54 protein-coding genes and 1 pseudogene (1 of these 55 cut by a window edge) are annotated in these 56,918 nt (G+C 61.0%); 37 read left to right on the top strand and 18 right to left on the bottom strand.

Features of this window, described 5'->3' with window-relative positions; genetic code table 11:
- Positions 1-211 precede the first annotated feature (211 nt).
- Positions 212-535: a hypothetical protein gene (locus EAH78_RS21655; protein ID WP_140669363.1), complete on the top strand. Its 324-nt coding sequence runs from the start codon at positions 212-214 to the stop codon at positions 533-535.
- A gap of 247 nt (positions 536-782) precedes the next feature.
- Here the strand turns inward: EAH78_RS21655 and EAH78_RS21650 are convergent, their stop codons facing one another.
- The gene (locus EAH78_RS21650) at positions 783-992 is read right to left on the bottom strand and encodes a hypothetical protein (RefSeq protein WP_140669362.1); all 210 of its coding nucleotides are present in this window, start codon (positions 990-992) and stop codon (positions 783-785) included.
- A gap of 317 nt (positions 993-1,309) precedes the next feature.
- Here EAH78_RS21650 and EAH78_RS21645 point away from each other — a divergent pair, with 317 nt between their 5' ends.
- The gene (locus tag EAH78_RS21645) at positions 1,310-1,525 is read left to right on the top strand and encodes a TOBE domain-containing protein (protein ID WP_027921432.1); all 216 of its coding nucleotides are present in this window, start codon (positions 1,310-1,312) and stop codon (positions 1,523-1,525) included.
- Between the two features lie 126 nt (positions 1,526-1,651).
- On the opposite strand, the gene EAH78_RS21640 is transcribed toward EAH78_RS21645, so the two are convergent.
- The 4 genes from EAH78_RS21640 to EAH78_RS21625 form a co-directional block, all read right to left on the bottom strand.
- Positions 1,652-1,984 carry a hypothetical protein gene (locus EAH78_RS21640; protein WP_140669361.1) on the bottom strand — a complete coding sequence of 111 codons (333 nt, stop codon included), beginning with the start codon at positions 1,982-1,984 and terminating at the stop codon, positions 1,652-1,654.
- A 239-nt stretch (positions 1,985-2,223) separates the two neighbouring features.
- Positions 2,224-2,637, bottom strand: coding sequence for a VOC family protein (locus EAH78_RS21635; protein ID WP_140669360.1), 414 nt, complete (start codon positions 2,635-2,637; stop codon positions 2,224-2,226).
- 183 nt (positions 2,638-2,820) lie between these two features.
- The gene (locus EAH78_RS21630) at positions 2,821-3,423 is read right to left on the bottom strand and encodes a TetR/AcrR family transcriptional regulator (protein WP_140669359.1); all 603 of its coding nucleotides are present in this window, start codon (positions 3,421-3,423) and stop codon (positions 2,821-2,823) included.
- A complete protein-coding gene (locus EAH78_RS21625; protein ID WP_140669358.1) occupies positions 3,410-4,261 on the bottom strand; it encodes a 3-hydroxybutyryl-CoA dehydrogenase in 852 nt (283 codons plus the stop codon). The genes EAH78_RS21630 and EAH78_RS21625 overlap by 14 nt, the downstream gene beginning before the upstream one ends.
- A gap of 166 nt (positions 4,262-4,427) precedes the next feature.
- On the opposite strand from EAH78_RS21625, the gene EAH78_RS21620 reads away from it, so the two are divergent.
- The gene (locus EAH78_RS21620) at positions 4,428-5,444 is read left to right on the top strand and encodes an AraC family transcriptional regulator (protein ID WP_140669357.1); all 1,017 of its coding nucleotides are present in this window, start codon (positions 4,428-4,430) and stop codon (positions 5,442-5,444) included.
- Between the two features lie 19 nt (positions 5,445-5,463).
- Here the strand turns inward: EAH78_RS21620 and EAH78_RS21615 are convergent, their stop codons facing one another.
- Both EAH78_RS21615 and EAH78_RS21610 read right to left on the bottom strand, forming a co-directional pair.
- Complete coding sequence (locus tag EAH78_RS21615) at positions 5,464-6,369, bottom strand: hypothetical protein (RefSeq protein ID WP_140669356.1); 906 nt, start codon at positions 6,367-6,369, stop codon at positions 5,464-5,466.
- Positions 6,362-6,940 (bottom strand): DUF6932 family protein, encoded by a 579-nt coding sequence (locus EAH78_RS21610; protein ID WP_140669355.1) that lies wholly within the window; start codon positions 6,938-6,940, stop codon positions 6,362-6,364. Before EAH78_RS21610 ends, EAH78_RS21615 begins: the two co-directional genes overlap by 8 nt.
- A gap of 155 nt (positions 6,941-7,095) precedes the next feature.
- Here EAH78_RS21610 and EAH78_RS21605 point away from each other — a divergent pair, with 155 nt between their 5' ends.
- Entirely contained in the window at positions 7,096-8,910 is a 1,815-nt protein-coding gene (locus tag EAH78_RS21605) for an ABC transporter ATP-binding protein (RefSeq protein WP_140669354.1), read from the top strand.
- Here EAH78_RS21605 and EAH78_RS21600 read toward each other — a convergent pair.
- The 3 genes from EAH78_RS21600 to EAH78_RS21590 all read right to left on the bottom strand — a co-directional run bounded on the left by EAH78_RS21600 (position 8,882) and on the right by EAH78_RS21590 (position 12,282).
- Positions 8,882-9,817: an alpha/beta hydrolase gene (locus tag EAH78_RS21600; RefSeq protein ID WP_140669353.1), complete on the bottom strand. Its 936-nt coding sequence runs from the start codon at positions 9,815-9,817 to the stop codon at positions 8,882-8,884. The two genes, EAH78_RS21605 and EAH78_RS21600, sit on opposite strands and share 29 nt — an antisense overlap.
- A 196-nt stretch (positions 9,818-10,013) precedes the next feature.
- Positions 10,014-11,012, bottom strand: a complete 999-nt coding sequence (locus tag EAH78_RS21595; RefSeq protein ID WP_140669352.1) for an NAD(P)H-quinone oxidoreductase — start codon at positions 11,010-11,012, stop codon at positions 10,014-10,016.
- A gap of 58 nt (positions 11,013-11,070) precedes the next feature.
- Positions 11,071-12,282 (bottom strand): YbfB/YjiJ family MFS transporter, encoded by a 1,212-nt coding sequence (locus EAH78_RS21590; RefSeq protein WP_140669351.1) that lies wholly within the window; start codon positions 12,280-12,282, stop codon positions 11,071-11,073.
- Positions 12,283-12,395: 113 nt separating this feature from the next.
- On the opposite strand from EAH78_RS21590, the gene EAH78_RS21585 reads away from it, so the two are divergent.
- Complete coding sequence (locus EAH78_RS21585; protein WP_140669350.1) at positions 12,396-13,271, top strand: LysR family transcriptional regulator; 876 nt, start codon at positions 12,396-12,398, stop codon at positions 13,269-13,271.
- A gap of 184 nt (positions 13,272-13,455) precedes the next feature.
- On the opposite strand, the gene EAH78_RS21580 is transcribed toward EAH78_RS21585, so the two are convergent.
- Complete coding sequence (locus EAH78_RS21580; RefSeq protein WP_140669349.1) at positions 13,456-14,178, bottom strand: pirin family protein; 723 nt, start codon at positions 14,176-14,178, stop codon at positions 13,456-13,458.
- A 384-nt stretch (positions 14,179-14,562) separates the two neighbouring features.
- Here EAH78_RS21580 and EAH78_RS21570 point away from each other — a divergent pair, with 384 nt between their 5' ends.
- Both EAH78_RS21570 and EAH78_RS21565 read left to right on the top strand, forming a co-directional pair.
- Positions 14,563-15,513: a GlxA family transcriptional regulator gene (locus EAH78_RS21570; protein ID WP_140669347.1), complete on the top strand. Its 951-nt coding sequence runs from the start codon at positions 14,563-14,565 to the stop codon at positions 15,511-15,513.
- 185 nt (positions 15,514-15,698) lie between these two features.
- Positions 15,699-17,183, top strand: coding sequence for an ATP-binding protein (locus tag EAH78_RS21565; protein ID WP_140669346.1), 1,485 nt, complete (start codon positions 15,699-15,701; stop codon positions 17,181-17,183).
- On the opposite strand, the gene EAH78_RS21560 is transcribed toward EAH78_RS21565, so the two are convergent.
- The gene (locus tag EAH78_RS21560) at positions 17,148-19,952 is read right to left on the bottom strand and encodes an ATP-binding protein (RefSeq protein WP_140669345.1); all 2,805 of its coding nucleotides are present in this window, start codon (positions 19,950-19,952) and stop codon (positions 17,148-17,150) included. The two genes, EAH78_RS21565 and EAH78_RS21560, sit on opposite strands and share 36 nt — an antisense overlap.
- Positions 19,953-20,357: 405 nt before the next feature.
- Between EAH78_RS21560 and EAH78_RS21550 the strand changes: the two genes are divergently transcribed.
- Both EAH78_RS21550 and EAH78_RS21545 read left to right on the top strand, forming a co-directional pair.
- Positions 20,358-20,933 (top strand): flavodoxin family protein, encoded by a 576-nt coding sequence (locus EAH78_RS21550; protein ID WP_140669344.1) that lies wholly within the window; start codon positions 20,358-20,360, stop codon positions 20,931-20,933.
- Positions 20,934-20,965: 32 nt separating this feature from the next.
- The gene (locus EAH78_RS21545) at positions 20,966-21,790 is read left to right on the top strand and encodes an alpha/beta fold hydrolase (protein WP_140669343.1); all 825 of its coding nucleotides are present in this window, start codon (positions 20,966-20,968) and stop codon (positions 21,788-21,790) included.
- 126 nt (positions 21,791-21,916) lie between these two features.
- Here EAH78_RS21545 and EAH78_RS21540 read toward each other — a convergent pair whose 3' ends face one another.
- A complete protein-coding gene (locus tag EAH78_RS21540) occupies positions 21,917-22,351 on the bottom strand; it encodes a helix-turn-helix domain-containing protein (protein WP_140669342.1) in 435 nt (144 codons plus the stop codon).
- Positions 22,352-22,558: 207 nt separating this feature from the next.
- Here EAH78_RS21540 and EAH78_RS21535 point away from each other — a divergent pair, with 207 nt between their 5' ends.
- From EAH78_RS21535 to ycaC, 6 genes are all read left to right on the top strand, one after another.
- Positions 22,559-23,545, top strand: a complete 987-nt coding sequence (locus tag EAH78_RS21535; RefSeq protein WP_140669341.1) for an MBL fold metallo-hydrolase — start codon at positions 22,559-22,561, stop codon at positions 23,543-23,545.
- A 47-nt stretch (positions 23,546-23,592) separates the two neighbouring features.
- Entirely contained in the window at positions 23,593-24,513 is a 921-nt protein-coding gene (locus tag EAH78_RS21530) for a LysR family transcriptional regulator (protein ID WP_140669340.1), read from the top strand.
- A gap of 283 nt (positions 24,514-24,796) precedes the next feature.
- Complete coding sequence (locus EAH78_RS21525; RefSeq protein WP_140669339.1) at positions 24,797-25,213, top strand: DoxX family protein; 417 nt, start codon at positions 24,797-24,799, stop codon at positions 25,211-25,213.
- Positions 25,206-25,799 carry an antibiotic biosynthesis monooxygenase gene (locus EAH78_RS21520; RefSeq protein ID WP_140669338.1) on the top strand — a complete coding sequence of 198 codons (594 nt, stop codon included), beginning with the start codon at positions 25,206-25,208 and terminating at the stop codon, positions 25,797-25,799. Before EAH78_RS21525 ends, EAH78_RS21520 begins: the two co-directional genes overlap by 8 nt.
- On the top strand, positions 25,796-27,634 hold the full coding sequence (locus tag EAH78_RS21515) for an amidohydrolase (protein WP_140669337.1): 1,839 nt from the start codon (positions 25,796-25,798) through the stop codon (positions 27,632-27,634). The genes EAH78_RS21520 and EAH78_RS21515 overlap by 4 nt, the downstream gene beginning before the upstream one ends.
- Positions 27,635-27,702: 68 nt before the next feature.
- Entirely contained in the window at positions 27,703-28,329 is a 627-nt protein-coding gene (gene ycaC, locus EAH78_RS21510) for an isochorismate family cysteine hydrolase YcaC (RefSeq protein ID WP_090182654.1), read from the top strand.
- A 184-nt stretch (positions 28,330-28,513) separates the two neighbouring features.
- Here the strand turns inward: ycaC and EAH78_RS21505 are convergent, their stop codons facing one another.
- A complete protein-coding gene (locus EAH78_RS21505) occupies positions 28,514-29,941 on the bottom strand; it encodes a mechanosensitive ion channel family protein (protein ID WP_140669336.1) in 1,428 nt (475 codons plus the stop codon).
- A 69-nt stretch (positions 29,942-30,010) separates the two neighbouring features.
- Positions 30,011-31,030 carry an alpha/beta hydrolase gene (locus EAH78_RS21500; RefSeq protein ID WP_140669335.1) on the bottom strand — a complete coding sequence of 340 codons (1,020 nt, stop codon included), beginning with the start codon at positions 31,028-31,030 and terminating at the stop codon, positions 30,011-30,013.
- A 157-nt stretch (positions 31,031-31,187) separates the two neighbouring features.
- Here EAH78_RS21500 and EAH78_RS21495 point away from each other — a divergent pair, with 157 nt between their 5' ends.
- Positions 31,188-32,084, top strand: a complete 897-nt coding sequence (locus tag EAH78_RS21495) for a LysR family transcriptional regulator (protein WP_140669334.1) — start codon at positions 31,188-31,190, stop codon at positions 32,082-32,084.
- A gap of 170 nt (positions 32,085-32,254) precedes the next feature.
- Positions 32,255-32,386 carry a hypothetical protein gene (locus tag EAH78_RS33420; protein WP_430539945.1) on the top strand — a complete coding sequence of 44 codons (132 nt, stop codon included), beginning with the start codon at positions 32,255-32,257 and terminating at the stop codon, positions 32,384-32,386.
- 42 nt (positions 32,387-32,428) lie between these two features.
- Here the strand turns inward: EAH78_RS33420 and EAH78_RS33055 are convergent.
- From EAH78_RS33055 to gspG, 3 genes and pseudogenes are all read right to left on the bottom strand, one after another.
- A pseudogene (locus EAH78_RS33055) lies at positions 32,429-32,968 on the bottom strand (hypothetical protein); the annotation flags it as partial.
- Positions 32,969-33,203: 235 nt separating this feature from the next.
- Positions 33,204-34,391, bottom strand: coding sequence for a type II secretion system F family protein (locus EAH78_RS21485; RefSeq protein ID WP_140669333.1), 1,188 nt, complete (start codon positions 34,389-34,391; stop codon positions 33,204-33,206).
- 12 nt (positions 34,392-34,403) lie between these two features.
- Complete coding sequence (gspG, locus tag EAH78_RS21480) at positions 34,404-34,838, bottom strand: type II secretion system major pseudopilin GspG (protein ID WP_059181132.1); 435 nt, start codon at positions 34,836-34,838, stop codon at positions 34,404-34,406.
- 195 nt (positions 34,839-35,033) lie between these two features.
- On the opposite strand from gspG, the gene EAH78_RS21475 reads away from it, so the two are divergent.
- From EAH78_RS21475 to EAH78_RS21380, 20 genes are all read left to right on the top strand, one after another.
- Positions 35,034-35,642 (top strand): lytic transglycosylase domain-containing protein, encoded by a 609-nt coding sequence (locus EAH78_RS21475; RefSeq protein WP_140669332.1) that lies wholly within the window; start codon positions 35,034-35,036, stop codon positions 35,640-35,642.
- 204 nt (positions 35,643-35,846) lie between these two features.
- On the top strand, positions 35,847-41,657 hold the full coding sequence (gene mnxG / locus EAH78_RS21470; protein WP_140669331.1) for a manganese-oxidizing multicopper oxidase MnxG: 5,811 nt from the start codon (positions 35,847-35,849) through the stop codon (positions 41,655-41,657).
- 190 nt (positions 41,658-41,847) lie between these two features.
- The gene (locus EAH78_RS21465) at positions 41,848-43,800 is read left to right on the top strand and encodes a YncE family protein (RefSeq protein ID WP_140669330.1); all 1,953 of its coding nucleotides are present in this window, start codon (positions 41,848-41,850) and stop codon (positions 43,798-43,800) included.
- A 13-nt stretch (positions 43,801-43,813) separates the two neighbouring features.
- A complete protein-coding gene (locus EAH78_RS21460) occupies positions 43,814-44,470 on the top strand; it encodes an SCO family protein (RefSeq protein WP_140669329.1) in 657 nt (218 codons plus the stop codon).
- Positions 44,467-45,087 (top strand): SCO family protein, encoded by a 621-nt coding sequence (locus EAH78_RS21455; protein WP_140669328.1) that lies wholly within the window; start codon positions 44,467-44,469, stop codon positions 45,085-45,087. Before EAH78_RS21460 ends, EAH78_RS21455 begins: the two co-directional genes overlap by 4 nt.
- 7 nt (positions 45,088-45,094) lie before the next feature.
- Positions 45,095-46,645, top strand: a complete 1,551-nt coding sequence (locus tag EAH78_RS21450) for an ABC transporter substrate-binding protein (RefSeq protein ID WP_140669327.1) — start codon at positions 45,095-45,097, stop codon at positions 46,643-46,645.
- Between the two features lie 13 nt (positions 46,646-46,658).
- Positions 46,659-47,615: a peptidylprolyl isomerase gene (locus EAH78_RS21445; protein WP_140669326.1), complete on the top strand. Its 957-nt coding sequence runs from the start codon at positions 46,659-46,661 to the stop codon at positions 47,613-47,615.
- Positions 47,616-47,833: 218 nt separating this feature from the next.
- A complete protein-coding gene (locus EAH78_RS21440; protein ID WP_140669325.1) occupies positions 47,834-48,364 on the top strand; it encodes a response regulator in 531 nt (176 codons plus the stop codon).
- A gap of 85 nt (positions 48,365-48,449) precedes the next feature.
- Positions 48,450-50,156, top strand: coding sequence for a GspE/PulE family protein (locus EAH78_RS21435; protein ID WP_140669324.1), 1,707 nt, complete (start codon positions 48,450-48,452; stop codon positions 50,154-50,156).
- Positions 50,137-50,940 (top strand): hypothetical protein, encoded by an 804-nt coding sequence (locus EAH78_RS21430; protein ID WP_140669323.1) that lies wholly within the window; start codon positions 50,137-50,139, stop codon positions 50,938-50,940. The genes EAH78_RS21435 and EAH78_RS21430 overlap by 20 nt, the downstream gene beginning before the upstream one ends.
- A 1-nt stretch (position 50,941) precedes the next feature.
- On the top strand, positions 50,942-51,487 hold the full coding sequence (locus tag EAH78_RS21425; protein WP_140669322.1) for a PilN domain-containing protein: 546 nt from the start codon (positions 50,942-50,944) through the stop codon (positions 51,485-51,487).
- A complete protein-coding gene (locus EAH78_RS21420) occupies positions 51,474-52,022 on the top strand; it encodes a GspMb/PilO family protein (RefSeq protein ID WP_140669321.1) in 549 nt (182 codons plus the stop codon). The genes EAH78_RS21425 and EAH78_RS21420 overlap by 14 nt, the downstream gene beginning before the upstream one ends.
- On the top strand, positions 52,022-52,537 hold the full coding sequence (locus tag EAH78_RS21415; protein WP_140669320.1) for a hypothetical protein: 516 nt from the start codon (positions 52,022-52,024) through the stop codon (positions 52,535-52,537). The genes EAH78_RS21420 and EAH78_RS21415 overlap by 1 nt, the downstream gene beginning before the upstream one ends.
- Positions 52,534-54,408: a secretin N-terminal domain-containing protein gene (locus tag EAH78_RS21410; protein ID WP_140669319.1), complete on the top strand. Its 1,875-nt coding sequence runs from the start codon at positions 52,534-52,536 to the stop codon at positions 54,406-54,408. The genes EAH78_RS21415 and EAH78_RS21410 overlap by 4 nt, the downstream gene beginning before the upstream one ends.
- Before the next feature lie 2 nt (positions 54,409-54,410).
- Positions 54,411-54,884, top strand: coding sequence for a type II secretion system protein (locus EAH78_RS21405; protein ID WP_140669318.1), 474 nt, complete (start codon positions 54,411-54,413; stop codon positions 54,882-54,884).
- A 4-nt stretch (positions 54,885-54,888) separates the two neighbouring features.
- Complete coding sequence (locus tag EAH78_RS21400) at positions 54,889-55,263, top strand: type II secretion system protein (protein ID WP_140669317.1); 375 nt, start codon at positions 54,889-54,891, stop codon at positions 55,261-55,263.
- Positions 55,238-55,777 (top strand): type II secretion system protein, encoded by a 540-nt coding sequence (locus EAH78_RS21395; protein WP_140669316.1) that lies wholly within the window; start codon positions 55,238-55,240, stop codon positions 55,775-55,777. Before EAH78_RS21400 ends, EAH78_RS21395 begins: the two co-directional genes overlap by 26 nt.
- On the top strand, positions 55,774-56,166 hold the full coding sequence (gene csgE / locus EAH78_RS21390; protein ID WP_140669315.1) for a curli production assembly/transport protein CsgE: 393 nt from the start codon (positions 55,774-55,776) through the stop codon (positions 56,164-56,166). Before EAH78_RS21395 ends, csgE begins: the two co-directional genes overlap by 4 nt.
- Positions 56,163-56,582 carry a curli assembly protein CsgF gene (locus tag EAH78_RS21385; protein ID WP_140669314.1) on the top strand — a complete coding sequence of 140 codons (420 nt, stop codon included), beginning with the start codon at positions 56,163-56,165 and terminating at the stop codon, positions 56,580-56,582. The genes csgE and EAH78_RS21385 overlap by 4 nt, the downstream gene beginning before the upstream one ends.
- Before the next feature lie 30 nt (positions 56,583-56,612).
- Positions 56,613-56,918: the start of a CsgG/HfaB family protein gene (locus EAH78_RS21380; RefSeq protein ID WP_140669313.1), read on the top strand. 552 nt of this gene lie beyond the right edge of the window; only the first 306 of its 858 coding nucleotides appear in the window; it begins with the start codon at positions 56,613-56,615; the stop codon falls past the right edge of the window.

The raw sequence follows: 56,918 nt of genomic DNA, 5'->3' as shown, positions 1-56,918 counted from the left end.
CAGGGCGTGGAAGCCCTTCTATCGTTAGGCGCATCAAGCGCCACCAGTTCGGCGTTTTTTATCGTCTGTGTTTTTTGGTGGCTGTGCGCGGGGCGCTTTCGAGTGCGCCGGGTGCCTAACGTCCCGGTCTTCCACACCTGCGTACAGCCGCCACCTATTTGCGTGGAAGTGATATCTGGCGGCTTCAATCCCTACGTTAGGACTCAATTCGATGAAAACCCTTCACCCAGATCCACCCTACGAAAAACCAATCCCCCACCCCAAAAGCCGCTTCATGGCCCTCACCAGCAACTGCACCGACATGCCCACGCTGTTCGTCGATACCCACGCACCGCTCGATGTTTTATACGAAGCCGCCAACTACCGAATTCGTGCCGTCACTCAGGTACTGGAAAACATGTCGATGCGCGGTTCGCTTGAGTGCGAATCCTTCATCCTCAGCGACTTTGCGTTGCTGTGCGCCATCCCATTGCGCGATGGCTGCGATGTGCTGGATGTAGTGGGGCGGCGGTTGCGGGCGCAGGCTTCGGATTAGCGTCGCTGAATGATCGTTCCCACGCACTGCGTGGGAATGCAGCCCATGACGCTCTGCGTCAAACGGGTGCCCGGCTCGACACCGGCAGTGTGGCTGGAACGCGGAGCGTCCCTTGAGGCGTTCCCACGCGGAGCGTGGGAACGATCATCGCAACGATCGATGCCTTCGCAATAGCGACTCGCCACAAGTACGTGCGCGAGAAGTGGTCACCAACCGGTTGGTGCCACTCCTTCGTGCACACACTCACTCAGAGCAAATAACCCGCCGCCTGGGCAAGGTGGTTGTCCTGCGCCCCAGCGATCAAGTGCAATGGAATGTGCTGCTGTTGTTCTTCCATGACGGGCACTTCGAAGCACCCCACAATTTGAACGTGCCGTTCACTCAATCCGGTCGACTCTGGTGCCTGTAATTTAGCCATTCTCGCGTGGTTCGCTGCGATTTCACTGAGGGTTGACACGTTAAATCTCCGGTGACTCACCAAGCGTTTCGCTGGGGTCCTTAAGTGTTGAGTTGATTGTCGTCGCGTCAGAATTACGTCGTTTCCGGGCGGCTACGACCGGCCTTTGCAATCCCCAAGCCAGACGCTTCAAGCGCTGCGTCAAAGATTTGCCTATGCGACGAATGGTTGAAATCGCCCTCGCAGGCGAGTAACTAATATTCAAAAAAGGAATAAATAGATAATTATTTATTCCTTTTGTTGTTTGTGCGGGTGGTGCACTTTGAGGGCCTGCGCATCCGCACGGATGCGTCCGACACCAGACAGGAAGCCTCATCATGACCATCAAAGCGATCAACGTGCGGAACCAGTTCAAGGGCGTCATCAAGGAAATCGTCCAAGGCGAAGTGGTGTCCGAAATCGACGTGCAAACCGCCTCTGGAATCGTCACCTCCGTGATTACCACGCGGTCGGTGCGTGACCTTGAACTGAAAGTAGGCAGCGAAGTGATTGCCTTCGTCAAATCCACCGAGGTCTCGATCGCCAAGCTCTGAACCTGTCAGCCAGTTCAGCCAACACGCACTTTGTAACGGCAGCTGGCGTTGCGGTTTGTCCCCTTTTTACGAAGGATGTGGACGCTACTGAAAAGCCGCCGCAAGTGGGTTGCGGCGGCGGGTCAATCAGTACTGGCCGAGGCGGGCGGTATCGGTGTAGGCATTGCAGGTGCTGGTGTCCAGGCACAGTGCCATGTACACCGCTTGCTTGCCGCAACCACGAACACCCACGGTGTATTCGGTACGGGCATAGCCATATTGCATTTGGGCTACTTTGCTCGACAATACAGTCGGCGTTACAGCCTGGCAGTTCATTTCGAAGGCTGCGCGAGTGGTCACCACCTTCAACGCGGCATCTTGATTGGCAGCAATAAATTGCTGATTCGTCTGGCAACCGGCAAGGCCAGCAGCCAGCAGTGCCAAACCCAGCAGGGCACGGCTTTTGTTTTTGATATTCATCGGGACTGTGCTCCATTAATGTGATTTTGCCAATCAAGCGAAGGGTCAGTGTCCTGCCTGTGTCTCTGCTCAGCGAATGCTGGCACTACGTTCATGATCCGGACCACGTTAAAGCTAGTCGCTCAGGCCGCGACTAGCCAATGCTCTATTTAGCCTTTCGCCCTCTGATAGGTTGCCCGGCGACATTCCATGCCTAACTTTTTCAAGTTGGGCTTTTTCATGCCTGTCGCAAAAGCGTGTTACTGATCTTTCTCGCAATTGACCATCCACGACACGCCAAACCGATCCACCAGCATGCCGAAACGCGCCGCCCAGAACGTCTGTTCCAGCGGCATGTGCACGGTGCCGTCTTCCGACAAGGCATTAAAGACCCGTTCCGCTTCAGCGATGCTGTCGACATTCAGCGAAACCGAAAAACCGGCCATGTCATCGACGGGACGATCCGGTGTCGTGTCGGACCCCATGATGGCCTGATCGCCCACCACCAGGCGGGTGTGGATGATCAGGTTGTGAAGATCCGTCGGCACGTGCTCCCCGGCCGGGGTTTCACCGAAGGTCATCATGGCTTCGATCTTGCCGGGCAGGCTTTTCTCATAGAAGGTGAAGGCGGCTTTGCAGTCGCCGTTGAAGATCAGGTAAGGATTGATTTTCATGGTGTGCTCCCGGTAACGCAGGAGGCCGGGCGAGGTTGGGTTAACCGCCGGCTCCGCAGTAATTGGCCGCCATTAGCAAAGCGTTAGAGGGAGTGTTTGGCAAAATTTGTTTAGATGATTTTTCTATTGAAGTGCGTTGTTTTATCGCCTGTGCACGCGTGCACCTGACATTGCGTCAGGTGCTCACGCCACCGCGCGTGGCGCCGAAGGCCGCAGCAGACGCTCGATGGCCCCGCTGACCATATTTTCCAGCAGTTCATCGCGCTCATGGTCATTCAGCGGATGTTGCATCAACCAGCTGGGGGCGCTGTTGAGCAAATTGGCGATGGCGTGCGCTGTGGCCCGTTGCGCCTGTTCACCGATCCGCGGTTTGCAGCCGAGCATCAGCAGCAGGCGGTGTTCGTATTGCTCGCGCAATTGCCGGACGCGCGCTTGTTGGTCGTCATTGAGGCAACCGCTGTCGCGCTCCGCCAGACGAAAATGCCAGGGCATTTCCCGGTGCAGATTCAAATGCGCACGGATCAGGTTTTGCAGTTTGTCGCGTTTCGCCGGGCCCTTTTGATCGAGGCGGCCCAGAGTCGCCAGCAGCTCTTCGTAGAACTCCTCGATCAGGTCAAGCAGCAAGTGCTGCTTGCTCGGGTAATGGTGATACAACGAGCCCGAGGAAAGCCCCAGGCACGTCGCCAGCTCACGCATGCCGACCTGACCGAAACCCTTGCTGGCAAACAACTCCAGCACCTTGTCCCGGTACTCGTTAAAGCGCGAGCAACGCTCAGGCATAGGCATGGAAGCCACGTCCTGTTTTACGGCCCAGATAACCGGCGGCGACCATCTCCTTGAGCAGCGGAGCCGGGCGGTATTTGCTGTCGTTAAAGCCGTCGTAGAAGGCTTCCATGATAGCCAGCAAGGTATCCAGACCGATCAGGTCGGCCAGGGCGAGCGGGCCGATCGGCTGGTTGCAGCCCAGGCGCATGCCGGCGTCAATGTCTTCGGCACTGGCCAGGCCTTCCTGGAGCACCAGAATGGCTTCGTTGATCATCGGCACCAGAATCCGGTTGACCACGAAGCCTGGGCGGTTGCCGGCGGTGATCGCGGTTTTGCCCAGGGTGGCTGCCATGTCCAGGGCGATGGCGTGCGTGGCGTCGCTGGTTTGCAGGCCGCGAATCACCTCAATCAGACCCATCACCGGCACCGGGTTGAAGAAATGCAGGCCGATGAAACGCTCAGGCTGGCTGACGCTGGCGGCGAGTTGGGTAATCGACAGCGACGAGGTGTTGGAGGCAATCACGCACTCGGTGCTGACCTGCGCGGCAATCTGTTGCAGCACGCGCAGTTTCAGGTCGAGGTTTTCGGTGGCCGCTTCGATCACCAGTTGCGCGTTCTTCAGGCTGTCGTACTGGGTGCTGGTGCGAATCCTGTCGAGGGCGACGTGCTTCTGTTCCTCGGTCAGCGTTTCCTTGGCGACCTGGCGATCAAGGTTTTTGCTCACGGTGGCCAGAGCCTTTTGCAGGGCACTCTCGGAGATGTCGATCAGGGTCACGGTGAAGCCGGCCAGCGCACAGACCTGGGCAATCCCGTTGCCCATGGTGCCCGCGCCGATCACGCCGATGTTTTGCAGATTCATGTTGCCGTCCTTCCACTCATACCTTGCGATACCTTGGCCGTCGTAACGGTCGAAGGCGTACTATTGGCCGCGAGTCTAGAACCGGCCGGTCAGTTGTCCTATGCCGCAACTGTTCAACGGTGCTGGTGTTTTTTGCCATTCAAGTGTCAGGGAGCGAAACGTTCACATGCGGGAAAACGACTCGGTTGCCGTTTATTTCGTGCAAGCCATGATCCACGCCCTGGGAGGAGATTCGCAGCGCCTGACGGCTGTGCTGGAACAGGCCGGTATCGACCCGGCGTTGATGGCTGAGCCCACGGCGCGGGTGCCGGCCAGTGCATTTGCCGAACTGTGGCTGATTCAGATCCGCGAGTTGAACGACGAGTTTTTCCGGCTCGACTCCCACGGCATGCCGCCGGGCAGCTTCGCCCTGATCTGCCGAGCGTTGATTCAAGAGTCCGACCTGCACAAAGCCATGCGTCAGTGCCTGGCCAATTTCGGCCTGTTCCTGCGCGACTTTCGCGGCACCCTGACCGTGCGCGGCAAGCGCGCAATCATCAGCCTCGACACCCACGCGCAAAACGACGACGTCAGCCGTTTTGGCGAAGAGACGTTCCTGGTGCTGATGATCAGCCTGATGTGCTGGCTGGGCGGGCGTCGCATTCCCATCGACCGTGCAGACTTCCGTCATGAACGCGTGTCCCTCAGCGACGACCGCCTGCTGTGGGGCCCCAACCTGACCTTCGGCGCCGAACGCACCGAAATAGAATTTGCCAGCCACTACCTGCGCCTGCCGGTGGTGCAAGACCTGGCCTCACTCAAAGTATTCCTGCGCACGGCCCCGCAATGGCTGGTGATCCGCTTTCGCAACCAGCACGGCCTGGCCTCGCAAGTCCACCAGCGCCTGCGCAACAGCGACTACAGCGAATGGCCGACCTTGCAGGATTTCGCCCTGGAACAACACCTGAGCCCCAGCACCTTCCGCCGCAAACTCGAGCGTGAAGGCTGCTCGTATCAGGAGATCAAGGACGAAGTACGGCGCGGCGTGGCGTTTGAACAATTGCGCCAGAGCAAGGCGAGCATCAGCGACATCGCTGAACGGCTGGGCTTTCAGGAGCCGAGTGCGTTCCATCGGGCGTTCAAGAAATGGACAGGGGAGAGCCCGGGGCGGTATCGGGCGCGGTTTCAGGTGGGGGGGGAGTGAAGTCGACTGTACCGTCGTATCAGTTATTCCAAGGAAAGCGCTGAAGAATATAGCGAGGTTTGCTGGAGCCGATTCGCTTGGCGCTTAATGTTATGTCGAAGGTTTTATAGAGATTCGCGTTCACCTCATTCGGATTGGGGATCGCTCTCGGGATACCTCCGTAAATAACCAGACCGTCGATGGTCCGAAATTCGAATGCCCGCTTATCCGGGAGCGCTCCAATAAACTCACCTGTAAACGTCTCTGTCGTTTCCTGGATGTTATCCAGGCTTAGCCGAGCTTTGCTTCTGCGAACCTGTTCACTGTCTGCGAACTGAAATTGACCGTTGCGAGTGGTGAGTGAACAAGATGCGTCGTAGCTGGACAGCTTTCCCAGGAAGTCTGCGACGCTCGACAGGGCTCTATCGGCCAGTCTCGACACCGGTTCGGAGAGCTCTTCATCACTCTTCGTCGTTGCTTCGAGCAACTCGGTCATAAGGTCGATGGCTTGTGAAACCAAAGAGATCCCTTCCATTTCCGATTGCGCCGCAGAAGGGACTTCCTCCAGTTCGAAGCCAAAGGAGCCTAGGGCCGTTCCCGTTATGAGTAATTGATTGTTTGACCGATTTGGAATAGGGCCTTTATCGGCAAGAGTTCCCGAGATTGACGCAGCAATGGTGGCAATAGCTTCGCTGAACGCTTGCGTTGCTGCAATACCAAATTCGGCCAATATTCCCTGAGTCCCTAAAACGGGGGCACCACGATAGGTAATGACGACTTTCGCAGGTTGGTACATGTTCTGACTATTCGCTTCAAGCGCAGATTTTGCTTGCGCAATGCGGGAGCGAATGGACATTGCAGATAGCTTGCTGAGCCCAGGTTTGGCTAGCTGCTTCTCCAGAAAGAGGAGCTCTGCCGACGTGTGCAGGTATTCGTTTCTATTCATGCGCTAGCTCCAGTTTACGAGCTGTCAGCATGGCCAGTGCCGCTCGATCCTCGCGAGGATCAAGGTCAACCCGTAGAAATCCTTTCCATTGTTTTGATCTGCGATGGGCCCACATGCTGTACCAGTACGAGGTCATTTCTACCAAGCGTTCAGGGGCATCACGGAGTGACTGAATATAAAAATCAACTTTGTACTGATGTTTCAAGAAGGTCTGAGCCTCCCGTGTTGCGCCTAACAATTTTAGTTGCCCGGGTTGCAAAGCGTCATAGAACTCATCACCTGCAAAAGTGAAGGTAACGACATCGATATCTCCGGGAGCGCGCTGATCAATCAGCTCAATGTTCTCTGCAAAACTACCGTTCAGCCATTGGAATCCTTCAGCCATGCCCATCCTGTGTAACTCAGAGCGATGCGAGAGATAGCCATCCAGAATTTGACATCGATCCAGACTGATCGCGAAGCGTTCTATGAAGGCCAAGAGATCAACCTCATAGGGAGATCGGTCCATCCCGGCAGGGTTTTGTTCATTGATGGGAGGGAGAAGTCCCTCCGGGTTCCATTCAGGTATCAATCCCGGCTTCCTTGCTCAGTGATCTGAAAGTCGGTCGATCCTCATCCTGACGTCCTCTCGCGTCAAGCGAACAAACGTTACAGTTGATTCGCATCACGCCCATTGCCCGGCTGAAGTACCCTGTCACCTTGTTTGTCCTCTGCGAGCTTGCCCCCATGCCAGCGGCCCTTAACCGCCTCACTGCCTTGTTCGACCAGGCCCGACGCGCCTTGCTCCTGGTCTGGGGCACCTCCCGTGGATTGTTCCTCGGCCTGGTCCTGGCCACCTTGATCGCCGGTGTCCTCCCGGCGCTGGCGGCCTGGATAGGTCAACGCATCGTCGACGCGGTGGTCAGCGCCATGCAGTTGCATGCGCAGCAGGGCAGTGCGCCGTTGTGGCCGGTGGTGCGTTATGTGTTGATGGAGGCGGGGGTGCTGGCGTTGTTGTCCGCTACGCAACGGGCGTTGTCGGTTCAGCAGTCGCTGTTGCGCGTGCAGTTGGGGCAGAAGGTCAACACGATGATTCTGGAGAAGGCCCAGACGTTGTCGTTGGTGCAGTTCGAGAATTCCGAGTTCTACGACAAGCTGGTGCGGGTACGGCGCGAGGCGTCGACCCGGCCGCTGGCGCTGGTGATGAAGTCGTTGGGGCTGATCCAGAACCTGATTGTGTTGATCAGCTTCGGCGTATTGCTGGTGCACTTTTCGCCGTGGGCGCTGGTGCTGTTGGTGGTGGGGGCGTTGCCGGTGTTTTTCGCCGAGGCACATTTTTCCGGGGATGCGTTTCGGCTGTTCACCCGCCGGGCGCCGGAGAGCCGGCAGCAGACTTACATCGAGACGCTGCTGTCCCACGAGGGGTACATCAAAGAGGTCAAGCTGTTCGGTTTCGCGCCGCTGCTGTTGCAGCGTTATCGCGATACCTTCGCCCGTCTCTACGCCGAAGACCGTCGGTTGACGTTGCGTCGCGATGGCTGGGGATTTGTCCTCGGCCTGCTCGGCACGGCGGCGTTTTACCTGGCGTATGCGTGGGTGGTAGTCGATGCCGTTCACGGCAATATCACGCTTGGGCAAATGACCATGTACCTGGTGTTGTTCAAGCAGGGGCAAACCGCGGTCAGCAGCAGCTTGAGCGCCATCAGCGGGCTCTATGAAGATGGTCTTTATCTGTCGAACCTCTATGAGTACCTGGCCGAACCGGTGGTGGCCGATTCCGGGACGCTCACGGAGGGCGCGGTGCCCGGCGATGGTTTGCGTTTCGAAAACGTGGCTTTTCGTTATCCGGGCGCAAGTCGTGCAGCGCTGGAAGGCATCGACCTGCACCTGGTGCCGGGGCGCAGCCTGGCGCTGGTGGGCGAGAACGGCTCGGGCAAGACCACGCTGATCAAGTTGCTGACCCGTTTGTACCGCCCCGATCAAGGTCGCATTTTGCTCGACGGCAGCGATTTGCAGGCCTGGCAGGAGGACACACTGCGGCAGCGCATCGGCGTGATTTTTCAGGATTACATCCGCTACCAATTCTCGGTGGGCGAAAACATCGGCGTTGGCGACACCTTGGCGTTCAACGATGAACAACGCTGGCAGGACGCTGCGGCGCAGGGCATGGCCGCGCCGTTCATCGAGCGTCTGGATCGCGGATATGCCACACAACTGGGGCGATGGTTTGCCGGTGGGCAAGAGTTGTCCGGCGGGCAGTGGCAAAAGATTGCGTTATCGCGTGCCTACATGCGCCGCGACGCCGATATCCTGATTCTCGATGAGCCGACGTCAGCCCTCGATCCGGCAGCGGAAGCGGCGGTGTTCGAGCATTTCAGCCAGCACACCGAAGGCCGCATGACGTTGCTGATTTCCCACCGGTTTTCCAGCGTGCGCAACGCAGACCACATCATCGTGCTGGATCAGGGCACGATCCTTGAGCGCGGCGATCACGACAGCCTGGTAGCGACGGGCGGGCGTTACGCGCAGTTGTTCAACCTGCAAGCCCGGGGTTACCGCTAGGTTTGGCTTTCATCAAACCATCAATTGCCTGGCGATACTGACTGCCACCCAGACTCATGCTGTTGTTGTGCGTCCCACCGGGTACCAGCAGCAGGCGCTTGGGTTCATTGGCGGCATTGAACAATTGCTCGCTGAAGCGTGAAGGCATGAACGGGTCGGCCAGGCCGTGGACCACCAGCAGCGGCATGTCGATGTCGACGATCTTGTCGATGGAATCAAACTTCTGCGACAGCAGCCAACGCACCGGCAGCCAATTCACCGGCAGGTTGCTGTCGGCCACTTGCGCCACGGCATCGCCCAGCGAGGTGAACGTGGACTCGATCACCAGGCCGCGCACCGGCACGGGGTCATGGTGCTTTTTCGCCTGTGCGGCCAGGTCTGCCGCGAGGTCGATGGCCACTGCGCCGCCCAGGGAATGGCCGTAGATCAGACGCTTGTTGGCGTCCGGTTGTATCTGGGTGAAGCGCTCCCAGGCGGCCCGGGCGTCTTCGTAAACACTGGCTTCCGAAGGCAGATCCCCTTTGCTTTGGCCGAAGCCACGGTAGTCGATGGCCAGCACCGAGTAGCCCATCGCGCGCAATTGCTCGATGCGAAATGCCTGTCCCGTCAGATTCCAGCGCACGCCGTGGAGGTAGAGGATCGACGGCGCATCCCGACGCGCCGCCGGCCACCACCAGGCATGCAGATTTTGCCCGGCCTTGAAACTGGCGGGTTTGATGTCGAATTCCTGCACATCGCTCGGCAAGCCGCGATACCAGCCGGCCGTGCCCGGCTCGATGCGAAACAGCAGCTCGCGTTCTTTGTACTTGAGCACGCCACAACTGACCGGCAGGCCTACGATCAATGTGGCCATGCACAGCAGCGGTAGCCAGCGACGGCTCAAGCGGCTCAACAAATTCGACAACATGCGATGGTCCGGGAGATCAGCGGGAAAGGACGGTTTTTAGCAGATGCGTGGCTGGGGTGGGAACAATTTCGACAGCCGTATGAAATTTTGTGGTGAGTTTTCTGGCCCCATCGCGGGCAAGCCCGGCTCCCACAAGGGATCTGTAGGAGCCGGGCTTGCCCGCGATGGGGCCATTCCTGCCAACGCAAAATCCCGATCAATCCACCTTCAACACAATCTTCCCAACATGATCCCCAGCCTCCATCCGCGCATGGGCCTGTGACGCGTCGTTGAGCGCATACACCTTGTCAATCATCGGCAAACAGCGCCCGGCGGCGAGCACGGGCCAGACATATTCACGCAGTTGCTCGGCAATCGAGGCCTTTTCTTCGCGGGTGCGTGAGCGCAACAGGGAACCGGTGATGATTGCGCGCTTGGCCATGATCGCCAGCAGGTCGACATCCTTGGCGTGAGCACCGCCGAGAAAGCCCAGCATGACCAATCGGCCTTCCATGCCCAGTGCCGCGATGTTCGGATTCAGGTACGAACCGCCCATGATGTCGAGGATCACGTTCACGCCTTTGCCGCCGGTTTTTTGCGCGATGACCTCGGCGAAATCCTGGTCGCGGTAGTTAATCGGCTCGGCCCCCAACTGGCGGATCACCGCACACTTGTCCTCACTGCCCGCCGTGGCAAATGCCTTGACCCCGAATTCGCGGCACAACATCAGCGCGGTGGTGCCGATGCCACTGGTACCGCCGTGAATCAATGCGCGCTGTCCTTTGCTGGCGCCGCCCATCTCGAACAGGTTGGCCCACACCGTGAAGAAGGTTTCCGGGACTGCCGCTGCATGTACCCAATCCATCCCCTCAGGGATCGGCAGTGTCTGGCCGGCCGGTGCCACGCAATACTGCGCGTAGCCGCCGCCGTTGGTCAGCGCGCAGACCTTGTCGCCCACGATAAATTCGGTGACGCCGGTGCCGATGGCCACCACTTCCCCAGCCACTTCCAGCCCCGGAAACGGGCTCATGCCGGGTTTCAGCGGGTACTTGCCGGCCCGTTGAAGCGCATCGGGGCGGTTGATCCCGGCCGCGTGTACGCGAATCAGCACTTCACCCTCCGCCGGGGTGGGCACCGGCTCCTGGCGCGGTTTTAAAACCTCTGGGCCGCCGGGCTCGGTGATTTCAATCAGGGTCATGGTTTGAGGCAAGGTCATGTCGAAGTCCTGGGATAGAGAAGTCATAACAGTGGGACCGCATTAAGAGAGCGGTGATTCAGTCCAAGGCAGGCAATAAATCATCACGACGGTTGAGCAAACGCATGCCCTGTTCCAGCAGCAGTGCAACCACAATCGCACCGGCCGCGATGACAAACAACAGGGCGTGATGACCGCCGCTGGCATTGAACAGCGCCGAATAGGCAAACCCGGCGATGGCTTGAAACGTCGCGAACGAAACCGTCGCGCGGCTCCAGGCCACTTGCTGCTGGTGATGCTGCGGGATCAGTTCGTGAACCCGTGCCAGCGCCAACGGGACGATGCCCGGCGGGAACGAGCCGAGAATCACCGCCAGTAAGGCCAGCGCCGCAAAAGAACTCGATATCGCCAGCAGGCCAACGGCAATCGCCTGCACCACCAGCACCAGGCGAATACTGACTTTCGCGCCGAACTGATCCGCCAGAAAGCCGTAACTCACGGGCCCGATAATCGCGCCAAGGCCATACATCACCCAAATCAGCGCGCCGACATGCGGCCCTGCGCCGAGACCACGGGCGACGTAATCCACCAGGAACACCATCGCGGGCACCAGCCCGGCGGCCATGAACGCGTATTGAGCAAACAGCAGGTAAACCCGTGGATCAGTGGCAGTCTTGGGCTCGTCGATTGATGGTGTGACGCCTGTGTGATGTACCTCCGACGGCCAGCCGAACCAACTGGCAGCGGTGAGCACCAGGGACAACAGGCCAAGGCCGAACCAGGTCTGCTGCAAGCCAAGGCTCAGCAACGGCGGAACAATCGTCCCCGAACCGGCAATGCCCAGGCCAATGCCGAGAAAAATCGCACCGCTGGCCAACCCTCGGCGAGATGCCGGTACGTGTGGCAGCACGGTTGCGGCCACCAGCACCATGATCGCGCCCCCGGCAACACCCGACAGCAGGCGCCAACCGAAGAACCAACTCACCGACAAGGGAAAGCCACAGGCGAAGAACGACAACGTCACCGCAAACATCATCAGCCGCAGCGCGGTTTTGTTGGAGGTGCGTTGCGCGACGGGGCGGCCGATCAGGGCGCCAATCAAGTAACCGACGAGGTTGGCGGCACCGAGGTAAACCACGTCGCTGGCGGAAAACCAGTGCGCCTGGATCAACGAGGGAATCAACGGCGTGTACGCAAATCGCGCCAGGCCAATACTGACCAGGCTGGCGCTGAGGCCGGCGAAGATCGGCAGCCAGAGGGCGCTGCGCGAGGGGGGCGGTGAGCTGTGCATGAGCAGGATCCTGGGAGGTGTTTGCTGGCCTACAGGCTACCGCGATTATCTGATGCAATAACGCAGCTATTTTGCGCTAAGGTGATGCGTAACTGCATCAGTAGGAAAGCCGAATGAATTGGGATGACGCACGGGTATTCCTCGCGGTGTGCCGAGAGTCGACACTGCGCGGCGCCGCGAGGGTGCTGGGGGTCGATCAGGCCACGGTCGGCCGGCGGATAACGGCGCTGGAAAAGTCCTTGAGTGCCACGTTGTTCCTGCGCACCTCGGAAGGCTACGCACTGACCGCCGTCGGTGAGGCGGCACTGGCGGCGGTGGAAAAAATGGAGCGTTCGGCACTGGAGCTGGAGCGGCAGATCCAGGGGCTGGATGACCGATTGACCGGCCTCGTTCGGGTTAGCACCACGGATTCCATGGCCATCGATTTCCTGATCCCGGCCATTGCGCGCCTTCATCAGCAGCACCCCGACGTGCGCGTGCAACTGGACGCTTCGACACAGATTCTCAGTCTGGCCAAACGCGAAGCCGACATCGCCGTGCGCAATACCCGGCCGGATAATCCGGACCTGATCGCGCGCCGAATCGCTCGCTGGCCGGTGGGTCTTTTTGCGTCCCAGGCGTACGTAGACGCCAACGGGGTGCCGGCGCCGGGTTCGGCATTTGAAGGGCATGATCTGGTGGTGTATCAGCCGTATCTGCAAAGCCAGAAGGACATGACGCTGGTGTCGGAGCCGTTGAATCGCGGGCGGATCGTGTCGAGCCTGAGCTCCAGCCTGCTGGTGCGTCGATCCATTGCGGCGGGTATCGGGCTGGGGGAAATTCCGGTGTACATGGGGGAGAGGGACGGGCTGGTCAGACTGTGGCCGGAGCGCACACGACCGCTGCCGTATGACGTCTGGCTGGTGACCCACGCCGACTTGCGGCACACCGCGCGGGTGCGGGCGGTGATTGAAGAAATTGTCGCGGTGTTTTCAGGGACGGGCGAGTGAAGCTTAAAAAATCGCAGCCTCGCTTCACTCGTCAGCTCCCACAGGTATAAGCCAGACCTGTGGGCGCTGATGAGCAAATCAAGGCTGCGATATTTCGATCATGGGGCCTTTCAGGCAGGTCCCACAGGTATAAGCCTAATCCTGTGGGAGCTGACGAGTGAAACGAGGCTGCGATTTCTTGGCCTTACGGCATTTCAGGCAGCTCTTGCGGGCGCAGGTCGAACACCAGCACTTCGGCATCCACACCATTGCTCAACGTCAGCACCTGTTCATCACGAACCCGCACGCCATCACCTTCCTGCAACTGCACGCCGTTGAGTTCAACGCTGCCCCGGGCCACGTGCACGTAGGCATAACGATTCGCCGCCAGTTCCAGCGCAGCGCTTTCCTTGCCGTCGATCAGCGCGGCGTACACCCGTGCATCCTGACGCACCTTCAGCGAACCCTTGTCGCCGTCGGGGGAGATGATCAGTTGCAGACGCCCGCGTTTTTTCTGCGTGCTGAAGTGCTCTTGCTGATAACGCGGTTTGGCGCCGCTGACTTCCGGCACGATCCAGATTTGCAAGAAGTGCACGGGCCGTGTCGCCGAGTGGTTGTACTCGCTGTGGGCCACGCCACTGCCGGCGCTCATCAACTGCACGTCACCCGGCCGGATCACCGAACCGGTGCCCAGCGTGTCCTTGTGTTCCAGCGCGCCTTCGAGCACGTAGGAGAAAATCTCCATGTCGCGGTGAGGGTGTTGGCCAAAGCCTTTACCGGCCGCCACGCGGTCATCGTTGATCACCAACAGGTCGGAGAAACCCTGTTCTTTCGGGTTGCGATAGTTGGCGAAGGAAAAGGTATGGAACGACTTCAACCAACCGTGATTGGCCGCGCCGCGATCAGAAGCTTTGCGAAGGGTCAGCATGATGAAATCTCCTGGTGGGACGTTGATTCGTCCGAGTGAGGAGAAGGTTAATGGTTACTGACGGGTGCAATAAGTAGATAGAAATTGAAACACTGTCCTGACTGAGTTGACAGTAATGTGCGGGCGATCACGTATTCTTCTCCGACGCTGACGCCACGATTGGCCATAATGCACAGCATCCTTTTTTGCTTGGCGCATTCCTCCTTGTGGGAGCGAGTCCTGTGGTGAGGGGGCTTGCCCCCGTTGGGTCGCGCAGCGGCCCCAGAATCTCTACGACTGCTTCGCAGCCGAACGGGGGCAAGCCCCCTCGCCACAGGGTTCGTTCCCACAGGGGACTAGTGTTCAGCCGATGGATCTTCCTTTGACTTCAGTGATTCCTAACCCATGAAAACCGTAGCGATGGTGTTATTCCCGGGCTTCCTCCTGCTTGACATGGCCGGTCCCATGGAGGTGTTTTCCATCGCCAACCGTTACCTGGCCCCGGCTGACCATTACGAACTGACGACCATCGGCACCGAGCCTGGCGCGCTGCGTGCTTCCAATGGCGTCAACGTTCAGGCCGATCTGCACATTGATCAGGCGATTCAAGGTTACGACCTGCTGTTGGTGCCGGGCGGCCCCGGTGCCTATAACGAGAGACACCCGCCGTTGCTCAACTGGCTCATGGGCGCCGTGAGTCGCGCCGGGCGCTATGGTTCGATCTGCACGGGTGCTTTCGTGTTGGGACACGCCGGATTGCTCGATGGTTACCGGGTGACCACTCACTGGCACTACACCGAACGACTGATCAAAGGCTTCCCCAAGGCCACCGTGGAGACCGATCAGATTTACGTGCTGGACCGTAACCTCATCACCTCCGGCGGGGTGACCGCCGGCATCGACCTGGCGCTGGCGGTGGTCGCCGAAGACCATGGCAAAAAAGTCGCGCAAGACGTGGCCAAAGTGCTGTTGGTGGTGATGAAGCGCCAGGGCGGACAGGCGCAATTCAGCCCGTTGATGGCCACGGTTGCCCCGCACGAAACGCCGATCACCCGGGTGCAGAACTTTGTGCTGGAACACCTGGATGAAGCATTCTGCATTGAGCGCATGGCCGGTCTGGCAACCATGAGTGCGCGGCACTTCACCCGGGTTTTTGCCCGGGAAGTGAACATGACACCGATGGAATTTTTGCAAAACGCGCGCATCGACCGCGCCAGGAGCTTGCTGGAAACCAGTGACCTGCCGCTCAAGACCGTAGCGTTCAAAAGTGGCTTCGGCAGTGTGCGGCACATGCGTTTTCTGTTCGGCGAAAAACTCGGTCTGACCCCCAGCCAGTACCGCGAACAGTTCAGCTAGCGCATTGTGTCCGTTGCGAGCACCGTGATGGCCGGGGCGCTCCCTCCGTGGCCGTTGAACCGTCACGCAGGGCTGCCAAGATACCCCTGAACTCTTTGCAATGGAGGTGCGGGAGCCTGGAGGGCGAGTGCGAAGGAGGTTTGTGGCACTTTGAGCCGGGCCAGGTTTTCAGCACGTGAACGTGCATGAACAGCCTCACATATTTGCACAGCGAAGCGGTGCTGCATTTCGGCCCCTACGCGTTTCACCAGCGGCAACGGCTGATCCTGGAAGGCGATCGGCCGCTGCGCATGGGCGGGCGGGCCCTCGACATTTTGCAGGTGCTGGTCGAGCGCGCGGGGACGGTGGTCAGCAAGGACGAACTGATTGCCCGGGTCTGGCCGACCTCGGTAGTCGAAGAAATCAACCTGCGTGTGCACATTGCTGCGCTGCGCCGCGCCCTGGGCGACGGGCAGAACGGCCAGCGCTACATCGTCAACATTCCCCAGCGCGGGTACAGCTTTGTCGCTCTGGTGCAGCTCCTGCCGGCAGGCGCGCCGGTGTCGATCCAGTCCCTACAGAAAGCTCAACACAACCTGCCTGCACGGCTCACGCCAGTGACGGGGCGTGACTCGATTGTCGGCAGTCTGGTGCGGCAGTTGCCGGTGCGGCGTTTGATGACGCTGGTGGGTCCCGGCGGCATCGGCAAAACCACCGTGGCATTGCGCGTCGGCGAACTGTTGTTGCAACACTATCAGGACGGCGTCTGGCTGGTTGACCTGGGGGCGATTGACGATCCCGAGCACGTTATTGAACATCTGGCGCGCACCCTTGAACTCGATGTCGGGACTGCCCTTGAGGGGGTGGCGCAGCGCCATGGGTTATTGGTGCTCGACAACTGCGAGCACCTGCTGGAGCGCTGTCGAACATTGGTCGAGAGTCTGCTGATTGCGGCGCCCCGGCTGTCGATTCTGGCCACCAGCCGCGAACCTTTGCTGGTCACTGGGGAAACACTTGTGCGTCTACCTCCACTGGCGGTGCCGCCAGCCTCCGAGTGGCAGACTGTTGCGCAAGTCATGGGCTATTCCGCCGTGCAGCTGTTCGTCAGTCGCGCCCGCACCCGTCAACAAGGTTTTGCCCTGCGCGAACAAGACCTCAACACCGTCGGTGACATCTGCCGCAGGCTCGATGGTTTGCCGCTGGCCATCGAACTGGCGGCCGCGCAGATCGACGCACTGGCGTTGGTGGGGCTGCAATCCCAACTCGACAACTGTTTTCAGCTGCTGACCCAAGGCCGGCGCACGGCCGTCCCCCGGCACCAAACCCTGAAAGCTGCACTGGACTGGAGCTATGACCAACTGAGTTCATTGGAGCAAACGGTGTTGCAGCGCCTGGCCGTGTTCAAAATGGCCTTCACCCTGGACGCCGCCATTGCGGTGATCAGTTGCTCGTCACTGCCGCCCGGATGTGTGATGGACACTGTGCAGCATCTGGCTCTCAAATCGTTGTTGTCGCTGGAGGAGGGCCGCGGTGTGAGCCGCTACCGTTTCCTTAACACCACTCGCCTGTACGCCCTGGAAAAACTCGAACACGGTGGGGCGTTGCACGATTTCGAAAGGCGCTACGCCCGTTTCGTCAGTCGAGCGCGCTCCGTGTCAGGTGGGCAAGTGGCATTGCAACGCGTCGAGTAACCGGCGGACAATTATCAGGTCCGGTGTGGCAAACCCTTCGGTGAATTGCTGGTAGATCGGTGCCAGCAGTTCATGGGCCTGCCGATAGTGACCCTGACGCTGCCAAAGTTGTGCCAGTGACGTGGCGCTGCGCAGTTCCCAGGCAAGGGCGCCCTGGGTTCTGGCCACGTTCAGTGCGCGGATCAGCACGGCCTCGGCCGCCTCGTTTTTCAACGGGCAATCCTCTGCCAGCAGCGCATTGGCCCTGGCCCGAAGAATTTCTGCCGTGCTCCAGCCGGCGATGCCGGTATCCGCGCGTTGCAGCAAGGCGTCATCGACGAAACCGCCGTCCAGCGTGACCATGATGTCTTTGATCAACCCGTTGCCCGGTGGGGGCGGCAAGTGCGCCTCTGCCTGGTCGATCACCTGCGCGTAGTGACGCGCCCACGTGTAAAACAGCAGCACCGAGTGTTTTTGCGCTTGCTCCAGCAGCAAACGCAAGAGTTCGCGCGCGGTGCGGGTATCACCGTTGTAGTGGGCGATCAGGCAGCCGGCCAGGGCCAGGGTGTAGCAAATCGAGGTGCCGTGGTTGATCTGAATCGCGATGTCCAGCGCCTGGCGGGCAGTGCGCCAGGCCTGCTCCGGTTGGCCCTGCAACCAGAGGATGCGCGCCAGAATCGTCAGGGCGGCAACGCTCTGGTCGTATTGCACGCCAAAGCCGTGGGTAAAGCGATTGAGGTGACCACTTTGGGCCATGCGCTGGATCACCTCTTCGGCGTGGACCCGGGCCCGTCCCTGATCCCCGGCGAAGTGCAACGCGAGCACGCGCAGCCGGTGCGTGCTCAACGCCAGCACGGCGTCGTCAGGCCCGCCCAGGCGATCGAATTGCAGGCTCTGTTCCAGCGCCAATTGATAATTGCCACAACTGAGATTGACCGCCATGTGCCCGGACACGGCCCGCAATTGACCGGCCATGTCACTGCACTGTCTGGCCAGGAGTCTGGCACTGACGAAGGCGTCGATGGTTTCCGGTGTGCCGCCCTGGGTGTGGTAGCAGGAGCTGCCGAGGGCCAGCTTGAGGCTCATTTTCAACTGAGGACAAGGCTCGGGAGTGGCGTCGAGCAGTGCCAATGCCTTGCGCACATACGCGCCGTGCTCCCTGAGCAGCGACAGCTCCTGCCACAGCGGCATCGACGTTGCGGCCAACTGGATGGCCAGTGCTTGCGGCCCGTGCCCGTTCAAGCCCCAATCGAGCGCCGCGCGAATGTCTTCCAGACCCCGGGCGTACCGCTCGATCCACAGACTGGTCGGGATGAGTTCCCAGTCTTTGCGCGCCTGATGCATCAAGGTCAGGCAGCGTTCGGCATGGCGGATTCGCGTGTCCGGCAGGTCGGCGGCCTGGTCGAGTTTTTCCAGGGCGTAGCTGCGAGTGGTGTCGAGCAGGCGATAGAACACTTCTTCGTCGCCGACTTCCACGTTCAACAGCGACTTGGCCACCAGTTGAGTGATCGCACCAAACACTTTGCCGGGGTCGAGGTGTTCACCGACGATCACCGCTGCTGCGGACTCCAGGGTGAAACCACCCCTGAACACGCTCAACCGGCGCAGGCAGGTTTGCTCGCAGGGCGTCAGCAGTTCGTAGCTCCAGTCGAGCGTGGCGCGCAACGTCTGGTGCCGACCCAATGCCGTCTGACAGCCTTGGGTCAGCAGACGAAAACTGCCTTGCAACTGCTCCAGCACGCCGCTCAAACCCAAGTGGCCGACTTGCGCGGCGGCGAGTTCGATGGGCAGCGGAATGCCGTCCAGGCGATGGCAGATGTCGATCAACAGTGGCAACTCGTCATCGCTGAGTTCAAAGCTGTCGTGGCTGGCCATCGCCCGTTCAACAAACAATTGCAACGCTGAAAATGTCATGGCCTGAGCGCGGTCCAGCACGGCGATGGGCGGTGGACAATCCAGCGAATCAAGGCGCTGGACGAACTCGCCTTCGGCTCGCAGGCTTTCGCGGCTGGTGGCCAGAATGTGTACCTCGGGCGCGGCGCGCAGGATGTTTTCACAGAGCACGGCAATGGCGTCGATCAGGTGTTCGCAGTTGTCGATGACCAGCAGCATCTGGCGGTCGCGCAGGAAGGCTGCGAGTGCGCTCACGGGTTCGCTATCGTGCAGAGACAAATCCAGCAGCGTCGCCAAATGGGCGGTGATCATCAGCGGGTCGTTGATCGGTGCCAGGTCCAGCAGGCGAATGCCGTCCCGGTAGCGCCCGATCAACTGTTCGGCGACGCGCAGGGCCACGGTGGTCTTGCCGATGCCGCCGGGGCCGACGAGGGTGATGAAGCGCTGGCGTGCCAGTTGTGTCACCAGTGCATCGACCAGGGACTGGCGCCCGATCAGGCGAGTGCGGCGCACCGGCAGGTTATGGCCGTTGGGCACCGGTCCTTCGAGTTCGGGCTGTTGCTCGATCCGTTCCAGCGAATAGGGCGCGACAAAGCTATAGCCGCGCTGCGCCACGGTGACGATGTAGCGCTGGCCGGCCTGGCCATCGCCGAGGGCTTTGCGCAACGCCGCCATGTGCACCCGCAGGTTGATGTCTTCCACCACGCTTTTGGGCCAGACCGCTGCGATCAGTCGCTGTTTGCTGACCACCTGCCCGGCGTGCTCCAGCAGAATCAACAGAATGTCCATGGCACGCCGGCCCAGGCGCAGGGGCTGGTCGGCCTCCATCACCAGGCGTTGCCCGGGGTAGATCCGGTAGGGGCCGAAATGCACAGCCTGTTCGGGGGAAAGGGTCAACGTGTCGCTCCTGCTTGCATCCGTCTAGTACGCGGTTTTCGAGCATATTCCGCAGGTTTTCGGATCAGTGCAATCCGGGTCGCGCTGACTGTCGGGTGTTCGCTGCGACTGTCTGTACCCGTCACCCTTGGCCAGTGCCGTGTTTACGGTAACAAAGCCGGGGTTACGGCATTTGGCGCGCCAGGGAAAATTAACAACGTTTAACTCGTGCTGCGTCTGGTCTACGCCCAAAACTCTGGTTCTTCAACGTCCACCGGTCCTGTAGGAGGGAGCCTGCTCGCGATAGCGGTGTGTCAGTCACTGACAACGTTGGCTGATAGACCGATTTCGCGAGCAGGCTCACTCCTACAGGGGGGGTGTTGGCATTGAAGTTAAGCAGGGATTTATTGTCATGAGGACATCGCAATGAGCAATGTGGTGGTGGTCTATCACAGTGGCTACGGGCACACCCGGGTCATGGCGCAGGCCGTGGCCCAGGGGGTGGAACGGCACTTGGGCAGCACCTGCCTGTTGATCCCGGTCGAGGAAGTGGACGACCACTGGGACCGCTTGCACAACGCCGACGCCATCATCTTCGGCTCCCCGACCTACATGGGCAGCGCCTCGGCGCCTTTCAAAGGCTTCATGGAAGCCACTTCGGCGTTTTACCTGGCCCAACCCTGGCGCGACAAACTGGCCGCCGGGTTCACCAACTCCGGCAGCCTGTGCGGCGACAAGCTCAACACCTTGCTGCAAATGGCGGTGTTCGCCGCCCAGCATTCGATGATCTGGGTCGGCCTCGACCTGCTGCCGGCGCGCTCCGGCACCGGTGTGTTCGATGGGCAGATGAATCGCCTGGGTAGCTCGCTCGGTGCCATGTCCCAATCCAATGTCGAACAACCTCCCGAACTGGCCCCGCCACCCGAAGACCGCTGCACCGCCGCGCACTTGGGCGAGCGTGTGGCGCGGCTGGCCGAACGCATGAACCACTCACCGATTTGATACATCCCCGACACTCGCAAAGGAGATAGCCCATGACAACGTTCACCACCCGCGACGGCACCGAGATTTACTACAAGGACTGGGGCACCGGTCAGCCCATCGTCTTCAGCCACGGCTGGCCGTTGAACGCCGACAGCTGGGAATCGCAGATGATCTTCCTGGCGTCCAAGGGCTACCGGGTCATCGCTCATGACCGTCGTGGTCACGGCCGCTCCAGCCAGCCGTGGTCCGGTAACGACATGGATCACTACGCCGACGATCTGGCGCAGTTGATCGAGTTGCTGGACCTCAAGGACGCGGTGCTGTTCGGCTTCTCCACCGGTGGCGGTGAAGTGGCGCGCTACATCGGTCGCCACGGCACGGGCCGCTTGGCCAAGGCCGGGCTGATCTCCTCGGTACCGCCGCTGATGCTCAAGACCGAAGCCAACCCCGGCGGCCTGCCGATTGAAGTGTTCGACGGCATTCGCCAGGCGTCCCTCGTCGACCGCTCCCAGCTGTACATCGACCTCGCCAGCGGTCCGTTCTTCGGCTTTAACAAGCCGGGCGCGAAACCGTCCCAAGGCATGATCGACTGGTTCTGGATGCAAGGCATGATGGCCGGTCACAAGAACGCCTATGACTGCATCAAGGCCTTCTCCGAAACCGACTTCACCGACGACCTGAAGAAATTCGACATCCCGACCCTGGTGGTGCACGGCGATGCGGATCAGGTGGTGCCGATCGAGGCCGCCGGCATCGCTTCGGCAAAACTGGTGAAAGGCTCTACGCTCAAGATCTACCCGGGCGCGCCGCATGGCTTGACGGATACTCACAAGGATCAGCTCAACGCTGATCTGCTGGCGTTCCTCAAGGGCTAAACCCAAGCTGCTACGGGCGTCCCGGTCCCTGTAGCTGCCGATCCACAGCGAGGACCTGTGGGAGCGAGCAAGCTCGCTCCCACAGGGTATGGCTGAGGCTTGGAAGCGGCTACAGAGCGTTGGGCGTTATTGCGCGTGAAGTTGAGGGGTGTAGGCGGGTGGGTGTGAACGCACCATACGGCAACGCCACGCAAACGGATTGATGCCTTCGCTGCGGGTGAAGATGTGACAGAAGTGCGCCTGATCGCAGAAGCCGCATTCGAGGCTGATTTGCGTGAGGCTCAAGTCGGTGTCGCGGATCAACTGCTTGGCCCGTGCAATACGTTGCAGACGTATCCAGTCCTGAGGCGAATAACCGGTGCTGCATTTGAACGCGCGGGAGAAATGACTGCGCGAGAGGGCGCAGGCCCGTGCCAGTTCAGTGACCTCGACGGTTTCATCGAGACGGTCGAGGATCAGTTGTTTCGCCAGGCTTTCGCGCCATGGAGTCAGGCCGCCCGTGGTCTTCTTTGGCGATTCAGTGACTGTCGCGCGGGCGACGTTTTGCTGAGAATGGGCCATGACAAATGTCCGTGTCGGTGAGCTTCATTCTTCGCCGCGGGGTGTTGGCAGGCGAGTTAAACGTTGTTAATTCCGTCCTCGCGCAAACCCGGCAAAGGTGCTAACTCAGCACATTGCTGCAATTTCTTGAGGCGCGGTACTTGCACTATCAACGTCATCCGGTGGCGTTAGTTGTGGCCGTTTTTTGAATTGATCAAGGGTGAAGGCATGAAGCATTCTCTGGTTTTCGCGCTGGGGCTCGCAGTAGCACTGGCATCCGGCATTTCCTCGGCGCAGGCTCCGGCGCAAGTCGGCACCCAAGTGCCGGGCTACTTCCGCCTGGCGGTGGGCGATTACGAAGTGACGGCGTTGTTCGATGGTTACAACGACCTCTCGCCGAAACTGCTCAAGGGCCTGACCCAAAGCCAGATTCGCGCACTCCTGGCCCGTCGCTCGATTGAAACGCCTGGCGTGCAAACCGCGTTCAACGCGTTTTTGATCAACACCGGGAAACAGCTGATTCTGGTGGACACCGGCGCCGGCCAGTGCATCGGCGCAACGGCCGGCATGCTCTCGGACAACATCAAAGCCGCCGGGTATGAGCCGTCGCAGGTCGATGTGATTCTGTTGACTCATCTGCACCTGGACCACGTCTGCGGGCTGGTCGACGGGTCGCAAAAACCGGTGTTCGTCAATGCCACGGTCTACGCGGCAAAAGCCGAGGCCGATTACTGGCTCGATCCTCAGGCCATCGCCAAGGCCCCCGAGGGTGCCAAGCCGTATTTCAAAATCGCCCAGGACTCCACCGCGCCTTACGTTGCGCAGGGTCGCTTCAAAACGTTCGAGGCCGGTCAATCGCCCGTGCCGGGTGTGGTCGATGCCACGCTGGAGACCGGACACACCCCCGGCAGCACCACGTACCGTTTCACCTCTGAGGGGCAGAGCATCCTGTTCATGGGGGATCTGGTGCATAACCTGGCGGTGCAATTCGAGCACCCTGAAGTGTCGATCGGCTTTGACGTCAACAGCCAGCAAGCGATCAAGAGCCGGGCCAAGGTGTTCAGTGACGCGGCCGCCAGCAAGACATGGGTCTCGGCAGCGCACTTGCCGTTTCCGGGCATCGGCCACATTGCTGCCGAGGGCAAGCACTTCCAATGGGTGCCGGTCGAATACGGGCCTTACAAACGTGCGGCCAAAGTTCCGCTGATCGAGTAAAGTCTCAGCGTTTCGTGCCTGGCTCAACACACAAGGGAACCGTGCTTATGAACCGTAATGATCTGCGCCGCGTCGACATGAACCTGTTGGTGATTTTCGAGGCACTGATGTTCGAAAAGAACCTGACCCGCGTCGCGGAAAAACTGTTCATGGGCCAACCAGCGGTCAGTGCGGCGTTGGGGCGATTGCGCGATTTGTTTGACGATCCGTTGTTGCTGCGCAACGGGCGCGGTATGGAGCCGACTGCTCGGGCACTGGCGATTCTCAAGGAGTTGCAGCCGGCGATGGACACGATCTCGGGCGCGGTCAGCCGGGCCAAGGAGTTTGAACCGGCGACCAGTTGTGATGTGTTTCGTATCGGGCTGTCGGACGATGCCGAGTTCGGCTTGTTTCCGCCATTGCTGCGGCAACTGCAAGAAGAGGCGCCGGGGATTGTGGTCGTGGTGCGCCGCGCCAACTACCTGCTGATGCCGGCGCTGCTGGCCTCCGGGGAAATCTCCGTGGGCGTCAGCTACACCACCGACCTGCCGGCGAACGCCAAGCGTAAAAAGCTGCGCGATATTCCCTGCAAAGTGCTGCGCGGGGACAAGCGTCCGGGCACGCTGACGCTGGATGAGTACTGCGAACGGCCCCACGCCATGGTGTCGTTCTCCGGCGACCTGAGCGGCAACATCGACCTCGACCTGGCCAAGCTTGGGCGCAGCCGTCGCGTGGTGTTGGGCGTGCCGCAGTTCAGCGGCTTGCGCGCCTTGCTCGCCGGCACCGAGATGATCGCCACTGTGCCGGACTATGCCGCGTGCGCGCTGGTGGAAGGCTGCGGATTGCGCGCTGAGGATCCACCGTTTCCCATCGATGCGGCGCAGTTGTCGATGGCCTGGAGCGGGGTGCATGACAACGACCCGGCGGAGCGCTGGTTGCGCTCGCGCATCAGCGAGTTCATGTCCGCGGCTTTACCGATTCCGGCTTGATTTCGACGGCCTCCCGGACTGACAAAATTCACCCTGGCATTCACCGGCCTCCTGTGGGAGCGGGCTTGCTCGCGAATGCGGTATGTCATTCAGCATTGATGTTGGCTGTTACACCGCATTCGCGAGCAAGCCCGCTCCCACAATGGACCTGTGTCGTTTCGTAGATCTGTGCTCATCCACAAAAAGAGCACACCCATCCAATTTTCCCCGCCCCCACACCGGCATTATCGAAAAACGTCCCGGCGCATTGTTGCCGGTGGTTTTTTATTTGTGCAGGTAGCCCATGAACACAGCGCAATGGGATGAGCGGGTCCAGGACTGGGGCCTGCTGTTTCTGCGGGTCAGCGCCAGCCTGTTCCTGTTGTGGGTGCACGGCTTGCCGAAGCTGCTTAACTACAGCGCTCAACTGCAAGTCATCGAAGACCCTTTCCACCTCGGCGCCAACCTGACGCTGATGCTGGCGATTTTCGCCGAAGTGCTGTGCCCGTTGCTGATCATCGTCGGGTTGCTGGTGCGGTTGGCCTGCCTGCCGATTTTTTCTGTGTTGCTGGTGGCGTTGGTGGTGGTGCATCCGCAATGGAGCCTTGAAGAAGGGCAATTCGGCTGGTTGTTGTTGATCCTGTTCACCAGCATTTTTATCGCCGGGCCCGGTCGGCTGGCGCTCAATGTCAGATTCACCGGAGCGTTGCGTTATGCCTGAATCCAAACCTTTTGAAGAAGTCGTGACCCTGGTCATCAAGCACCGGGTCAAGACCGGTTATGAGGTGCCTTACGAAGCGTGGCTGCGCAATATCGTCAGCATCGCCGGGCAGCAGGAAGGGCACTTGGGCGTGGACGTGATGCGCGGTAAAAACGCCGGGCTCGACATGTACACCTGCGTGCTGCGCTTTTGCACCACCGAAGCCATGCAGCATTGGCTCGATTCGCCGCAACGGCTGGACCTGGTCAACCTGGCCACGCCGATGCTGGCCGACGGCGACCAGACCGAGGTCAACCCGGTCAATGAATTTTGGTTCGCGCCATCGACCGACACCGCTTCGCCACCGCCGCCGCGCTGGAAGCAAGCCGTGGTGACGTTGCTGGTGATTCTGCCGCACACGTTGCTGGTGCCGTTGATTTGGGGGCCGCTGCTGCAGCTCAACGCCTTGCTCTCCAACTACGTGGTTGCCACGTTTCTGATCACGCTGACCATCGTCGTTTCGGTGGTGTACCTGTTCATGCCGATGGCCACGCGTCTGTTTGCGCCTTGGCTCTCTCATTCCACTCAGCCCAAGGAAACGCGATGAACGCCGATCTGATTTTGTTCAATGGCCAATTTCATACCGTCGACCGTGAAAACCCGCTCGCCAGTGCAGTCGCCATCAGCGACGGCCGTTTTGTCGCGGTTGGCACCGATGCCGAGGCCATGGCCCTGCGCGGGTCGGGCACGCAGGTCATCGACCTCAAGGGCCGCTGCGTCATCCCCGGCCTCAATGACTCGCACTTGCACCTGATCCGTGGCGGTTTGAACTACAACCTCGAACTGCGCTGGGAAGGCGTGCCTTCGGTGGTCGATGCGTTGCGCATGCTCAAAGAGCAGGCCGACCGTACGCCGACCCCACAATGGGTGCGCGTGGTGGGTGGCTGGAACGAATTCCAGTTCGCCGAAAAACGCATGCCGACCCTCGAAGAGCTCAACCAGGCCGCGCCAGACACCCCGGTGTTTGTGCTGCACTTGTACGACCGCGCCTTGCTCAACCGCGCGGCGCTGCGTGTTGCCGGTTACACCCGCGATACGCCGAATCCGCCGGGCGGTGAAATTGTCCGAGATGCCAACGGCAACCCGACCGGCATGCTGGTCGCGCGACCGAACGCGATGATTCTGTACTCGACGCTGGCCAAGGGGCCGAAGCTGCCGCTGGAATATCAGGTCAACTCGACCCGCCAGTTCATGCGCGAACTCAATCGCCTCGGCCTCACCAGCGCTATCGATGCCGGCGGTGGTTTCCAGAATTACCCGGACGACTATCAGGTGATCGAGCAGCTGGCCAAGGACCAGCAACTGACCATTCGCATTGCCTACAACCTGTTCACCCAGAAGCCGAAAGAAGAGCTGACCGATTTCAAGAACTGGACCAGCAGCGTGACCCTGCACCAGGGCGATGATTACCTGCGGCACAACGGCGCCGGGGAAATGCTGGTGTTCTCGGCGGCGGATTTCGAAGACTTCCTTGAACCGCGTCCGGACCTGCCGCAAACCATGGAAGACGAACTGGAACCGGTGGTACGCCACCTCGTCGAGCAGCGCTGGCCGTTCCGTTTGCACGCCACCTACAACGAATCGATCAGCCGCATGCTCGATGTGTTCGAGAAGGTCAATCGCGACATTCCGTTCAACGGTCTGCCGTGGTTTTTCGACCACGCTGAAACCATCACCCCGCAGAACATCGAGAGGGTGAGGGCGCTGGGCGGTGGTATTGCGATTCAGGACCGGATGGCGTTTCAGGGCGAATATTTTGTCGAGCGTTACGGCGCCAAAGCCGCTGAAGCGACGCCGCCGATCAAGCGCATGCTGGCCGAAGGTGTACCGGTCGGCGCTGGCACCGATGCCACGCGAGTGTCCAGCTACAATCCTTGGACCTCGTTGTACTGGATGGTCAGCGGCCGGACAGTGGGAGGGCTTGAGCTGCATGCCGAAGGCCTGTCCCGGCAGACCGCGCTGGAGCTGTTCACCCATGGAAGCGCCTGGTTCTCTTCCGAACAGGGCAAGAAAGGCATGATCAAGGTCGGCCAATTGGCGGACGTGGCGGCGTTGAGCGCGGACTTTTTCAGCGTCGACGAGGAAGCGATCAAGTGGATTGAATCTGTGCTGACCGTGGTCGGCGGCAAGGTGGTGTACGCCGCCGGCGACTTCGAAAAACTCGGACCGGCCAGCGTGCCGGTACTGCCGGACTGGTCGCCGGTGGTCAAGGTGCCGGGTCACTGGCGTCCGACCTCGCCGATGCAGGCGCAGGTTCACCATTGCAGCGGGCCGTGCGGCGTGCATGCCCACAGCCATGAAAAGGCGCGTTTGTCGAATGCGCCGGTCAGCGATTTTGCCGGTTTCTGGGGCGCCTTTGGCTGCTCATGCTTCGCGTTCTGACGATCATAAAAAGCGCCGATGGACTGCATCGGCGCTCGACGTAAAAACCAACCATCGAGGAGTTTCACATGAGCAACGTTCCGTATAAACGCCTGAACAAAGACGATGCTGTTGTCCTGTTGGTCGATCACCAGACCGGCCTGATTTCGCTGGTCCAGGATTTCTCGCCCAACGAATTCAAGAACAACGTGCTGGCCCTCGCGGACCTGGCCAAGTTCTTCAAACTGCCGACCATCCTCACCACCAGCTTTGAAAACGGCCCGAACGGCCCGATGGTGCCGGAGCTCAAGGAGCTGTTCCCGGACGCGCCGTACATCCCGCGTCCAGGCCAGATCAACGCCTGGGACAACGAAGACTTCGTCAAAGCCGTCAAAGCCACGGGTCGCAAGCAGTTGATCATCGCCGGTGTAGTGACTGACGTTTGCGTGACCTTCCCGACACTGTCGGCACTGGCGGAAGGCTTTGAAGTGTTCGTCGTCACCGACGCCTCGGGCACCTTCAACGAAACCGTGCAGCAAGCGGCGTGGGCGCGTATGTCCGCGGCCGGTGCGCAACTGGTCAACTGGTTCGCGGTAGCTTGCGAACTGCAGGGCGACTGGCGCAACGACATGGAAGGCCTGGCGAACTTGCTGTCGCCGCGCATTCCGAACTATCGCAATTTGATGAACAGCTACTCGGTGCTGACGTCGAAGTAAGTCTCGCCGCACAAAAAATGCCCGCAATGAGCGGGCATTTTTTTGCCCACTGTCCTGCAGTTGATGCAGTACATGTGGCGAGGGAGCTTGCTCCCGCTTGAGTGCGCAGCGCTCACAAAAATGGGGCCGCTACGCAGCCCAGCGGGAGCAAGCTCCCTCGCCACAAACAGCAGATGCTGTTTGCCTAACGTGTTTGCAGCCAGCTCAGGAACCCTCCTTTCTTGATCGGTAGCGGTTTGGCCATCAACGCCAGCCGACTGTTCTGCTGCCTAACTGCCTGCAACTTGTTCAACGCCCGACCCACTTCAACCCGTTGTTCCATGCAACTGCGGGTCAGCGATTTGTCGATCCGGTAAATGATGCACGAGGTCAACGTGGTGAAGGTCGCTTGGGACGGCGTATCGGTGAGGATGCTCTGTTCACCCATCACTTCGCTCGGGCCCATGCGTCCGGCTTCGGTGTGCCCTGCGCCGTCCGGCACGGTCGCGCTGACCACACCGGTTGCGATGACCATCAAGCTGTCCGGAACTTCGCCGACGTCCAGCACCACCTGACCGGCCGCGTACTGCTGCGCAACCATCGACCGGGCCATTTGATCGCGCTCATCCTCGCTCAGGGAACGGAAGATTTTCACCTCGTCGAGCAACGCCCGTGCGCGGGTTGTCGGTTCAATCACGCCGTCGAGTTGCCGTGAAATGCCCGCCGCTTCGAGGTGCCGATGCGCCAGGTCGAACAATTGATTGCGCACTTCGCTTTTCTTGCTCAGGTCGGCGATAAAGCCGCTGGCCACGTATACGGACATGGTTTCGCCAGTCTCTTTGAGCACGGCTTTGGGGGCCGGGTTGAGCAGCAAACTGCTGCTGCCCTGAAGCGTGCGGTCGAGTGCGTCCAGCACCCGGCGCGGGCGGATGTTGTTCGGCACTTGAATGCTGATCGACACGCCGTGCATGTTGCTTGGCCGGCTGAGATTGACGATTTTTGCTTTGGCCGCCACCGAGTTTGGCACTACCGCTGTGGTGCCGGCGCTGGTCAGCAGGTGCGTGGCGCGCCAGTCGATGTCCAGCACCTTGCCTTCAACACCGTCGATCACCACAAAGTCATCCACCTGATACGGCTTGGTGGTATTGAGCACGATCCCGGAAAACACATCGCTCAAGGTACTTTGCAGCGCCAGACCGACGACGATGGCGACGACGCCAGACGTCGCCAGCAAACCTTTCACCGGCAGTTCCAGCACATAACCGGCCGCCGCCACGATGGCGATCAGAAACACCAGCGCACCAATCACGTCCTGCAACAATCGACCGCTGTGACCGACACGGCGCATCAACACCAGGCCGATGACTTCGGTGAGCACGCGCGCGGCGTAAAGCCACCAGAGAATACCCAGCGCCGTGGCGCCCAACTGCGCCACCCGGTCCTCGGCAAACAGCGGTGCCTGCAACGGGCTGACACCGGCGTTGATGACCAGCGCGCTGAACATCAGGAACAGCGCCAGGCGCACGCCGACCCGCGTGACGCGATGGTTGAACGGCGCGAGGTGCCAGAGCAGCGCGTCGATCACCAACAACACCGCGCTCCACGCCAGCAGATGACCCAGGACAAAGGACATGGGGAAACTCCGTTTTCAAAAGGGCAGACAGGAAAAAGCCTGCACGAGGGCAGGCTCCTTTAAGGGGACTCAGTTCAGATGAGTCTTGAGTTCCAGTGCCGCTTGGCGAACCGCGGCTTTCACTTCCGGTATCTGGCTGAGTGGATTGAGCAGGCCGAAGTCGTGAATCATGCCGTTGTAGCGCACGGACGTGACTGGAACACCCGCCGCGTCGAGGTGACGGGCATAGGCTTCGCCTTCATCGCGCAACACGTCGAACTCGGCGGTTTGCACCAATGCGGCGGGTAAGCCTTTAAGCTGTTCGGCGCTGGCTTGCAACGGCGAGGCATGGATCTGCGCACGTTCAGTCTGGTCGGTGGTGTAGCTGTCCCAGAACCAATTCATCATCCCTTTGGTGAGGAAGTGGCCTTCGGCAAATTGCTGGTACGAACCGGTGTCGAACCGGGCGTTGGTCACTGGCCACATCAACAACTGGAAGCGCAGCGCCGGGGTTTTCTGTTCCTTGGCCATCAGTGCGACAACGGCCGCCATGTTGCCGCCGACGCTGTTGCCCGCTACAGCCAGACGCTTGCCGTCGACGCCGATCTCCTTGCCATGCTCGGCCACCCAACGAGTCGCGGCGTAGGCCTGATTAATCGCAGTCGGGTAGTGCGCTTCCGGCGACGGTGTGTAGTCGACATACACCGCGACAGCGCCGGAGCCGACCACCAGGTCGTGGATCAAGCGTTGGTGAGTCGGGTAATCGCCCAATACCCAACCGCCACCGTGGAAGAACATGAACACCGGCAATTCGCCTTTGACCTTCGCTGGACGCACGATTTTCAGGTTGATGGTTTGCCCATCGACCTTGATGGCGCGGTCGCTGACGTCCACACCCGACAGATCAACCTTTACCGAATTCTGTGCACCGGTCAGCACTGCACGGGCATCCTTCGGGCTCATCTGCTCAAGCGGCTTGCCACCACCGGCGGCGAGGGCCTCGAGGAAAGCCTGGGTGTTGTGTTCGACACCTGGGCTGCCGGCGGCAAATGCGTTGCCGATGGAGAGGGCGAGGAGGGACGCGGTCAGGGTTTTTTTGACGAGGTTCATGGGTAAATCCTTTTTAGTTAGAAGTTGATTACCGAAGGTCCAGGTTGCTGTTGGCGCTGTGGTTCGGGCCTCAGCAACACCGTGGACACAGATTAATAGGATGCCGATAAGCGAAAAAGCGGCTATAAAGTGTTTGACTGTCAACCAGAGCGTGACAATGAACCCGTTCGAAGATATGCGTATTTTTTGCCAGGTCATGGACTCTGGCAGCTTCACCGCGGCGGCTGATCAATTGGGGCTGTCCAAGCAGTTCGTCAGCCGGCGTTTGATGCAACTCGAAGAGCGCCTGGGCGTGCGCTTGCTCAATCGCTCGACCCGGCGGCTGGACGTCACCCCACTGGGGCAGAGTTATTACGAGTCAGCCTTGCGCCTGCTTGGCGAGGTCGAACAGGTGGAGCAGAGTATTGCCGGGCAGACCACCGAGCCACGCGGCACCGTTCGCATCAGCGCACCGTTGTCGTTTGCGGTCGCGCATTTGGGGTGTCTGCTGCCGGTGTTCTTGCAGCGTTATCGTGATGTCGCCGTGGAAGTGGACCTGAGCGATCGCCCGGTGGACTTGCTCAGTGAGGGCTATGACCTGGCGTTGCGTATCGGCATTCTCGAAGACTCGACGCTGATCGCGCGACGCATCGCGTCTATCCAGCGTGTGTACTGCGCCAGCCCGACGTACCTGGCCGAACGTGGAACGCCGCTCAGACCCGAAGACTTGCACGGCCATGACTGCCTGCCCTATGGCCACAGTCGCCAGGTGCAATGGCGTTTTGAAGGGCAGGGCAAACCGCTGACCGTCAATGTCACGGGCAGGATGCGGGTCAACAATGGGGAGTTGCTCAAGGACGCGGCGATTGCCGGGATGGGGATTACTTACCTGCCGACGTTTATCGTCGGCGAAGCCTTGAAGGACGGCAGGCTGGTGCCGGTGCTGGACGTGTTTCGGCCTGAGCCGTTGAGATTGTCAGCGGTCTATCCGCAGCACCGCCAGAGTTCGCGCCCGGTGCAAGCGTTGATCGAGTTTTTGCGCGAACGGCTGGATCAGACTGAAGTTGGCCTGTAGCGAGCAGCCCACAGGGTCTAGTGTGGGAGCGGGCTTGCTCGCGAAGGCGGTGTGTCAGGTGACGTCCATGCTTAATGATCCACCGCCTTCGCGAGCAAGCCCGCTCCCACAGTTGATGTGTGGTGACCCGGGTTTAAGGGGTATCAGGTCCTTTTGTCATCGCCGTTGGCATGGACACCACGGTCATCACCGACTTCGCCGTTGGCATGGACACCGCGGTCATCGCCGACTTCACCATTGGCGTGTACGCCATGGTCATCGCCGATTTCACCGGAGCGATGAACACCGTTTTGGTTGTGTGACACTTCCCCGGAGCGATGAACACCGTTTTGGTTGTGTGACACTTCACCGGAGCGGTGAACGCCATTTTGGTTATGTGACACCTCACCTGAGCGATGAACGCCATTTTGGTTGTGTGACACTTCACCGGAACGATGAACACCATGGTCATCGCCTACTTCGCCATTGGCATGGACGCCATGATCGTCGCCAGCTTCGGCGTGCGTGCCACTGCGCCCGGAGTTGGAGGAGGCTGTATTACCGGCATTGCCCGGTCCATGGTCGCTACCGCTGTGGCTACTGCCGCTATTGCCGCCGCTGCCACTGTTGCCGCCACTGCCGCTTCCGCCGTGACCGCCGCCATTTCCGCCGCCACCACCGCCATTGCCGCCGCCACCACCGCCATTGCCACCGCCGCCACCGCCATTGCCACCGCCACCACCGCCATTGCCGCCGCCACCGCCGCCATTGCCACCGCCGCCGCCGCCATTTCCGCCGCCACCGCCGCCACTACCACCGCCGCCATGACCTCCGCCACCGCCGCCACTACCGCCACCGCCCCCTCCGCCTCCACTGCCACCATCCTTGGCCTGAGCGGTCGACATACTGGACAAACTGTCCGGTATCAATACGGTGGACGCCGACAAGACCGCGCCAATAGCTACTGCCAGTAAAAGCTTGTTGATGTGCATGTCGTTCTCCGTTTTCTTCAGGGTTGGAACGTTGATGAACAATGCAACGTGCTGCTCGATTCAATAGGTGAACACCTCCGGGTTCGGATTTATTCAGTTGGAACGTCGATAAAAAATGCTTCGCAGCGCTCGGCCCCGTTCCAGAGCCTTAGTGAATGCTTGAGGCAAGCTCGAAAATCGGCATGTACATCAGGATCACGATGACCCCGATCAACAACCCGATAAACGTCATGAGCAGTGGTTCGAACAACCTGACAAACCATTCGAGCCAGCGACTGATTTCTTCGTCGTAGAAGTCGGCACTGCGCTCCATCATTTGCCCGAGGTTGCCGGACTGCTCGCCAGCGCGCAGCAAGCGCAGGGACACCGGTGTCACCAGGTGATTAAGCTCAAGCGCGGCCGACAGCGACTGGCCCTCGCGCACCCGTTCGCAGGCTTCGTCCAGCCGCGTGCGCGAGGCCACAGTGAGCAGGCCGCGCACCATGCCCATGGCGGTGACGAGGGGAATACCGCCCTGCAGCAAAATCCCCAGCGAACGATAGAAGCGCGCCAGTTCATACATGAAGATGCGTTTATGGATCGCCGGGAGTTTTTCGATCAGACGGTCCACGCCCCGACGAAAGGCCGGTTGGCGCTGGAGGAAGGCGAGGGCGACGATGATCGCCAGCAACCCGCCGAAGAATTCACCCTGATGCGCGTGGAGGAACATCCCGCTGGTCATCAACACTTGCGACAGCCACGGCAGGTTTGAGCCCAGGCCTTCAAACACCAGGCTGAAGCGCGGCACCACGTAGCCCATCAAAAACAACACCACGCCACCGCCCACCACCAGCAACAGCATGGGGTAGATCGATGCGCTGACGATTTTTTGCCGAACCTCGTCCATGCGTTGGCGATAGCTGACATAGCGGCCCAGGGCTTCGCCCACGGCGCCGGTCTTCTCGCTGGACTGCACAAGCGCCACATACAAAGGCGGGAATACGGCTGACAACTGACCCAGCGCCTGAGAGAACGATTTGCCCTCGTAGAGCAAGCGCACCAGCTCACTCAAGGTTTTGCGGGCCTGTGGTGCGCTTTCTTTTTCGGCCAGGCTTTCCAGCGCATCGATCAACGGCAGACCCGCATTGAGCAAGGTGGTCAGTTCCTGGCTGAACAACACGAGGTTGAAGGTCTCTCGCTGTTGCAGACGCAAAGCACGCCAGTGCCGCTCGGCATGCAGGCTGACCACCCGTAAGCCCTGGTCTTCAATGATGCGCCGGGCTTCGCTGTGGCCGGGGGCCTCGACGGTGATCGAGACCACGCCGGCCTTGCCCACGGCTTTGAGATGAAAGCGCATGGTCTTCCCCCGTCATTGCCAACTGGTGACTTCGGCGTTTTCGCCTTCGCCACCGGGCTGCCCGTCTTTGCCCATGGACAGCAGATCGTACTCACCGTTTTCGCCGGGATAGCGGTAGGTGTAGTTACGGCCCCAAGGGTCCTGCGGCAATTTTTTCTGCAAGTAAGGGCCGGTCCAGTGCGTCTCATCGCTCGGCGCGGTGACCAGCGCCTGCAGGCCCTGTTCGGTCGACGGGTAGTGGCCGACCTCCAGGCGATACAAATCCAGCGCCTTGCCCAGGCCCTCGATTTGCGCCTTGGCGACTTTGACTTCGGAACGGCCCAGTTGGGCGAAATACTTCGGCGCAACGATGCCGGCCAACAGCCCCAGCACCACCAACACCACCAGCAGTTCGAGCAGGGTGAACCCGCGTTGCGTACGCGGAGCACAGCACAGACGTTGATTCATGATGACCTCACACAATCGGCAGAAGGGTCGCAATAAAGGCTTATGCAATTGCCATGCAAAGCCTTGGGCAACCTTCTGAACCGCCCGTGCTACGGCCTTTCACGCTTACGGCACAGTGCTTGCGTATGGCTGATTAACGATCGGCCAGTGGGGCATTACCCCCAATTTTCGGGGCCGGCCAGGGGAGGTAGAACAATGAAAACACTCACCACTGGATTGCTCGGATGTTTGCTGTTGACCAGCGTCGCACAGGCCGATGTCTTCGTTTCCGTGGACGCCAAGGGCGGCTACGTTTTGTCCAACGTTCACCGCCCGGGCCGCACCTATGAACGGGTTATTCACGAGCCCACCGCGGCGGTCGTCAGCCTCGATCAGCAACCGCAGATGATCGCCGCGCAGCCCTACGCGGAGCTGGTCTCGGCGGCCGCCAAGGCCAACGAAGTTCCGGCGGCGCTGCTACACGCCGTCATCCGCGCGGAGTCCCATTACAACGCCGATGCAACGTCCGCCAAGGGCGCTGGCGGGCTGATGCAATTGATGCCCGACACCGCGCGCGAGATGGGGGTCAAGGATGTCTACGATCCGAAGGCCAACATCCAGGGCGGCGCCAAATACCTCAAGCGTCTGTTGACCTTGTTCGACAACGACATTGCCCTCGCGGTGGCGGCCTACAACGCCGGGCCGCAAGCGGTGCTCAGCCGTGGCGGGGTGATCCCGCCGTTCGCCGAAACCCAGCGCTACGTGCCGGATGTCCTGCGCCAATACCGTCGTTTGCAAGGCCTGGCCGTGGATGCCCCGTTGTGATCGCACACCCGCGCCGGTTCCCCCAACAGTGGGGAATGATGGCCCCGGCAGAAAAGTGGGGAATTAGTGGGGAATATCCCCCGAGTTATCAAGTCGTCACCGTAATTTATTGATAAAAAACACAATTATTTTTGGCATGGGGATTGCTCCAGCGCACTTGTCGAGAATTGTTCCCTGTGAGCACCCAATGCGAGGCCCGTGATTATGTCCGGCATACCTAACGCTCATCACTTGGTTAACCTGCTGTTGTTTTTCGCGCCGTTGTTTGGCATCGAGCTGGCCGACGCGGCCGCCCGTTGCGAACGCAATCTGGTGGCGAACGTCGTGGCGCTGGATCAGCCGCTGATGTTCAACCGCCTCGGCGCACAGAACGCCAACGGCATGATGTTCGCCCTGCGCCGCGACGTGGTCGACGATCACAACATGTCCCTCGCACAGGGTGGCGCCGCGGTGCCGGGCAAAGTCTCGTTGCGGCCCGACAAGCGTCCGCGTCCACTGGTGCTACGGGTGGCCGCCGGTGATTGCCTGACGATCAACCTGCAAAACCTGCTGGCGTATCAGGCCAACCCCGGCAAGCACGAAGAGACCGACGTCGAAGGTGAAGTCGGCAATGTCGACGACTTCAAGGTCGACGAGCAAGTCACTGACCGCCATGTCGGCTTCCAGGTCAACGGCCTGCAAGCGGTCAACAGCATTGACGACATTGCGTCCTTCACCGGGCGCAATGCCAACACGCTGATTCCGCCCGGCGCCACGCGTTCCTACACCCTGTACGCCGAGCGTGAAGGCGCGTTTGCCGCCAGTAGCCGTGGCGCCACATTCGGTGGTGAAGGCGATGCGGGCAACGTTGCCAACGGGTTGTTTGGCGAAGTGGTGGTGGTGCCCAAGGGCGGCCGGTCCTACCGCAACACCGTGACCGAAGAAGAGATGCGCCTGGCCAGCAGCGGCCGCACCCCGGCCGGCCAGCCGATTGTTGATTACCAGGCGCGCTACCCACAGCGCGAGCCATGGATCCGTGAAGGCAAGGCCGGCACGCCGATCATCAGCATGGTCGACGGCAGTGAAATCATCTCCAGCGAGAGCGACGCAATCGTCATGGGCAGCAATGCCGACGGCAGCTTCCCGCCATCGACCTATCCGCTGGAAGCCATCGGCAAACGCAATCCGGCACTGCCCAATCGGCTGGAACCGTTCCGCGATTTCGCCTCGCAGTTCCAGGATGAAGTGGCGGCGACCCAGGCATTCCCGGCGTATTGGGCGGACCCGGTAATGGCCCACGTGCTGGAGCCGACCCGCGACTCGTTCATGATCAACTACGGTTCCGGCGGCATGGGCGCCGAGGTGGTGGCCAACCGACTGGGTGTCGGGCCGATGCACGATTGCCTGTCCTGTGCCTATGAAGAATTTTTCCTCAGCTCCCACACCGTGGGGGACGTGGCGATGCTGGTGGACGTACCGGCCAACGTCGGCCTGGAAAATATCCGTCCCGGTGAAACACCGCGCGCCGATCAGGTCGGGGTCAAGGCGACCATGGCGCTGTATCCGTCCGAGCCGGCCAACGTCAACCACAGCTACATCGGTGACTTCGTCAAATTCCGCAACACCCACAACGGTCACGAACAGCACATCTTCCACTTGCACGGCCATCAATGGCTGTTCAACCCCAACGACGATAACTCCGACTATGTCGATGCCCAGGGCATCGGGCCGGGGGCCGGCTACACCTATGAAATCGCCAACGGTGGTTCGGGCAACCGCAACCGCGTGGCCGGCGATGCGATCTATCACTGCCACTTCTATCCGCACTTTGCCCAAGGCATGTGGAGCATGTGGCGGGTGCACGATGTGTTTGAAGAGGGCACCAAACTGGAAGTGTCCCAACAGGGTAGCGACGGTTATCACAGCGAACCTTACGCCCTGCGCAGCGGTAAACCGGCGGCGGGTGCACGGGCCTTGCCCGATGGCGAGATCATTGCTGGCACGCCGATTCCGGCAGTCGTGCCGCTGCCGGGCAAAGCCATGGCGCCGATGCCGGGCAAAGTCGCGGTCGTACCGAAGATCAGCGAAACCCTGGTGGCCAGTCATGACGATGACGACGGGGAGGGCGATGACGACGGCGAACATCACGGCGGTGGCGGTGGTGCTCAAGCCATCGGTTCCCTGGCCCTGGTGGATCGCAGTGAAGCCAACCGCAATGCCGACGGCAGCCTGAAAAACCCCGGCTATCCGTTCTGGATCGGCGGCATGGAAAGTTCGGTCGGCCAACGCCCGCCAACCCCTCCGCTGGACATGCTCGACGCCGCCAAGGCGCAATCCCTGAAAACCAGCGGCAATGCCTTGTGGGCCAACCTCGATCCGGCGCAGTCCGGTGGTTGGGACGGTGGTCTGGGGCGCCACTCACTGGACGGGTTCTCTTCGGGTGGTCAGGCGCACACCGTCACCACGTCGCTGGATTTCTCCAAGGAAGTGACCCGCGCCAAACCGATTTACATGCCTGAAGAAGGCACCGAAGTGGAACAGGCGGCCATGGCGTTCCACGCCAAAAAGGACCACCCGAGCTTCGCCGTGCTCCCGGGCAATCAAGTGGTGGCGCGTAACTTCCGCACCAACGGCGCGTTGCCGATGGCGGGGGCGCCGTACTACGAACCGTGCATGGACGATCGGCAAAAACGCCTGACCGCCAGCGCCGGCACCGGCGAGTTCAACAGCGGCGAACGGATCGACGGGTTGTCGTTTACCGGTTCGTCGACCTTCACCGCCGACCGTCCGCGCATCTATAAAGCGGCGAACATCCAGTTCGACGCGGTGTACAACAAGGTCGGCTACCACTTCCCGCAAGCGCGCATCCTGGCACTGTGGGAAGACGCCTGGCCGGTGATCACCAAACAGCGTCCGCCAGAACCGCTGGTGATGCGCATGAACACCTTCGACTGCGTGCAGTACCAGCAAACGAACCTGGTGCCGGCCATCTACGAGATGGACGACTATCAGGTGCGCACGCCAACCGACGTGATCGGTCAACACATCCACCTGCCGAAATGGGACCTGACTGCCGCCGACGGCTCGGCCAACGGCTGGAACTATGAAGACGGCGTGCTTTCCCCCGGTGCGGTGCAAGAGCGCATCCACGCGATTCGCCTGTTCAACCAGTGCGAAGGCACCGACCCGCGTGACGGCACGCCGGCGTGCCCGGTGGCCAAGGCGCATCCGTTCTTTGGTCAATATGGCCGGGCCGACTGGGTGGGCGCGCGCACAGCGATGCAGCGCTGGTTCGTCGATCCGGTGGTCAACAGCAAAGGCGTCGACCGTGGCCTGGGGACTATTTTCACCCACGACCACCTGGGCCCATCGACGCACCAACAGATCGGTTTGTACGCCACCGTGCTGGCAGAACCGGCCGGTTCCACCTGGTTCCACGCCGAAACCGGCGAGCCGTTGTACAGCGGCGCGCGGCAGGACGGCGGGCCAACCTCGTGGCAGGCGGTGATTTCTACGGGTGACCTGGACGGCGACGGCAAGAACGACAGTTTCCGTGAGTTCTTCCTCGAATACAGCGACTTCCAGCATGCCTATGAAGCCGGTGTGTACGTGGGCGCCGGTCCGAACGGCGTGCCGGATGCGCAATCCTTCCCGGCCACCGCCGACAGCTTCCGTTACGCGATCAACCCTCCGGTGCGCAAGGAAGCCGCGACGCTGCTTGAACAGGTGGTTGAAGCCCGCGGTGGGCTGTCGCCTGGCTGCCCAAGCCGGCCGTGCCCGCAAGCCATCTCGGTGGATGACCCCGGCATGTTCGTGGTCAATTACCGCAACGAACCGCTGGCCCTGCGGGTGTACGACCCGAACAAGGTCGGCCCGGACGGCAAGCGCGGCATGCAGGCCGACGGCCTCGGCGGCGACCTGGCGTACGCCATGCAAAGCCGCACCGACCGGGCGATCCCGGCGATGAACCTGGCGCCCAACCTGGTCACTGCCGCCACCGGTCCCACCGGCGGCACCACGCTGTTCCCGCCGCACATCAACAAGGGCGGCGCGGAGCCGGGTGACCCGTTCACGCCGATGCTGCGCACCTACACCGGTGACAACGTGCGGCTGCGGGTGCATGCCGGCGGTCATGAAGAAGAACACAACGTGACCCTGCACGGCGTGAAGTGGCTGCAAAGCGGCTCCGGTTTCGGCAACAGCTCCAACTCTGGCTGGCGCTCGTCGCAGATGATCGGGATCTCCGAGCAGATGGGCTTCATTGCGCCAGTCTCGATGCTGTCCAGTTCGTCGGCGACCACCGGGGATTATCTGTACTCGATGGACGCGTCCCTGGAAGGTTACTGGAGCGGAATCTGGGGCGTGATGCGCAACTACACCGCGCAACGCAACGACCTGTTCGCGCTGCCGAACAACCCGAAACCGGCGGGCATGCGCAACACCGTGGCCTTCGATGGCACTTGCCCACGGATTGGCGCCAACCCCAATGGCATCGGCACCCGGCCTACCGTGCAACGCAACTATGAAGTGGTCGCGGCGCTGGCCAACGACATCCTTGGCAATCCGCTGAACCTGTCCATGGCGGACCCGGCGGGCCTCGGCCAGCATGTTGGCGGGCCGTTGAATCCGGCGGGCGGTACGCTGGTGTACAACTCCCGTGCGGTGAGCATTCCTCAGGTCACGGTAAACGACCCTCAGGATGGGACGACCTTCACCATCGGCGGGCAAAGCGGCCCGCTGCATGACCCGACCGCGATTCTGTACGTGCGCAAGTCCGACCTCGACCCGGTCACCGGCAAGCTGAAACCGGGTATCCCTGTCGAACCGCTGGTGCTGCGTGCGGCGGCCGGTGACTGCATCAACATCACCCTGGAAAACCGTTTGCCGAGCGTGATGCCGGACTTGGTCCAGACCGCTTCGGTGATGGGCATGGTCAAGCGTGACCGCAACGGTGGCGAAGGTTCGACCACCTTCAGCAACAACCTGATGCGGCCGTCCAGCACGGTGGGCTTGCACGCCCAACTGCTGGCGTACGACATCACTAAATCCGACGGCACCAACGTCGGCACCAACCCGATCCAGACCGTACCGCCACGCGTTGGCAACAGCGGTGCGTACCCGACGCGTACTTATCAGTACTACGCCGGGCACCTGGAGCGTGAAGGCAAGCCGATTACGCAACTGGGGCGCAGTGTCGACAACATCAACGCCACGGCGGTGGAGTTCGGCGGATTGAATTTCACCCCGGCGGACGTGATCAAGCAGCCACAAAAAGGCCTGGGCGGTGCGATGAGCATCCTGCCGATCGGCGCGACCTGGGTTGAGGACGCGCGCAAGGTCAACGCGACGGTCACCGCGCCAGGGCAAACCACCTACCGCGACTTTGCGATGGTCTGGCAGAAGGCGCTGAACATGCGTTGGGCCAATGGCCGGCCGGTGGAAGGCATTGCCTCGGAAGCGGGTGTGCCGACCGATCCGCAGGACAACTCGAGCATGGCGATCAACTATAAAACCGAACCGATGTGGTACCGCTTCGGCCTGGCGCCGGACGCGCCGTTCGGTCACGCCGCCGGCAACGGTTATGGCGACGTGCCCAACGCGCACATGGCCTACAGCAACGCGCTGGTGGGGGGCGATCCGCAGACGCCGGTGCTGTATGCCAAACCGGGGCAACCATTCCGTACCCACATCCTGATGCCCACCGGTGGCAGCCGTGGTTCGACGTTCCAGCTGGACGGTCACGTGTGGTCGGTCAATCCGTTCCAGTCGGAGAAGAGCGATACCGGCGGTTACCCGATGAGTACGCCCGGCGTGGGTTCGGTGCGGTTCGGCTACAACCCGATGTCGATGTACATCGGCGCCCACGAAAGCATCCTGCCGGCGGCGCACTTCAGCTTCATGCACCCGAGCGCCGGGGGCAGCAATGCGATACCGGGCGACTACCTGTTCCGTGATTACGCCGGCTACGGCAATACCGCCGGGTTGTGGGGGTTGCTGCGAGTGACCAATGAACCCGAACCGGCGCCGGCACCGTAAGGCATGCCAGTACAGAGAAGGGACGAGCGAAGAATCAATTGTGGCGAGGGAGCTTGCTCCCGCTGGGTCGCGAAGCGGCCCCCCTCTTCACCCGAAAAGAAGGGGACTGCTGCGCAGTCCAGCGGGAGCAAGCTCCCTCGCCACAGGTTCACCGTTCGTAGGCAGACACAGATCTGAAGGGGAGAGAGGGATGAACAGGACCATCAGAATCGCCAGTGGTGCGCTGGTTATAGGCGTTGCGCTGATCAGCCTGGGCGTGTGGCGCACCGTGCCGCCGAGCATGCTCAGCGAAGTCGCCCTGCCGGACACCTGGAGCGGCCAGAACCTCTCTCGTGACGGGGTCTCGGTGGCGCTTGAGGTCAAGCCTTTGGCCAAGGACGGTGTACTGCGCGAAGGCGAATTTGCCGACGTGCAGTTCCGGGTCAAGGACAGCACTTCCGGCCAACCGCTGTCGGGCGTCAATCCCGGCGCCTGGCTCGACCCTGAAACCGTTGCCGCCGACCAGGCCCAGGGCCGTGAGAAAAGCTGCAAATCGCGGGTTGGGGTATTTCTCAAATCGAGCATCGGCGCGCGGCCGCTGCTCGACCTGAACAGCTATTTCCTGCTGGTGATGAACCGTGATGCCAGCGTTTCAGTGGTCGATCCGTCGGTGTCGGTGGGCGGCATTACCAGCACGATGGCCCGGATCGACCTCAAACAACCGCCGATGGACTGGGTCACCCCTAAGGACAACAAACGAGTCTTTGTCTCGATGCCGACTGCCGGGGAAGTGGCTGTGATCGACAGCGAGCAATTCAAGTTGCTGGAGTCGGTGAGCGCCGGCAGCAACCCGGTGCGTGTGGCCCTGCAACCGGATGAACGTCTGCTGTGGGTCGGCAACAACGCGTCGACCGCCGACGAGTCCGGCGTCACGGTCATTGACACCCGCAGCCTCAAGCCCCTCAAACACCTGGCCACCGGGGCCGGGCATCACGAAATCGCCTTCAGCAAGGACAGCCGCTTTGCCTTCGTCACCAACCGCGACGACGGCACCTTGAGCATCGTCGACATCGCGAGCCTGACCGTCAGCAAGCAACTCAAGACCGGCTCGCACCCATTGTCCGTGGCGTACTCGCCGTTGTCCCAGGCGGTGTACGTCGCCGATGGCCAGGACGGCACCGTGACCGTGGTCGACAGCGCCAGCCTGGCGGTGCGCCGGGTGATCAAGGCGAAGCAGGGCCTGGGGCCGATGGGCTTCAGCGCTGACGGTCGCTTCGGCATTGTGCTCAACACCCTGGAGAACCAGGCCTCGGTGATCGACGCCGCCACCGACTCGCTGATCCATCAACTGGACGTGTCGGCCGAACCCTATCAAGTGGTGTTCACCAAGGCCTATGCCTATGTCCGTGGACTGGCCTCGGCCAAGGTCACGATGATCAACCTGTCGTCGCTCGGTCAGGGGCGCACGCCGATCAGCCAGGGTTTCGAAGCGGGACCGCAAGCCCCACGGCTGGCCGGTGATCTGCCGCTGGCGTCGAGCCTGGCGGTGTCGCGGGACGACAACGCGGTGTTCGTGGTCAACCCGGTGGACAACACTACCTATTTCTACGCTGAAGGCATGAACGCACCGATGTCCGGTTACCCCAATCGCGGGCAAGTGGCGCGGGCGGCGATGGTCATCGACCGCAGCTTGCGCGAGGTCGAGCCGGGGCTGTACAGCGCGCGGATCAAATTGCCGCCGGCCGGGCGTTTCGACGTGGCGTTCCTGCTCAATCAACCGAACATCATTCATTGCTTCACCGCGTTGGTTGCGCCTGACCCATCAATCACTCAACACCCCGGCGTACCCAAAGTCGAGTTCATGCTCGACAAGGCCACGGCGGCCCTTGGCAGCCCTTACGTGGTGCGCTTTCGCATCGTCCAGGGCCAGCAGAAGACCCATCGCAGCGGGGTCAAGGATGTTCAGGTGCGTTACTTCCGCGCCCCGACGTCGCGGGCGCAGGAGGTCGCGGCCCTCGAAGTGGGCAACGGCATCTATGAAGCCCCGGTGACCCTGGACCAGAACGGCGCGTGGTACTTGCACGTCCGTGCGGCGTCGCTGGGTGCGAATTTCGATGACAAGACCTTTGCCAGCGTCCGGGTTCTGCCCGGCACTGCGAACTGAAGAGGACACCGACATGAACCGTTTCGCACACCGTGGTTTGCTGACGTTCTGCCTGTTGGCGGCCGGTATCGGTCAGGCCCTGGCGCACTCGGCGGACGAACACGCCGGGCACGACATGCCGCCCAAAAGCGCCACTTCCGAAAGCGCCCAGGTCAAGTTCGCTGACGTGGCGCTGGTGGACCAGAACGGCAAATCGGTGCGCCTGGAAAAGGACCTGATCAGCAACAAAATCGTGGTCATGAGCTTCATCTACACCAGTTGCACCACGGTGTGCCCGGTGGTGTCCTCGATCATGGGCAAGGTGCAAAAACAACTCGGTGCGCGGGTCGGTGGCGAGGTGCAGCTGGTGTCGATCAGCGTCGACCCGCAGCGCGACGACGCCAAACGCCTGAACGACTACGCCCGCAATTTCCAGAACGGCCCGGGCTGGAGCTGGTTGACCGGCAGTTCGCAGTCGATCAATGAAACCCTCAAGGGCCTGGGCTCGTTCAGTGGCGACTTCAAGAACCATCAGCCACTGATCCTCGTCGGCGATGGCAACAGCCGGCACTGGACACGCTACTACGGCTTCACCGACCCGGCCGTGCTGACCCGTGAAGTCGAGAAGATCAGCGGCCAGCGCAATGCTCACGCCAAACACACCGCCATTGCCATGGAGCAACAGCCATGAGAGCGCTCGCCCTGAACCTCTTCACGATGTGCTTTTGCGTTATCAGCTTGATGGCATTTGCCCACGAAGGGCACGTAGAGCCCGCGCCGGCGGTGGCCGGCGCGCAACCGGCGAGCGGCACGCACGATGCGAAAACCTGGTTCACCGACACGCCGTTGCAGGATCAGAACGGCGAGACCCTGCGCTTCTACAGCGACGCGCTGCAAAACCGCGTGGTGCTGCTGAACGTGATTTTCACCCGCTGCAACGACGCCTGTCCGCTGATCACCCGCAAGCTCAAGGAAGTGCGTGAGTTGCTGGGCGACAAGGCCGACGGCATCACCTTTATCTCCCTTACCAGTGATCCGCTGCGCGATACGCCGGCGGTACTCAAGGCTTACACCTTGAAACAGGGCGTCGATGGGCCCCACTGGTTTTTTCTCACTGGCGACAAGGCGCAAATAGACCTTGTCCTGAGTCGTATCGGCCAGATCGTGCCGACCCCCGAACAGCATTCCACGCAGTTGATCGTCGGTGATGTGGCGAACAAGCGCTGGAGCAAAATCCGTCCCGATGCCCCGGCCGCCGCCATTGCTCAGCGCTTACAGTTGCTGACCATGCCCGTGGCCGGTCGTTGAGCGCGCCATGAAAACGTCCCTGATCCTCGGCCTGCTACTGCTGGGCGGCATTCATTGCACCGCGCATGCGCTGGCGCTCAACCCCAGCGAAAGTGCGGGCAAACGCCTGTACCGCGAGGGGCTGTCCGAGAGCGGTGAACCGGTCATGGCCCGGGTCGGCGCGGCCGACATGATCTTGCCGGCCAGCAGCTTGCCGTGCGCCAACTGCCATGGCGCCGACGGTCAGGGGCGGCCGGAAGGCGGCGTGCGCCCGCCGGACATCAGCTGGTCACGGCTCTCCAGTCGTTATGGCCAGGAGCAAATCAATGGCCGCGACTATCCGGCCTACACCGAGGGCGCGTTGGCCCGAGCGATTGCCGAAGGTCGCGATTCGGCCAACAACCATCTCGATCCGGCGATGCCGCGGTTCGTGCTGTCGATGAAGGATCAACGCAACCTCACGGCCTACCTCAAGCGTGTGGCCGATGATCGCGACCCCGGATTGACCGCCGACAGTCTGCACCTTGGCACGTTGCTGCCCAGTCAGGGGGCTCTGGCCGACGAGGGCGCCACCGTGGCGGCGGTGCTCAAGGGCAGCGTGGAACGTATCAATGAAGCGGGCGGTATTCATGGCCGGCAATTGCGCCTGACCATACTTGATCCGGGGCCGGACCGCGCCAGTGCCGAGTTGGCGCTGGAGCAACTGATCGGGCAGGAACAGGTATTCGCCCTGATCGCACCGCTGGCGCCAGCGCTGGACACCGACCTGGCAGCGCGTCTGGAACAGGCCGGGATTCCGCTGATCGGGTCGCTCTCGTTGCAAGGTATGGCGCAGGCCAGCCGGCAAATCTTTGAACCATTGCCAGGACTGCGCGAACAACTGATCGCCCTGGCCGACTACGCTGCCGCCAGTTTGCGTGTGCTGCAGGGGCCGACGCTGATCACCTACCCGGACGAGCCGAGCCAGCGACTGGCGGCGCAGAATCTCGGCCAATACCTGCAAGAACACGCTTGGCAACAGGTGCGATTGCAAACCTACGACGAGGCACAGGACGAATTGCCGCTGGGGTCGCGTTCGGTGTTTTACCTGGGCAGTGGCAGAGGTTTCAGTCGTCTGGGCGAGCGTTTGCAAAAAGCGGGGCAGGTGCCTTACCTGTTCGCCGCGTCGAATCAGGTGGCCGGTGACGTGTTGCAAATGCCCAGCGGGTTTTCCCGGCGGTTGTTTTTGGCCTACCCGTTCGTGCCCAGCGACTGGACGCTGGCCGGGCGCCTGGCGCTGACGCAGTTGCGCCAAAATCAGGGGTTGGGCGGTCAGCACGCGGTGCTGCAAGTCGGCGCCTACAGCTCGATGCTGCTGCTGAGCGAAGGCATGAAGCAGGCTGGTCGCGACGCCAGCCGCGAGAAACTCATCAATGCCCTCGAAGGCTTGCACGATTTCGAGACCGGGCTGACCCCGCTAATCAGCTTTGGCCCGGGCCGACGCCTGGGCCTGAGCGGTGCCCATGTTGTCACGGTGGACTTGCCCGACCAGCGCTTCTTCCTGGTTGCCCCCTATAAACCCATTGCCGCCATGCCCTGACCGGAGGCCGATCATGAAACTCAACATTGCGCTGATGCTGCTGACATTGTGGGTCCCGGTGGCGTTCTGCAATAACGGCCCGGCTGCCGCGAGGGTCAATGGCGAGGAGATTTCCGAGTTTCGCCTGGAGCGCTATTTCGCCGAATTCCTCGAGGATCAGGGCCGGGCGGTAGGCAATATTCGTAACCCCAGGGCTTATAAGCAGCTGCGGCAGAAGGCGCTGGACGCCTTGATCGACAAAGAGCTGCTGTGGCAGGAAGCGCTCAAGCGCGGCGTGGTGATCAGCGATGCCGACGTGCAACGTCAGGTCGATCAGACCCGGCAAGCCATCGGCGGCCCCGAGGTGTTTGCCCGAAGGCTCCAGGACGCCGGTTTCGATGCAGTCAGTTTCACTGAATACACCCGCCATGAGCTGGCGGCCCAGCAAGTCTTTGCCGAGCTGGTCCAGGCGGGCGGGACACCGGATGAAAAACAGGTCCGGGCGTTTTACGAAGAACACCGTGCCGACATGGGCCGGCCCGAAGAAATCCAGGCCCGGCACATCCTGATCAAAGTGCCCCAAGGCGCCGATGCCGCCACAGTTGAAGCAGCGCGGCTACGCTTAGTAGAGATGCGCGCAAAAGTCAGCCAGGGCGAAGACTTTGCCAGTGTGGCCAAGACCGGGTCCGAAGATGCTTCGGCCAGCGAAGGCGGAGACCTGGGCTATTTTCCTCGCGGGCGCATGCTGCCTGAGTTCGAAGCGGCGGCCTTCGCCCTGACGCCGGGGGCCGTCAGCGAACCGGTGCGTACGCCGTTGGGCTGGCATTTAATTTATCTTCAGAACCACTTGGAGGCGGCCGATGTCTCAGAAATGCAGGGGCTTGAAATGGTCAGGGCTTACCTTGCCCGACAGCAAGAGGCTCAAGCACGTTTGCAAGTCTTGGCGCAGCTTCGATCAAACAATCGAATCGAACGGATTGATGATGAATGACGCTTCTCCCCCAAAAGTGGGGAAAGCTTCAGTGCAATTCCGGGCGCTTCCCCGTCTTTGGGGGACGGGATTTGCGAGCGAAAAGGTTTTGTCATGGAAATCAAAGAGATGTGTCGACCAAAAAGCGGCACTCAGTCTGGCATGAAGTGTGCGTTAGCCTAATTAAGGCGCGTACTCCCAGGCACGAATATCGGACCTGCGGTTACAAGGAGTCCACCTTGTTAAACAAAATACTGGTTGTTGAAGACGAACAGCTACTTGCACAAAACCTCCAGGATTATCTGGTGGCGCAAGGGCTGGAAGTCCTGGTCGCGAACGACGGTGCGAAGGCCATCGGCGAAGCCGAAAGATTTGCACCCGACGTGATGGTGTTCGATTACCGCTTGCCCGATATGGAAGGCTTTGAGGTGCTCGATGCTGTCCGCCAGAACAGGAATTGCCATTTTGTGCTGATTACCGGGCACCCAACCGCTGAAGTCTGTGAGCGGGCCCGGCAACTGGGAGTCAGCCATATCCTGTTCAAACCGTTTCCTTTGGCGGAATTGGCCCGAGCAATCTGTGACCTTTTAGGGATGAAGCGCGAACCCAAAACGGGCGTGAGCACCTCCGAAGGATTCGTTGAACGACGCCAGAGCAGGACCGAGAGTTTCCCGCTGCAGTTGTACGACGGTAGTTGGGTGCTTGCAGATCGCCGACGAACATCGGCCTCCATGGCGCCAAACGACGAACAACTGCTCACCGGGGAGTAATTGGCGCGACCAGACGTTCCGGCAACCGCCGCGATGACTCGCCGCGCCGACAGGGCTCAAAGCCCCGGGCGTTGGAGAGCATGCCATGGACCGTCTATCCCTTGCCGTCGAACCGGCGTTGTTGGACTGTGTACCGTCTCGTTTTTCCAGTGAGCAATTAGCCCAGGCTCGGGCCCGGGCCACCAGTTCCGGCGAGCGGGTACTGGAAGCCCTCGGGGTGTTGTGCGAACTGGCCCCGATGCCTTTCATCCAGTGCCTCGGCACCACCCTGCATTATCCAGTGCTCGACACCGACAACCTGTTCAAGGCCATCCCGGTGTTCGACCGGGTCACCCTGGCCCAATGCCTCAAGCGCGAATTCATCCTGCTGCGTCACGAAGACGTGGTCATTGGTGTATTTGCCGACCCCTTCGATACCTCGCGCCTGGCCTGGATCGACGACTGCCTGCACGGCGCGCCGTTGTACCTGGTGCATGCCGACGACCTGAAAGCCTACCTGGCGCGTCACGAAGAAAGCTTCCACGCGGTGGAGTCGCTCAATGCCCAGTCCGAGGGCGGCATCGAAATCGACACGCTGCAAAGCCTGTCCCTGACCAGCATCAGTGAAGACGCCAGCGTCGTCGTCAAACTGGTCAACTCGACCCTCTACGACGCTTTGAAAATGCACGCCAGCGACATCCACCTGGGCACCACCGGCAGCGGTCTGGTGATCAAGTACCGGATCGATGGCGTGCTCAACAACATCAGTAAAATCCAGGGCAGCGAGTTCGCCGAGCAGGTGATCTCGCGGGTCAAGGTCATGGCCGAGCTGGACATCGGCGAAAAACGCGTGCCCCAGGACGGTCGCTTCAAGATCGGCATCAGCGGCCGGCAGATCGACTTTCGGGTGTCGATCATGCCGAGCATTTTCGGCGAAGACGCGGTGCTACGGGTCCTCGACAAACAAGACCTGGCCGACAAGGTCAGCGGCGTGCAATTGCAGGCCTTGGGCTTCGAAGAAGAAACCCTGCGTCAACTGCGCCGCCTGGCCGCCGAACCGTACGGCATGGTGTTGGTGACCGGCCCGACCGGTAGCGGCAAAACCACCACGCTGTACGCGATGATCACCGAGATCAACCATGGCGTGGACAAGATCATCACCATCGAAGACCCGGTGGAATATCAACTGCCGGGCGTGCTGCAAATTCCGGTCAACGAAAAGAAAGGCCTGACTTTCGCCCGGGGGTTGCGCTCGATCCTGCGCCATGACCCGGACAAGATCATGGTCGGTGAAATCCGCGACCCGGACACCGCGCAAATCGCCGTGCAATCGGCACTCACCGGTCACCTGGTCTTCACCACCATCCACGCCAATAACGTGTTCGACGTGATCGGCCGCTTCACCCAAATGGAAATCGACCCCTACAGCCTGGTGTCGGCGCTTAACGCGGTGCTGGCGCAGCGGCTGATCCGCCTGGTCTGCGCCAGTTGCAGCGCGCCGGTCACCCCCACCGACGACGAATTGCTTGCCTCGGGTCTCGATCCAAAAGACGTCGGCCACTACCAGTTTGTACATGGCAAGGGCTGCGGCCACTGCCGGGGCACCGGGTATCGCGGGCGCAGTGCGATCGCCGAGCTGCTGCACCTGGATGACGAGCTGCGGCAAATGATTGTCGAGCGCCAACCCATTTCGAAGATCAAGGCCCACGCCTGCAAACGTGGCTTGCGTCTGTTGCGCGAGTCGGCCCTGGAACTGGTGCAACAGGGGCGTACCACGCTCGAGGAGATCAATCGTGTCACTTTTGTCTCGTGATCGGTATATCGCCGTGCTCGGCGCCAGCGGTGTCGGCCTCGGCCAGCGCAAGGGCCGCGACACCCTGTGGCTGGGCAGCGTCGGCTTCATCGACGAAGGCTTCCATGCCTGGGCCGTCGCCCTCGAAACCCTCGACCGTTTACTCGGCGAACACGCGCAGGCCGGTGCGGAGCTGTGTGTGGTGATCTCCGGGCACTTCAGCCGTTTCTGCCTGGTGCCCTGGAGCGAAGAAATCAGCAGCCCCGATGAGCTGCTCGGGTTCGCCCAACTGTGCTTCGAAGACCTTTATGGTGTTCCGACCCAGCCCTGGAACATGGTGCTGTCGGCCGAGCCGGCAGGTTACGACCGGATCGCCACCGCACTGCCGCAAGACTTGCTGACGCGCCTGCGCAGCCTGGTCAGCGGTCGTGGCATGCGCCTGCGTTCGGTGCAGCCGTACCTGATGGCCGCGTTCAACCACTTCGACAAGAGCTTTGAGGGCGGCGACTTTCTGTTTGTGGTCGCCGAGCCGGTGCGCAGCGTGTTGCTGCTGGCGCGGGAAGGGCGTTGGACGGCAGTGCGTTCGGTGGGCAGCAGTGACAGCGACGCGGCACTGACCGCGTTGATCGGCCGTGAAAGCCAATTGCAGGCCTCCACCAGCGAACGGCCGCTCAGCGTCTACCTGCACGCCCCGGCGCGCATCGACTCGCATCCCGACGTGCCAGGCGTGCACTTGCGCACCCTTGAAGAAGACCAGACAGCCGTACGTGACAGTTTGTACGTCATGTCTCGGGCGGTGGCCTGACATGCGCCCGCTGATGCTCGACTTCCAGCCGCGTCGCCGTTCCGGCCCATTGGGCTGGAGCTTGCTGGCCGGTGGCGTGACGCTGGCGCTGGTGTGTTTCTTCGTCCAGCAGCACCTCGACGAGGAGGCCTCGCAACAGCAAGGGCATCTGCAACATGCCCAGCGTGCGCTCACCGGCGACAACGGCAGCAAGGTCAGCCTGACCCCGGCCGAAACCCGCGAGCAGGCACAGAACCTGGCAGAAATGCGCAAAGTCTCCCAGCAACTGCGCCGGCCTTGGGAACGCCTGTTCGCCATGCTCGAAGCCATGCCACGCGACAACGTGGCCTTGCTGACCCTGACCCCGGATGCGCGCAAAGGCCAGGTGCGCATCAGTGCCGAGGCGCGGGATCTGGAAGCCATGCTCGAATTCCACCAGCGCCTGGAAGCCAGCGACGAGCTGTCCGACGTGTCGCTGCTCAGCCACGAAATCGTCGCCAACGTGCCGGAACACCCGGTGCAATTCAACCTGTCGGCCAGCTGGGAGATCGGCGATGCGAATCCCTAAATTGATCGTCCACGAATACCTGCAAGGCCTGGGCGTTCCCGGCCTGGTTGGCATGGCGTTGCTGCTGGTCGGCCTGGTGTATGGCCTGGGCGGTTTGATGCCGGACTGGCAAGCGCTGCAGCAGCTGAGCCAGCAGACCCGTGAAGCCGGCGAGTACCTGGCCAAGGTTGAAGACGGCAGCGTCGCCGCCCCGGTGGTGCCGCAACGTCAACTCGACGATTTCCGCAGCAAACTACCGTCGCAGCCGCAGGCCACCGTGGCCATCGACAAGATCTACGCGCTGGCCAGTCAGGAACACATCACCCTGTCGCGCGGTGAATATTCATTGGGCATCGACCCCAAGACGCACCTCGCCCGCTACCAGATTCTGCTGCCGGTGCGCGGCAGCTATCCGCAACTGCGGCGCTTCCTGCACGCCTTGCTCGGCCAGTTACCGGCAGTGGTGGTGGAAGACGTGGAGTTCCAGCGCAAGAAGATCGCCGACACCGACCTGACCGGGCGGATCCGCATGACCCTTTACCTGTCGAGGTCATGATGAATACCAAACGCGTAATGAGTTGGATGGCGTTCTTCGGCGTGGCCGCGGGACTGGCCTGGGGACCTCAATACTTCCAGAAAACCGATGAGGGTGACGAGTCTGTCGCCGCCTCGACCACCCCGGTCAAAAGCAAAACCGGCACGCTGCCAGCCGCTGCCGCCAATGGCAAACCGGCGGTGATCAAGGACCTCAGCCCGTCCGGCGACCTGTTCGCCGCCCGCAGCTGGAAGGTCGCACCGACCCTGGCCAGCGTCACCGAACAACCCGTCAACCTGACCCCGGTGGTACAAGCCCCTAGCGTACCGCCGATGCCTTTCCAGTTCATTGGCAAGCTCAATGACCGTTCCGACCTGCAAGTGTTTTTGCAGAACGGCGAAAAAATATACGTCGTACGCAAAGGGGATGTGATCGACGAAACCTGGCGGATCGAGCGGATTTCCGATGTGGAACTCAGTTTCGTCTACTTGCCTCTGCATTTGTCCCAGACCTTGTCTGTGGGGAGCGCGCAATGAACACATCCCGTTTGCTGTTAAGTGTCTGCATCGCTGCAGCGCTGGCCGCGTGCAGTTCGGCGCAGCTCGCGAACCAGGAAGCTTCCCAACTGATCGAGTCGGGGCAGTACGAAGCCGGCCTGGCCCGTATCGAAGAAGGGTTGCGTGAAGACCCTCGCGACACCGAACTGCACCTGGCCCTCAACAGCGGACGCGCGCTGGCGGTCACCAATTTGTTAAGCCAGGGCGACATCGCCCGCGCCACGCGTGATTTCGCCTCGGCACGGATGGCTTACGGCCGAGTACTGAACATCGAACCGCACAACCGTCGCGCCCAGGACGCGCTAAACCAGCTCGACTACCTGCGCAGCATGGACGAAAAACTCGAACTGGCCCGTGGCGACCTGCGTCGCGGCGACATCTACGGCTCCGAGCGCCAGGTCAAACAGATCCTCGAACTCGACCCCAAGAATGAAGGTGCCCTGGAACTGCAAGGCAACATTCGCCTGGTACAGAGCCGCAACGTGGTGCCGTATCCACAACTGCGTACTCGTCTGGACCGTCCGGTAACCCTGGAATTTCGCGACGCCAACCTGAAAACCATTTTCGAAGTGTTGTCCCAGGTGGCGGGTCTGAACTTCATCTTCGACAAGGACCTGCGCCCGGACATGAAAGCCACGATCTTCGTGCGCGATGTGCGCATCGAGGACGCCGTGGAACTGTTGCTGCAACAGAACCAGTTGCACCAGAAAGTGGTGAACGAAAACACCTTGCTGATCTACCCGGACTCGCCACAGAAACTCAAGGATTACCAAGAGCTGGTCATGCGCACGTTTTACTTGACCAGTATCGATGCGAACACCGCGCTGAACATGATCAAGACCATGCTCAAGACCCGCGACGTGTTCGTCGATGAGCGCCTCAACACCCTGACCATGCGCGACACCGAAGACGCCGTGCGCATGGCCGAAAAGCTCCTGCAGTCACAAGACCAGTCCAACCCGGAAGTGGTGCTGGAAGTGGAAGTGATGGAAGTCGCCCGTCAGCGCATTCTTGACCTCGGCCTGCAATGGCCGAACACCTTCGGCGTGATCAACACCGACGGTTCGCCGGTGACGATCCTCGATCAACTCAAAGGCATCAACTCCAGCCGGATCTCCATCTCGCCATCGCCGCAAGCCAAGATCAACGCCCAGGACAACGACATCAACACCCTGGCCAGCCCGGTGATTCGCGTCAGCAACCGTGAGCAGGCGCGCATCCACATTGGTCAGCGCGTGCCGATCATCAGTGCGACCTCGGTGCCGTCGACCCAGGGGCCGGTGATCACCGAAAGCGTCACTTACCTCGATGTCGGTCTGAAGCTGGAAGTGCAGCCGATCGTGCACTTGAATAATGAAGTAGCGATCAAAATCGCCCTCGAAGTCAGTAACGCCACCCCTCTGGAACCGACCCGCCAGGGCACCATTCCAGTTCAGGTCGACACCCGCAACGCCCAGACCACCCTGCGTCTGCATGACGGCGAAACGCAGATCCTCGCCGGCCTGGTGCGTAACGACCATGGCGCCACGGGCAACAAGATCCCGGGGCTGGGCGACATTCCAGGCCTTGGCCGTTTGTTCGGCAGCAACAAGGACACCGTCGGCAAATCCGAGCTGGTGCTGTCGATCACCCCACGGATCGTGCGCAACCTGCCGTACCAGAGTCCGTCGGACATGGAATTCCCGACCGGCACTGAAACCAGCATGCACATCCAGGCGCCGGATCGCCGGATGGAGCCACAGATTCAGAATGAGCACATCGACCGCTCGGTGCCTGGCGTGACCACCGAAGTGTCCGTCGGCCGGCCGGTGGCTTCCGCCACGCCTCAAGTCACTGTTGAGAAGCCTTGATCATGAACGCCTCGCAACGCGGTTTTACCTTGATCGAAGTCGTCGTGACGCTAGCGCTGATCGGCCTGCTGGCCAGTATGGCCGCGCCGCTGACCGAGACCGTAGTGCGCCGGGGCAAAGAGCAGGACCTGCGCACCGCGCTGTACCAGATTCGCGACGCCATCGACGCCTACAAGCGCGCCTTCGACGCCGGTTATATCGAGAAGTCGCTGAACAGCAGCGGCTATCCACCCAATCTTAAAGTCTTGGTGGAAGGCGTACGCGATGTGCGCAGCGCCAAGGGCGCCAAGTTCTACTTTTTGCGCCGCGTGCCCCATGACCCGCTGGCGACGGTCAAGCGTGACGACGAAGGCGGCTGGGGCTTGCGCTCTTATGACAGCTCGGCTGAAAACCCGCGGGATGGGGAGGACGTCTTTGACGTTTACTCCAAGGCCCGGGGCAAGGGGCTCAACGGCATCGCCTACCGGGAGTGGTGAGCATATGCGTCGGCAAAAGGGCTTTACCTTGTTGGAACTGATGGTGGTCATGGCAATCATCGCGACGCTGATGACCATTGCCTTGCCGCGCTATTTCAACAGTCTCGAAACGTCGAAGGAAACCACGCTGCGCCAGAGCCTGTCGGCCATGCGCGAAGCACTGGATCACTACTACGGCGACACCGGACGCTACCCCGATTCCCTCGATCAACTGGTCGAACAGCGTTACCTGCGCAACGCGCCGATGGACCCGATTGCCGAGCGCAAAGACACCTGGGTGCTGGTTGCACCGCCGGATGGCGTGGCGGGCGGGGTGGCCGATATCAAAAGTGGAGCCACAGGGAGGGCGCGTGATGGCAGCCTTTATTCCGAGTGGTAAACCGGCCGACGAGGCGGGTTTCACCTACCTGGGCGTGCTGTTTCTGATCATGGTGATGGGCATGGGCCTGGCCAGTGCCGGCGAGTTGTGGGCAACCGCCTCGCGCCGCGATCGGGAGCGTCAGTTGCTGTGGGTCGGCACCCAATACGCCCAGGCCCTGCGCAGCTACTACCGCAGTTCGCCAGGCCTGGCCCAGTACCCGAAAGAGCTGGCAGACCTGCTGCAGGACGAGCGTTTTCCATCGCCCAAACATCATCTGCGCCAGTTGTATCCGGATCCGATTGGCGGTGGGGAATGGACATTGATGCTCGGTTTCGACGGGCGCATCACCGGCATCAGCAGCCCCTCGACGGACACGCCGCTCAAGCAGACAGACTTTCCCAGCCAGTGGTCGGATTTCGCCGGCATGGCCAGCTACAAAGACTGGCAGTTCGTGGCCGAGAAGGCCTTCCTCGACGGCACGTCTGGTCCGCCGAAAAGCCAGTCCGCACTGCCTCAGGCGCTATCGCCATGAACAGACACTGGCTCGCGGTCCTGATCCTCATGTGCGTGGCGTCCTTCGCCAGCGCCGGCGAAGACGAGGAAATGCTCGGCTTCATTGTCGATGACACGATCTCGCACATCGGCCACGACTTTTATTACTCGTTCAGTGAACGTCTGCGCGCCACCAGCCCGATGGATTTCAACCTGGTGGTGCGCGAACGACCTTCGGCTCGCTGGGGCAGCCTGGTGACCGTGGAATATCGGCAGCGACTGGTTTATCGGCGTTTCTTGCCGCCGAACACCGTGGACCTCCAGGACGACGCCTACCAGGCGGCCGACGTGGTTCGCGCTCAGATTGCCCAGCAGAAGCTGGAGGCCTTGTTGCAAGACACTACGGACCTGGAGAGGGACGAATTATGAAAACGAAAACGTTCTTGCAGTGCACCGGCATTTTACTGCTCGGGTTTGGCAGCGCCAGCCTGGTCCAGGCCACGGAGCTGGTGTACACGCCCGTCAACCCTTCGTTTGGCGGCAACCCGTTGAACGGCACCTGGCTGCTCAACAACGCCCAGGCGCAGAACGACTACGACGATCCGGACCTGAAAAACCGCACGGCCGTCCCCGGTACCTCGGCCCTGGAGCGATTCACCAGTCAGCTGCAATCACGCTTGCTGGGGCAAGTGCTGGACAACATTTCCTCCGGTAACTCGGGGAGCCTTTCTACCGACGCTTTTATTGTCAACGTTGTCGACGATTCCGGTGCACTGACTATTGAAGTGACGGACCGATCGACCGGTGAAGTGTCGGAAATCCAGGTGAATGGCCTGGCCCCTTAAAGGGCTTTGGGTCGATGGGGAGTTAGGGACATGAAAAAAATAATTGCGCTAGGGCTGATGTTGGCAACCTTACAAGGGTGTGGTTTGCGCGAGCCGATGTCGGCCGAGCAGGACACCAAGACCCCGACCCTGACGCCACGGGCGTCGACCTATTACGACTTGCTGGCCATGCCTCGACCCAAGGGCCGATTGATGGCGGTGGTGTATGGTTTCCGCGACCAGACCGGGCAATACAAACCGACCCCGGCCAGTTCGTTTTCAACCAGCGTGACCCAGGGCGCGGCGAGCATGTTGATGGATGCGTTGCAGTCCAGCGGCTGGTTTGTGGTGCTGGAG

The sequence above is a fragment of the Pseudomonas arsenicoxydans genome (assembly GCF_006438915.1).
GTDB classification, from domain to species: domain Bacteria; phylum Pseudomonadota; class Gammaproteobacteria; order Pseudomonadales; family Pseudomonadaceae; genus Aquipseudomonas; species Aquipseudomonas arsenicoxydans_A.
The sequence above is the reverse complement of the archived record's forward strand: the minus strand, read 5'-3'. Positions and strand labels throughout refer to the sequence as shown.

Coding starts and splice junctions, on each gene's coding strand:
- EAH78_RS21525 (WP_140669339.1), top strand. CDS start 24,797: ATGAACACAGCGCAATGGGATGAGCGGGTCCAGGACTGGGGCCTGCTG.
- EAH78_RS21530 (WP_140669340.1), top strand. CDS start 23,593: ATGAACCGTAATGATCTGCGCCGCGTCGACATGAACCTGTTGGTGATT.
- csgE (WP_140669315.1), top strand. CDS start 55,774: ATGAACAGACACTGGCTCGCGGTCCTGATCCTCATGTGCGTGGCGTCC.
- EAH78_RS21515 (WP_140669337.1), top strand. CDS start 25,796: ATGAACGCCGATCTGATTTTGTTCAATGGCCAATTTCATACCGTCGAC.
- EAH78_RS21535 (WP_140669341.1), top strand. CDS start 22,559: ATGAAGCATTCTCTGGTTTTCGCGCTGGGGCTCGCAGTAGCACTGGCA.
- EAH78_RS21635 (WP_140669360.1), bottom strand. CDS start 2,637: ATGAAAATCAATCCTTACCTGATCTTCAACGGCGACTGCAAAGCCGCC.
- EAH78_RS21545 (WP_140669343.1), top strand. CDS start 20,966: ATGACAACGTTCACCACCCGCGACGGCACCGAGATTTACTACAAGGAC.
- EAH78_RS21590 (WP_140669351.1), bottom strand. CDS start 12,282: ATGCACAGCTCACCGCCCCCCTCGCGCAGCGCCCTCTGGCTGCCGATC.
- EAH78_RS21565 (WP_140669346.1), top strand. CDS start 15,699: ATGAACAGCCTCACATATTTGCACAGCGAAGCGGTGCTGCATTTCGGC.
- EAH78_RS21435 (WP_140669324.1), top strand. CDS start 48,450: ATGGACCGTCTATCCCTTGCCGTCGAACCGGCGTTGTTGGACTGTGTA.
- EAH78_RS21570 (WP_140669347.1), top strand. CDS start 14,563: ATGAAAACCGTAGCGATGGTGTTATTCCCGGGCTTCCTCCTGCTTGAC.
- EAH78_RS21420 (WP_140669321.1), top strand. CDS start 51,474: ATGCGAATCCCTAAATTGATCGTCCACGAATACCTGCAAGGCCTGGGC.
- EAH78_RS21595 (WP_140669352.1), bottom strand. CDS start 11,012: ATGACCTTGCCTCAAACCATGACCCTGATTGAAATCACCGAGCCCGGC.
- EAH78_RS21540 (WP_140669342.1), bottom strand. CDS start 22,351: ATGGCCCATTCTCAGCAAAACGTCGCCCGCGCGACAGTCACTGAATCG.
- EAH78_RS21445 (WP_140669326.1), top strand. CDS start 46,659: ATGAAACTCAACATTGCGCTGATGCTGCTGACATTGTGGGTCCCGGTG.
- EAH78_RS21410 (WP_140669319.1), top strand. CDS start 52,534: ATGAACACATCCCGTTTGCTGTTAAGTGTCTGCATCGCTGCAGCGCTG.
- EAH78_RS21385 (WP_140669314.1), top strand. CDS start 56,163: ATGAAAACGAAAACGTTCTTGCAGTGCACCGGCATTTTACTGCTCGGG.
- EAH78_RS21495 (WP_140669334.1), top strand. CDS start 31,188: ATGAACCCGTTCGAAGATATGCGTATTTTTTGCCAGGTCATGGACTCT.
- EAH78_RS21455 (WP_140669328.1), top strand. CDS start 44,467: ATGAGAGCGCTCGCCCTGAACCTCTTCACGATGTGCTTTTGCGTTATC.
- EAH78_RS21405 (WP_140669318.1), top strand. CDS start 54,411: ATGAACGCCTCGCAACGCGGTTTTACCTTGATCGAAGTCGTCGTGACG.
- EAH78_RS21395 (WP_140669316.1), top strand. CDS start 55,238: ATGGCAGCCTTTATTCCGAGTGGTAAACCGGCCGACGAGGCGGGTTTC.
- EAH78_RS33420 (WP_430539945.1), top strand. CDS start 32,255: ATGGACACCACGGTCATCACCGACTTCGCCGTTGGCATGGACACCGCG.
- EAH78_RS21450 (WP_140669327.1), top strand. CDS start 45,095: ATGAAAACGTCCCTGATCCTCGGCCTGCTACTGCTGGGCGGCATTCAT.
- EAH78_RS21505 (WP_140669336.1), bottom strand. CDS start 29,941: ATGTCCTTTGTCCTGGGTCATCTGCTGGCGTGGAGCGCGGTGTTGTTG.
- EAH78_RS21600 (WP_140669353.1), bottom strand. CDS start 9,817: ATGTTGTCGAATTTGTTGAGCCGCTTGAGCCGTCGCTGGCTACCGCTG.
- EAH78_RS21585 (WP_140669350.1), top strand. CDS start 12,396: ATGAATTGGGATGACGCACGGGTATTCCTCGCGGTGTGCCGAGAGTCG.
- EAH78_RS21605 (WP_140669354.1), top strand. CDS start 7,096: ATGCCAGCGGCCCTTAACCGCCTCACTGCCTTGTTCGACCAGGCCCGA.
- EAH78_RS21400 (WP_140669317.1), top strand. CDS start 54,889: ATGCGTCGGCAAAAGGGCTTTACCTTGTTGGAACTGATGGTGGTCATG.
- EAH78_RS21620 (WP_140669357.1), top strand. CDS start 4,428: ATGCGGGAAAACGACTCGGTTGCCGTTTATTTCGTGCAAGCCATGATC.
- EAH78_RS21645 (WP_027921432.1), top strand. CDS start 1,310: ATGACCATCAAAGCGATCAACGTGCGGAACCAGTTCAAGGGCGTCATC.
- mnxG (WP_140669331.1), top strand. CDS start 35,847: ATGTCCGGCATACCTAACGCTCATCACTTGGTTAACCTGCTGTTGTTT.
- EAH78_RS21460 (WP_140669329.1), top strand. CDS start 43,814: ATGAACCGTTTCGCACACCGTGGTTTGCTGACGTTCTGCCTGTTGGCG.
- EAH78_RS21425 (WP_140669322.1), top strand. CDS start 50,942: ATGCGCCCGCTGATGCTCGACTTCCAGCCGCGTCGCCGTTCCGGCCCA.
- EAH78_RS21655 (WP_140669363.1), top strand. CDS start 212: ATGAAAACCCTTCACCCAGATCCACCCTACGAAAAACCAATCCCCCAC.
- gspG (WP_059181132.1), bottom strand. CDS start 34,838: ATGAATCAACGTCTGTGCTGTGCTCCGCGTACGCAACGCGGGTTCACC.
- EAH78_RS21500 (WP_140669335.1), bottom strand. CDS start 31,030: ATGAACCTCGTCAAAAAAACCCTGACCGCGTCCCTCCTCGCCCTCTCC.
- EAH78_RS21625 (WP_140669358.1), bottom strand. CDS start 4,261: ATGAATCTGCAAAACATCGGCGTGATCGGCGCGGGCACCATGGGCAAC.
- ycaC (WP_090182654.1), top strand. CDS start 27,703: ATGAGCAACGTTCCGTATAAACGCCTGAACAAAGACGATGCTGTTGTC.
- EAH78_RS21475 (WP_140669332.1), top strand. CDS start 35,034: ATGAAAACACTCACCACTGGATTGCTCGGATGTTTGCTGTTGACCAGC.
- EAH78_RS21630 (WP_140669359.1), bottom strand. CDS start 3,423: ATGCCTATGCCTGAGCGTTGCTCGCGCTTTAACGAGTACCGGGACAAG.
- EAH78_RS21580 (WP_140669349.1), bottom strand. CDS start 14,178: ATGCTGACCCTTCGCAAAGCTTCTGATCGCGGCGCGGCCAATCACGGT.
- EAH78_RS21550 (WP_140669344.1), top strand. CDS start 20,358: ATGAGCAATGTGGTGGTGGTCTATCACAGTGGCTACGGGCACACCCGG.
- EAH78_RS21615 (WP_140669356.1), bottom strand. CDS start 6,369: ATGAATAGAAACGAATACCTGCACACGTCGGCAGAGCTCCTCTTTCTG.
- EAH78_RS21415 (WP_140669320.1), top strand. CDS start 52,022: ATGAATACCAAACGCGTAATGAGTTGGATGGCGTTCTTCGGCGTGGCC.
- EAH78_RS21640 (WP_140669361.1), bottom strand. CDS start 1,984: ATGAATATCAAAAACAAAAGCCGTGCCCTGCTGGGTTTGGCACTGCTG.
- EAH78_RS21520 (WP_140669338.1), top strand. CDS start 25,206: ATGCCTGAATCCAAACCTTTTGAAGAAGTCGTGACCCTGGTCATCAAG.
- EAH78_RS21465 (WP_140669330.1), top strand. CDS start 41,848: ATGAACAGGACCATCAGAATCGCCAGTGGTGCGCTGGTTATAGGCGTT.
- EAH78_RS21485 (WP_140669333.1), bottom strand. CDS start 34,391: ATGCGCTTTCATCTCAAAGCCGTGGGCAAGGCCGGCGTGGTCTCGATC.